The sequence below is a fragment of the Vreelandella halophila genome, from assembly GCF_009856365.1.
GTDB lineage: Bacteria > Pseudomonadota > Gammaproteobacteria > Pseudomonadales > Oleiphilaceae > Halospina > Halospina utahensis_B.
Genome location: NZ_WMEX01000002.1, coordinates 167216 through 224311, shown reverse-complemented (window position 1 = coordinate 224311; position 57096 = coordinate 167216). Strand labels below are relative to the sequence as shown.

Here is a 57096-nt window from a genome sequence, read left to right as displayed (position 1 = left end):
GCGCCTGCAGATCGCTCAGGGGCGTCTCCCGAACGGCCCTCGCCACATCCTCCTCCGAGGGCACGCCCGATGCGATCCGTTGCTGAGCTTTCTGTTCATCCAGGCGCGTCATCTCGGCCGCCTGCTCCAGCTGCCAGGCGGCGATCCACCCGGAGTCCGGATGTGCCAGCACCGGGGCCTCCAGAATCGGCTGTATCAGGGTGCCTTCAGCATCCCCGCCGTTGAGCCCAACCAGCGGTGCCATCCGTGTGGTCATGCCCTCTTCATCGGGCAGGGGGTGCAGCTGATCCCAGTGCTGTTCCAGCATGCGACGGGCGAGATCAAACCCGTGGGCCAGGCCCTCAAAGCCATGCTCCCGGCAAAGGGCCTCAACGTACCAGGCGACCAGCTCCAGGTCCTTGCTGCGCTCAGCCAGGAGCGCCGGAATACGCTCCGCCAGTTCCCGCCACTGGGTGGGGTCGCCCGTCTCGCCATCGATCTGGCGTTGACGTTCAAGAGCGCGGGCCTGACTGCGCAGGTCTTTCAGATGGAAATAGGGGGCGTCCGGGGCATCATCCTCACGGGTGTCATCACCGCAGGGATGGGCCTCGGAAATCGGTTTCAGGAGTGCTTCGAAGTCGAAGAGAGGTGTTGCTGTGTCGTCCATAACCTGCACACACATTATCCCTGTGTCGTCTTTTGCGGCACCCGCACCGGAATTGTTGCATCCGGATCCCGCTCTTCCCTGATTGCGCGTGAATGGTAACCGCTCATTTCGGCTTTGACCAGAAGGCAGGTAATATTATCGCTGCATTTGTTAACCAGTGCCGAATACAGGATGGCATCGCTCGCATCCTGCAGGCTGCTGTTGGCCAGAAAACCATGAAGCTCCTGGTCTTCAAACTCGTCACTGACCCCGTCGCTGCAAAGCATGAACAGATCCCCGGGGCGCGCCTGCCCCTCGGCCCGCTCCAGCTCGACACGCGGTTCAACACCGAGGGCCCGTGTCACCACGTGCGCCATGGGATGACCGCGGGCATTATCGGGGCTGAGCATACCCGCCCGGATCAGGTCATTGACCTGGCTGTGGTCCCTGGAGAGCTGCTCAAGATGCTGTGACCGCAGACGGTAACAGCGGCTGTCCCCAGCCCAGAGCACACGATACCGGCCATCGCGGATCTGCAGAGCGACCAGTGTGGCACCGAGTGTCCCGCCACCGAGCGCCTGGGCACCATAGTCGCGCACCGCCTCATTGGCGGCCTGAAGGGATTGTTCCAGGCGCTCAATGTCATAGGCGGCTGCTCCGTGGTACGCCAGATCGCGGCCGACGGTATCGCAGATGATGCGACTGGCCACATCCCCCGCACTGTGACCGCCCATCCCGTCCACGACCAGCCAGAGTCCGGCTTCGGGCCAGGCCCGCCAGGCGTCTTCGTTGTGTTCCCGGGTTCCTCCCTGGTGGGTGAACCCAACCGAGCTCAGTTCCATCACCTACTCCGCCACCACACCCTGTCGCCAGCCATGGTCACGCCACTGGCCGGCGATCATGGCCGCGAACTGACCCACCTGTGGCAGGCCCTCGGTCAGGAGCATGGCCGGCTCCACGAACGCGGAACCCTGGCTCCACCAGAGCATGGGGTTGCGTCCGGCTTCGAGCATGGCCGCGAGCCAGTCCGCCTCCCCGCATTCCGCCGTCATCATCAGATTGCCCTCGCCTTCCGGCCACCGGAGCCGCCTCACGCTCGGCTCCGGGGCACTGATGCCTGCGAGCACCCGGGCCCATTCCGTCTCAGCCCAGTTATCCTCGAGCACCGCCAGCACCGATTCCTCCATTGCACTGAACCATTCAGGCTGACGCCAGGCGTCGATAAGCGCTCCCTCGTGGACACCAGCCACAAGAAACGGAAAGTGGCGCCCGACCCGGTCCACCGAGGGGATCAGGGTTCCGATCATGCCGGTTTCCGCCACCGCCCCTGGAGCGGCGGCGAAGTGCCATATCGGGCAGGTGAGGTAGGCGTCCAGCCACCGCTCACCCAACTGTTCACGGCTGACCGCGAGTGCCGCCTGACACCATTCGAACCAGCGCTCGCGAAGCTCACCAGGCAAGCCCTGTATGATGAAGTCCCCGCGGCTGGGCACCTTGCCCATGTAACCCCATTCCATGATCGGTCTCCTAGAGCGTGGATGGCAGCCAGAACGGCTTGAACAGGCTTCGACTGAACGGATGGCGGACCGAGTCGGCGGTCAGCTCCAACTGGGCGTGGTAGCCCTCCATCTCGATGGTCACATCACGGCTCCGGCCATTGCCGTTCAGGGCACCGGCAGACTGGAGCAGACGGAACACGGACCAGTCCCCCTGATAACGCCTGCGCAGCGGGTCGACTGTGTCATCAGCGGGTTTCAGGGACAGGCCAGCCACGCTGCCATCCGCCTGCAGCGGCCACCGGAAATCCTGGCTGCGTTCCGGACCGTGCCGATAGACGAGGGACTGCTCTCCCAACCCCACGTCCAGGCGGGTAACCTCCGCATCCAACTGGGTAGGACGCAGACTGAACCCGACCTTGAGGCCGCCGCCATCGGGATCAAAGAAGGCGCTGCGAATGCGTTCGGCGTGCTCCAGAAGTCTGAGGGTGCGCGGCTGGATCTCGAGCTCGCCGGTCACCTCCCAGGGAGAACCCGAGCGATCAATCCGGCCGGCCAGGTGCTCTTCGACAAAGGCGTCCAGAGTCCCGCCGTAATCGAAGAAACGGATGAAGTCCTGAAGCGCGATCGACTCCGAGGCATCCAGATCAATGGGATACTGAGCGGAAATGGCCTCGCGATATTCCTGATAGACCTCCGTCTGCCACAGCTCATTGAGATCCCGGGTCCGGGAGGCCCGATCAAGCCGCCGACCGTCCTGGAGGAACCCGCGGAACAGGGCGGCCAGAACATCCGACTCGGTTCCGTCCACGGTTTCATGGAGCGCGGATACCGCCTTGCGGAAATCAGCCCTGGCTGGTCCCGCATCCCCCTGCCCGAGATAGTCCGCAATAGTATCGGCGCTGTCGCGCAACGACTGGTAGGCATCCGAAGACACCTTGTGCAGGTCGCTGAAAGCATTGTCCACGGGCGTGGAAGGGGCTTCACCGTCATCACCGGCCTCCGGCATCAGACTGCTCAGACGCGGACCCCAGTTGCTGGCCCGGTCCGCCATGCGACCGGCCTGCTCAGAGGCGGCATCTGCCAGTTCACCCCCTTTCCCCTTGAGAACGGGTGCAAGCCGGGTATTGTGGGCCACCGCCTTCATCAGCCGCTCGACGGGCGCCTCCGGTCCCGCGAGGTCCGATGCGATGCGGGCACCCGCCGCTTTGTCCTCAAACGAGCGGATCCTCAGATCCATCAGAAGGTCCCGCCAGCGGTACACGTAGTCCCTGAAATAACGATCCCGAACGCCCTGTTTCAGGGCGGCCTCGTCGAGGTTGCGGAAGGGCGCGCTGTCCTCGCCATAAACCCAGGATTCCGCCAGCAGGCGCTCCGCGACCCGCTCCAGTTCAGGCCGGAAGAGCCCCTCAAACCCATTGCGGGTATAGAGCGCCGGAATGGCTTCATCCAGTGGCTTGCCCGAACGGCGCTCAAATACCCGATCCACGACCGACCCCAGAACCAGCGGTAACCGGAAATCCGGGAAACTTGATGCACGGGCACTCAGCCGTATCCGCTCATAGGCCCGTTCATCCACAGGCAGGCGGGCCAGTTGTTCCCTGGCTTTTTGCACCCGCCCAGCATCCAACGGCAGCCTGTGGCCCAGAGCGAGATAACGTTCCAGGTGTTCCTGAAGACGGGAACGGGTGCCCTCATTGATCCGGCCTGAAAGCTTCCGGTTCAGCCGGGTTTTAAACCATTCACGTATCTGTTCCGGATCGAGATGCTTGTGACGATTCAGCATCAGGTAGGTCTTGAGGGTCTCGTACAGATACTCGGTATTGTTCGAATGGTTCGCAAGCGCCTTTTCCAGAGCGTTCTTGAGATGAGCACTGAAATGATGCTGCAGCAACCGGCCATAGGCCCCCTCCCCCAGCTGACTGAGCCTCTCACCCTGATCAAGCCCGACATACCGGGGACCACCTTCGGGGAAGTCACTGCCGGCCACACCGGGCAGGGAGGCAGCCTGTGAGAGCAGCTGTTCCAGGCGAACCCAGTCCTCCGCCCCCTCTTCGCTGGCTTTGGCCACCTCGTCCAGCCCGTGCTCATAGGTGGCGATCAGCTCCTTGTTCCACTGGTAACTGAACGCCCAGGCCACGCCGGTACCCGACAGCACCAGGGCCAGTCCCGCGATGACACCCCGCTGGAGCCAGCGCAGGCGCCAGCGAAGCTGACCGTCCGGGCGAACCAGGCCATGCTCGGAGAACACGATGCTGTCGAACAGACGACGGAGGAAAAAGCCCTGCTGCGAGGCGGTTACCGGCTCCGGTTCCACGCGGGATGGTGTGAGCCCGAACTCATCATCAACCAGCTGCGACACCCGGTCATACCCCTGCCCAGCCTGTTCCGCGGAGACCAGGTAGACCCCGCGCAGCAGTGCGGTGTCCTCATAGGCGGAAGGGCAGAAAACCTCGTTGATCAACGTCCACACCGGGGCACGCAGAAGCGCGACCTGTTTGGGGAAGTGATAGAGACGACGGGTCGCCTCAGTGGTGCGCTCCTGCTGGACCCGGTGGAGGGCGAAATGGCTCAGGCGCTCTATCAGCCTATCAAATGCCTCTTCGAACCGGGTAGCCAGAGCATCACTGTCGGTAACCGGGTCCAGCTCGAAGGTCATGCCCAGAACCTCTTCGCGCTCGGACTCCGTCAGCATGCCGAAGGTTTCCGTGAAACCCTCGAGCAGGTCCGTCTTGGTCAGGACCATATAGACCGGAAAGACCACACCCAGACGGTTCTTGAGTTCCTGGACCCGCTGCTTAAGCGCGCGGGCGTGGAGCGCCCGCTCGGTGGGCGTCTGTTCCAGAAGGTCGGCCACGCTGACCGAGAGAATGACCCCGTTGATCGGCTGGCGGGGGCGGTAGCGGCGAAGCAGCCCCAGAAACGACTCCCAGCCTCTGGCGTCCCGCCGGTCCGCGCTTTCCTGGGCGGTGTAACGCCCGGCGGTATCAATCACAACGGCGCGGTTCGTGAACCACCAGTCACAGTTTCGCGTGCCTCCGACACCCCGGACTGATTCCACGCCCATACGGTCCCGCAACGGGAAATCCAGCCCGGAATTGAGCAGGGCAGTGGATTTGCCGGAGCCAGGCACACCGATCAGGATGTACCAGGGCAGGTCGTACACTGAACGGAAACGCCCGGGGCGCCACCGCCGCACCAGTGCCAGGGCCTCCCGCAGCCGCTCGCGCTGCTCACCGACTTCTTCCTGCAGCTGGTCGTCGCCTTCATTGTCAGCGATCATCTCGCTGACCACCTTTTCGTTGTCCGCCCGCTGCCGGCGTGCGCGCCAGAGTGCAACCCCGAGCGCAGCAACCACCAGGGCCAACAGAAACACCAGCCGCGCAGCGACTGACGCCAACGGCGTCCAGCCCGCAATGGCCACCAGCGGCCCACCGAACCAGACCAGCAGAACAAGCGCCACCACCGCCAGGCCGATCAGAAAGCCCCGCAACGTGATCCACTTGCCGATAGAACGCATCCATGCCATCAAGCGCATACTTACCTACCTTGGTGTCAGGGTGATCACCACCCGTCGATTCCCTGCCCGGTCCTCGGGCGAATCATTACTGAACCTGGGTTCCGCCGCGCCCCGACCTTCGGGCCATAGCCGCCCCTCCAGCGACGCCCGCTCGCCCATAAAGTCCGAGACAGCCGTGGCGCGGGCCAGCGACAGGTGCCAGTTGGACGGGTACTGATCGCTGTTGATCGGGACATCGTCGGTATGACCCGTGACCTGGATCAGGCTTTCCGTACCCTCCAGGGTGCGGGCAATCTTGCCCAGCAACGGCTTACTGGATTCGCGGATGGCGGCGGAACCGGGCGCAAACAGCCCTTCATTGCCAAGAATCAGGCTGGCACTGTTGCCCTCTGACTCCAGCTGAACAAGGCCCCGTTCCATCTCGGTCCCCAACACCTGCCGCAGATACTCAGTATCCGGCCCCTTTCCCTGGGACTCACCGGGCGCCGGTGCCTCGGGAACGCCGATACCGGCAAGCTGCTCCACAACCGGTTGCGCGTGCTGCCCCAGGACATGGCTCAGCCCCAGATAGGTGATCAGCAGCACACCACCGGCAATGGCTCCCAGTGACCAGAGCGGTACCCGGTGAACCGGATTGGTCCCGGTAAAAACGCGTTTCTCCCATTCGGTGTCAAAGGGCTGACCCTGGGCCTCATTCTCACGGGTGATTTCCCGGTACAGACCATTGCGCAGGACTTCCAGCTGTTCCGAACCACGCTCTTCCACCCGGAACCGACCCCGAAACCCCAGGGCCAGGCACAGGTACTGGAGGCGTAGCAGTGGCGGGTTGCCCTCGCGCCTCGCCCGGTCCACACGCTCGAAGAAATGCGTCCCTGCCCAGGTCTGGGAATGGAACTCCGAGAGCAGCGAACTGGCCGCCCAGTCGCTGGCCTGCCCCCAGTCACTGTGCAGCACCAGCTCATCGATCAGCGCACACAGGCAGTAGGACGCGGTATCCACCGTGTCCGGCGTGACATCATGGCCGGCAAGCGCCTGCTGGTACTCGGCAACCAGCCCCGTGCACTGGCGTTTGAGTGCGGCCACATCCGCCACACCGGAGGCCCGCCCCAGCCGGTCAGCCAGCGACAGAAGGCGGGAAGCTTCATCGCAGACGGGATCCAGCCGGGTTGAAGGCAGGCGCAGGTCGGAGGATTCCGGCGCGGGCCTGGGAGCCGCCACCCGGGTTCCGTCCCCGTCACCGCCCGGCTGGGGTTGGCTCCTTGCCCCGGGGCGGGGTTTTACAACGGTCTGATCCGTCATGACCCTGTTTCCTCAATCCGTGACTAGCGGCGTATGGCCCAGAGTTCCAGTTCCAGGCCCGGATAATTACCGGAGACGTGCACCGCCAGGCCACCACTGTGCTGCAGCTGGCGCCAGCGCTCACCGCCACTCTCCAGCATGAAATAGTGATAGCCCGCGTGGTACGGGATCTGGCGTGGCGCCACCGGCAGAGCACTGACGGGAATACCGGGGAGATGGCTGTTCACCAGTTCGCGGATATGCTCCACGGGCCCGAGCTTGATCTGGGCAGGCAGACGCCGCCGCACTTCCTCCGTGCTGAGGTCCGTGCGAACCGCCAATACCAACTGGGCGCTTTCCAGAAGCGACTTGTCGTTCAGCGGCGCGACCCGGATGCCGTAATCCGCCTCCTCGAGCTTGAGCGCCACCGCGGTCTCTTCCAGCACGGTGCTCAGGGACTGGCTGAGCACCGCCCCCAGATCACCAAAGGTCTCAGTGAGGGATTCATGATGGTAGCGCGGCAGTTCCGGGGGCCGTTTTTCGTTGCGGGTGAAGGTCGAGAGCTCTCCCGCCAGGGTAACCAGCGTGCGGTAGAGTTCCTCCGGATGAACACCGGGGCTTTCGGCACAGTGCTCCAGTGCGGGCTGCCAGCGGTTCAGGGTCTGCAGCATCATGATGTCGAAAAGGGTCTTTGACTGCTGGTTACCCTTCTGCATGCGACCAGCCAGCGCATCGCCTCGCTGGCGGATCATGGCGAGGGTTTCATTGAGCAGCGAAGTGAGCGCTGGTATGCGACCAACGTCCAGACAGGGCGGAATGAAGTGGCGGTCCAGGCGAACCTCTTTCTCGTTGGCCACTTCAATGATCCGGGCCACGGGAATCGCCACATAGCCTGCCATGTCTTCACGCCCCAGCCGCAGGCACGGGTTGAGGCGGGCGAGCCCCACCGTTTCCGGCTCATGCTCGGCAAGCGCCTCATCGGTGAGGGCGGCATCCCTGATTACAAAGCGGGCGACCGCCCCCTCGCCCTCTCCGGCGATGTTGGTGCCACTCTGGCGCTCGCTCGGCAGCGCCAGGTAAACCACCTCATCGCGGGCGTCCGCGGGCACCTCAAGGACCAGCCCGGCGTTGTCATCCAGACTGAAGGGCATCCCGTCCGGGAACACCCCGCTGGCGCTGACCACACCCAGCTGCCCCAGGTTCAGTTGCTGCTCATCCAGGCTCAGTTCGCTCACACCGTACCCATACGGCGCCATGTGAAAGTGGCGGAGCCGGGCCGCGTGGTAGAGAAAGCGATCCTGCTGCTGGAAGTGCTGGGGCCGGAGGAGCATGCCCTCCGACCAGGCCACCCTGGCCATTGCATCCGTCATGGTTACTCCGTTCAGTCGTCCCTGTCCCTGATCTCGACTCCGTCCACCCGTAGATCAATCCCGGGTACGAAGAAGATCCCGTCCGTTGGCCGGGTCACGCGCCAGCGGGCATCGTCAATATTGCGAAAAGCGGCGGTTACGCCCAGATATCGGGTTCCCTCCTGAAGCGCCCTCTCGGTTTGCCAGCTCCCACCCGGGCGCAGCATGGTTTCCTCCATCCCCACCAGGTCCTCGCCAAGAGCAGCCTCCGGATCGTCATGCAGAGCATCAAACCCTGCATCCCGGAAGGCGTCCCGGCTCCTGAGCTCATAGACACGAAGCAGCACTGGGGAGGGCCGCTCTCCGGAATCCGGATTGACCGACTCCCCGGCTGTCACACGCACATCCGCCACTGGATGAAAAAAGGCGCATCCACCCAGCATCAGGACCATCGCCAGAATCAAGCCTGAACGCATTATCGATTCCCTTCCGCTTCCTGTTCCCGAATAGCGGCCTCGTAGGCCTCGGCAAACACCGGGCTACGCATCATGCGCTCGGTGTCACCCCATTCCTCGCGTTGCCAGTCACGCCTGGCCATCAGCTCCCCATAGGCCCGGGCACGGCTTACCAGGTCCCATTTCGGCGGGCGTGTCGCGGCGGGCCCCTCGGTCCCGTCCGCCAGCAGTTCCCCGACCACGGCCTCGACGCCCCTGAGCATGGCCCGGTCATGCCCCCGTATGTCGGAGAACGCATCCTCAACCGCGCGCTGTGACGGCATGAAGGCTGCACTGCGACGCACAAGCAACGCCTCAACAGCATCCTCGGGGCTTGCGGAGAACTTCAGGGGATTGTTTTCGCGGCGCTCGAAGAGGGTCTGCTCGACGCGCAGGGACTGTTTCTCACGGGCACGCTGACGCAGCAGCGTCATCAGTTGATCCAGCAGAAGCCGGGTCAGTCCACCCAGCTCCCGCTGAACTTCGTCGGAAAGCGTCTGTTCCGCCATGGACTCCATTCCCAGCGCCTCGAGGAAAGGGCGGAGGTCACCCTGGGGCTCATCGCTTTCGCGGCCGTCGCTCTGCGGGGCAGTGGCACCGTCCTGCCACTGCCAGTCCGAGGGGATTGAAACATCGGGCAGCGTGACATGACTGTCCATGGGGTCTGAGGCGTCTTCGAGATCCGCCATCGGGTTGGAAATGGAGGCGCTGTCCGGAGCCGGTGTCGGTACCGATTCCGGCACGGGGCTTGCCACCGCTGCTGGTTCCGGGGCTACAGCCGGGCGCTCAACCGCCACGCTGATCTCATAATCCCCGAGGGTCATGCAGTCCCCGTCACTCAGGGCGGTCTCCCCGTCCTGACCCAGCGGACTTTCCGAATGATTGAGGAACAGACCGTTGGTGGAGCAGTCGCGCAGGTGAAAGGCTCCGTCACGGAAGACAATTTCCCCGTGAACGGACGACACGACGCGTTCAGGATCCGGCAGGTGCCAGTCGCAGTCTTCGGAACGCCCGAAGGTGTACCGTCGCTCAGCGCCAAAGCGGCACTGGCTGGTAACGGTCGGCGAGAGTCGCTGGTAGCTCGTTATGGCAAGTGCCAATTCCATTGGCCCCTCCTGTCCCTGGACCCGGTTCCCCGGGGTCATCCTGATGTTCTTCCCTGCGTCCGCCCCTGATCGTCTGCTGCCGTTCAGCATTCAGGCACGATTACGATGCGAACAGCGCGAATGCTATTGAGTCCCCATAAGGCTGTCAATGCCCTGCATCACACCTTAAGACTTCCGCATTGACCGCGTAAGTCGCCCTTGGCTAGACTCCTCCGCGCTACTGCAAGGAAAGGGATTCCGGCATGGACGCAACACGGATTCAGCCCCACACGGACAAGATCGGGGCGAACAACCATACCCTCACAGGCACTCCCGAGCGCCACCCGCGGCTGAACCAGCGCCTCAAGGACCGCTACCGGATCGAGGCACTGATCGCCTCGGGCGGCATGAGTGATGTTTACCGGGCCGTGGACGAAAACCTTGAACGGGCCGGTTCCAATGACTGCCAGGTGGCGGTCAAGATCCTTCGCCAGGCCCTGACACACGACCCCGACGCCGTATCGATGCTGGCCCGGGAAGCCGCCCGCTCCATGCGTCTGGCCCACCCCAACATCATCCGGGTCAAGGACCTCGAGCAGGACGGCGAGACCTGGTTCATCGTGATGGAACTTCTGGAAGGAGAACCACTTTCCCGCCTCATCCAGCGCCACCGGCCGAGAGGGCTGCCCTGGAAAGGCTGTCGCTGGATCATCCGCCAGGTTCAGGATGCGCTCCGCTACTCCCATGACCAGGGCATTGTCCATGCCGACCTCAAACCCTCCAACGTCTTCCTGACGCGGGACGGTCAGGTGAAGCTGCTGGATTTCGGGGTGGCCCGCGCCCTCAAGCCCCAGCGCCAGATGGAGGATTACCTCGCGCCACGCCAGCAGGACGAGACCCGGATGTTCGGCTACACCCCGGCCTACGCCTCGCCCTCCCTGATGGCCGGCAACGAGCCCACGGCCCGGGATGACCTGTACGCGCTGGCCTGCATCACCTACGAACTGGTTAGCACCCGCCACCCGTTTGACCGGCGGGAACTGACCGACGCCGAAAGGGCCGATTACCCCCTTAAGCGCCCCAGACACCTCCCCAGGCGCGTCTGGCGCGTTATCCGGCCCCTGCTGCGCCAGAGCAACCCGGACTCAAGCATGGCCACCTGGGCACGCGCGGTCAGCCCCCCGCGCTGGCGGGTCCCCGTGGCCGCGGCCACCGGCGGACTTCTGGCCAGCCTGACCCTGGCCGGCGCCCAGGCCGGCCTGGGCATGGGCATGGGCACCGACAAGAATCTGTCCTTCGAGGACCGTCTCGAGGACCTGGGATTGCTGTCTGACGAAACCGGGGCCCGCCAGGTCCTGACCACCCTTCCCGCGCTTCCGGAACTGGCACGCCATGCCGTGCTGAGGCAACGCGAACCCATGCTGAGCAACTACTACACCCGGGCCATCGAGCAGGGGACCCAAGCCCTTCAGGAGGGCGAACTTGAACGGATTCCGGAAACGCTCGACACGGTTGCAAAAGCCGAACAGCATTACCCGAATCACGCCACCATCACCGAATACCGCGAGCAGTTCCTGCAGCGTCGCGCCTCACTGGTGAACGCCCTGCAGGACCAGTGGCGCCAGCAACTGGCCCGGGGTGACTTCATGGCAGGGGACACGCTCCAATCCCTGACAGACCTTCATGACCGCCTTGCCCTGCTGGCAGCGGAAATCCCGGAACCGGGTCCGGACATCAGGGGGAACTATCGAGCCGCGCTTGAGCGTGCCATGGCGCAACATGACACGTCCGGGCTCGCGAACCTGGTGGCGATGGGCGACAGGGTATTCCGGAAGGATCAGAATCTTGCGGCCCTCCTGGCCTGGGCCCGTGTGCAGGCTGGTCTATCGCCGGGCAAGACGGCCCCGGAGGCTGCCACGCGGGCGCCGGAACAGCAATTGAAGAGGCTGGAAGAAGCGATTGCTGAGGCCGGGAGCGTCGCGGAACTGGATGCTGTCTTCAAGCAAGTACAGGCCCTGACCGGTGATACAGAGAACACAGCCGGATTGCGTGAATTGCGCCAGAGCCTAGCGAACCGCTACATGCAGCAGGCAGGGGAAAGACTGGATGAGCGGCGGCTGGAATCAGCCGGCCCCCTTCTGGAGCGGGCGACCAACCTGGCGCGGCAGGCCCAGGCATCGCCCTGAATCCCGCGCCTCAGCCGTGTTTCTGCTTCATACTTTCCAGCAGATCCACGTACTGCTGCATGGCATCCTCGGAGCCGGTGCCCTTGAGCTTTTCCCAGGCGCTGTACTTGGCCCGGCCCACCTGATCCAGCATGCCGGGTTTCTTGCCCTTCACATCGCCTTCGGTGGCCTGCTTGTACAGTGCATAGAACTGGAGCTTGAGGTCATTGGAGGGTTTGAAGTCCCCCTCCGCGGTCTGAACGTAGTTGACGGCTTCGTCGAACTGCTGTTTCAGGTCACTCATGCGCTACCTCTTTGTTATCGGTCGTTTTCCCGGAAACTACCAGAAAAACCCATGAATGACACTGGCCGTTACTCCCGCACCTGTGTGCTGGTGGTGGAACCGGGATCGTAGGTACGGTTCTGGAATCCGGGGTACTGGACCTGCGGCGGCGTTGCGGGTCTGTCCATGATGGGCCCGATCAACTGCTCCCACTGGCGTTCCAGCTGGCTCCGCTCCAGATTCAGGGCCCGGCGCAGATCATCACTCAGGTACACAGGCTCCACCAGGACCTCCGTATCCGGGCCTACCAGGCCAGCGGAGGGCGGCCCCAAGGCACCCCGGATGGTGGTGTCCCCCAGCTGTTCCTCGCCCACCGGTGTGAACTGGATGCTTTCAGGAGTCGAGCGCTCACGCGGGGTAGCCAGGGTGCTTTCACCATCCTCGGCAGCCTCCTGTGCCCAAAGCGCACCTGTAAACGCCATCATGAGGCCGCTGAGCCAGTAAACGTGACTGCGGTGTTGGGCCGGCATACCGGATGCTCCCTATCCAGCGGATTCAGAGCCCCATGATACCGCGCCTGCGGTCAGAAAATCGCCAACACGCTCGCATTCCCGGCATTCAGGGATAATCAATCGCCGTGATGATCCACAGCCGTTCGCCGTCGCTGGTGTTCTGCACTACTTCGTCATCCAGGCGTTTCCGCAACATGGCCCTGGCAAAGGGCGCATCCACGCTCAGCAGCCCCTGGCTCACATCGAACTCATCAGGCCCGACCAGACGGTAGCGTACCTCCTCGCCCGTTTCGTCGTCCTCCAGCGTGACCCAGGCACCGAAGAAGACACGGCTGGTGTCATGGGGAGACTCCCGCACCACCGTCAGCTCGTCCAGGCGTTTGCTGAGAAAGCGCACCCGGCTGTCGATTTCGCGCAGCTGCTTTTTGCCGTAGATGTACTCGGCATTCTCGGAACGGTCCCCCTGAGCGGCCGCCTCCTTGACGGCCTGAGTCACCGCCGGGCGTTTCTCTTTCCAGAGATAGCGCAGCTCCTCTCGCAGGGCCCTTTCGCCCTCGGGTGTGATGTAAAGGGAACCGCGTTCGCGCGGTGGCCGGTAACGCCCCATGACTCCTCCCGTGGATTACTGGTCCATAATGGCGGTTGTTAGGTTGTGCACTCTAATCATTCGCAGTAGTCTTCCGCCAGACTGAAGCAGGAACCCAATCAGAGGTGATTCCCATGGATACCAAGAAACTGACAGCAGTGGCGCTGAACGGCCTTGATCGTGTCGGCTATGAACTCGAAAACTTCGGCATCACCAACCGGGTCAACCGTCATACCCTGGCGGCCCTGATGATGGCTGAAAAGAACCGGTTCGAGGGGGAAATGGACAGCCTGAACGCCCGCACGGCACGCTACCGGGCGATCGCCGAGAATGCGGCCGAACTGGCGTTCCGCCCGGCTCGCGCCGCGACCGAAACAGTCCGCGGCCTGATCAGTGGCAAGAGCGCCTGACCCCGTCAAGCCCCTGTTACTGCTCCCGTTCGCCACTGTCCCCGGACGGTGGCTGAGCCGGGAGATAGAGCGTGACCTTGAGCCCCGGCCTTTCGGCACCGGGCTCGGCATCCGACAGGCCAATATGGCCCTCGTGCAGCTCCACCACGGCACTCACCAGACTGAGCCCGAGTCCGTTACCGGGCTGTGACCGGCTCTTGCCCACCCGGTAGAAGCGACCAAAGATGTTCTCCTTTTCGTGGTCCGGCACGCCATCGCCGCTATCCGCCACCTCCAGGACCGCCTGACCGCCTTCACGCCGCACCGCCACCCCGATACGCCCCCCTTCGTCGGTGTACTTGATGGCGTTGTCGATCAGGTTGCTGACCGCCTGGAACAGAAGGTCCCGGTCGCCAAGCAGCGACACCTCCTCCCCGACCTCATAGTCAAGAACCTGGTCTTTCTCCTCGGCCAGTGCCTCGTAGAGTTCAACCGCATCCGTTACCAGTGTGCCCAGCTCCAGCGGCTCGCTCTGCAGCGTCTTGCCACCGGTCTCCAGCCGCGCAATGCGCAGCAGGGCGTTGAAGGTCCCGAGCAGCTGGTCCGCTTCGGCCACGGCCTCGCCCACCTGGTCCTGGACATCGGGGTCCTTGAGATTGATCAGGGTATTCTCGAGCTGACTCCGGAGCCGGGTCAGTGGTGTCCGCAGGTCGTGGGCAATGCTGTCTGATACATGCCGGATGCCTTCCATCAGGTACTCGATGCGGTCGAGCATCTGGTTGAGATTGTCCGCCAGCTGGTCAAAGTCGTCCTGAGTCCCGCGCGTGGGCACACGCTGGGAAAGATCGCCGTGCATGATCCGGTAGGCGGTCTGGTTGATCACCTCGATCCGCCGCGTGGTGCTCCGGCTCATGAGGAAACCGCCGATCAGCGCCAGACCCAGGGAAATCCCCATCCCCCAGTTCATGGCCGTCTCGATCAGGCTTTTAACACGGGTGAGTTCGCTGATGTCCTGCCCCACGAGCAGGCGCAGTCCGCCCTGGACCTCGAACACCCGCGCCCTGGCCCGTCGCTCTTCATCCTCATAGCCCATGGACTCATCCAGGGTGAAGTCGATCCAGCCGTTGTCCGTGCGTGCGCTCTCCGGCCACTTGGGCAGGTTGCCGGCAAGCTTGAGATAGTCCTCGGTGGCAAAAAGGTACAGGGACTGGCCGTCCGGATCGCGTGCCACCCGTTCCCGTACCACGTTCATCAGGCCATTGATGCCCCGTGACCGGTACTGCTCCGCCAGACCGGCGATTTCCGCCTCAATGGTCTGGTCGGTCTGCTCCATCATGAACCCGGCAGTGCGCCAGTAGATGAACGCCAGCAGTATGAACACGGAGGTGGCGAACACCACCATGTAGAGCATCGCGACCTGGAACGTGGAGGTTCGGAGCTGGCTAAGTATCGTCACGAAGCATGTACCCGGCGCCACGGATGGTCTGCAGCAACGGTTTCTCGAACCCTTTGTCGATCTTGGAACGCAGGCGGCTGATGTGCACATCAATGACGTTGGTCTGCGGGTCGAAGTGGTAGTCCCAGACCTTCTCCAGCAGCATGGTGCGGGTCACCACCTGATCGGCATGGCGCATCAGGTATTCCAGCAGCCGGAACTCGCGGGGCTGGACGTCGATGTTCATGCCATTGCGTTTGACGGTCCTGGCCAGCAGGTCCATCTCCAGGTCCGCCACTTTCAGCACCGTTTCGGTCTCGCCACCGCTGCGGGCCCGCCGCGCGAGCACATCCAGCCGAGCCAGCAGCTCAGTGAAGGAGAACGGCTTGGTGAGGTAGTCATCACCGCCTCCGCGCAGTCCTTCCACCCGGGCGTCCACATCACCCAGCGCGCTCAGGATCAGCACCGGGGTCTGGTTGCCGGTGGCACGGATGGTCTTGATGATGTTGAGGCCATCCATTCCCGGCAGCATCCGGTCGATGATCATCACGTCGTAGTCCCCCGACGCTGCCATGGTCATGCCTTCCTTGCCGTCGGTGGCATGGTCGACCACATAGTCGCTCTCACGGAGCCCCTTGTTCAGATAATCCGCCACATCCTGATCGTCTTCAATCACCAGTACACGCACCCCGAAATCCCCCTTTTCAAAAGGCTATGAAAAACATTAACAGATCGCCTGCAGGTTACGGGCGAGGTACCTTACCGGCAAAGTTACCATGTTTTAAGGCTGATAGGCCCCAAACAGAAAGGCCGCTCCCGGAGGAGCGGCCTTTCTCAACAGATGCGCGACTGACGGCGGCGTTCAGGCCACCATGCTGGTGCGGATCTTCTTCATGGCGTTTTTCTCGAGCTGGCGGATCCTTTCGGCGGAAACGCCATACTCATCGGCCAGCTCATGCAGGGTGGCCTTGTTCTCACCAAGCCAGCGCCGGCGCAGGATATCCTGACTGCGTTCGTCCAGCGCCGACAGAGCGTGGCCGAGCCGTTCACTGGAGTCCTGACTCCAGTCGGCCTGCTCCAGCTGAGTGGCAGGGTCCTGGCGCTTGTCGTCCAGATAGTGAACGGGCGCCTGCCAGCCAGTCTCGTCGTCGTCATCCGTCGGCGCATCAAAAGCCATATCGTGGGAGGCCATACGGCCTTCCATCTCACGGACAACCTTCGGTTCAACGCCCAGATCCTTCGCCACAGCCTCGGTCTCATCGTTGTTGAGCCAAGCCAGACGCTTCTTGGAGCTGCGCAGATTGAAGAACAGCTTCCGCTGAGCTTTGGTGGTGGCCACTTTCACGATGCGCCAGTTGCGCAGGATGAACTCGTGGATCTCGGCCTTGATCCAGTGCACGGCAAAGGAAACCAGGCGCACGCCATAGCCCGGATCAAAGCGCTTGACCGCCTTCATCAGGCCAACGTTGCCCTCCTGGATCAGGTCCGCCTGGGCCAGGCCATACCCGGAATAGCTGCGTGCAATGTGAACCACAAACCGCAGATGCGACAGAACCATCTGCCGTGCGGCTTCGATATCCCCGTGCTCCTGAAACCGCTGGGCCAGGTTCTGTTCCTCGTCCACGCTCAGGACCGGAATCTGGCTGACGGTCTGGATGTAGCTCTCCAGGTTGGCACCCGGCACCAGATTGTGACTGAGCTGAAGTTCTGTACCCATGGTGCTCCCCCTCTGTTCATTGTCTCCCGACAAAGAGTCTGAATCCAATATATGATCATTTAATACGTTTTCAAGCCCCGTATGTCTATACGGAGTATCCCGGACAGGGGATCATTCCGGTTCCACGGCCCGGAGATGACGGTGCACCGCCCACCAGGCCCCGAGCCATCCCAGCACAACAGCGCAGCCGAGCAGAAGAACCACTTCATCGATGCCCGGCCTCTGGAGTTCAAACCCACTGTTGTAGAGCTCCGCCAGGCGACCAACCGGACCGCTCAGCCACCAGAATGCCACTTCCACCAGCCACCACGCCAGCAGCCCCCCCAGTGCGCCGTACCAGAGGCCGGTGTAGAGGAAAGGCCGGCGCACGAAACTGTCCGTGCCTCCCACCAGGCGTGCCACGATGATCTCGCGACGACGGCTCTCGATCGCCAGGCGGACGGTATTGGCAATGACCAGAACCACGCCCACCACGAGCAGCAGCGCCAGCGCCTGGGTGGCCCGGCCGAGCACCTCCGCCATGGCGTTGAGACGCTGCAACCAGGCCAGATCCAGCTTTACCTCGTCGACTCCGTCCGCCTGACGCAGGCGTTCCGCCAGGTCTTCCAGAGCAGAGGCTTCCCGGTAGGCACGGTCCGGCGTCAGCACCAGGGTATGCGGCAACGGATTTCCATCCAGAAAGTCCAGCGTGCCGCTGAGTCCTTTGCTGGAGCGCATGGTTTCCATGGCCTCATCCCGCGGGATGACCGTCACATCACCCACCGCGGCGTTCTCAATCCAGCGGTCGGCCAGTGCCTCCGCCCGCTCTATGCCCGCGTCCGGGGTGAGATAGACACTCAGGCGGCCAGCCTGCTCCCAGCCGCCACCAATCTGCTGGATGCTGGCCATAATCAGGAACAGGGCCGTGGGCAGGGCCAGCGCAATCCCCATAACAAGCCCTGTCATCAGGCTGGACAGCGGTGCGTTGCGCAGGCGGGCCGCACTGTCGCGCGCTGAGCGCCGGTGGTGGCTGAACCAGCTGCGGAGCTGGTCCCGCCAGGGCGTGCGGGCTTTGGCGGCACCACGGGAGGTCTGCTGGCGTGTTTCAGCCATGCCGGGTCTCCAGCGCCGTCGGCAGACCATCCTGAACCAGTTCACCACCGGAAAGCTCCAGCGTGCGCTGAGCCATGGTCTCAATCAGTCCGATATCATGGGTCGCCACCATCACGCAGACGCCCACCCGACTGAACTCCCGGAACAGGTCCATGATCTCGGAAGAAAGGGCCGGATCCAGGTTACCCGTCGGCTCGTCAGCCAGCAGCAGTGGCGGCTTGTTCACCACCGCCCGGGCAATGCCCACACGCTGCTGCTCGCCGCCAGAAAGGCTGATGGGATTGAGCTGCTCCTTTTTCAGCAGGCCCACCTTGTCCAGCGCCGCCCGCACACGCCGGCCAATCTCGTTGGGCGGCACGCCCGTCACCTGCAGGGGCATGGCCACGTTATCGAAGACGGTGCGGTCAAAAAGCAGCTGGTGATCCTGGAAGACAACCCCGATATGGCGGCGGATATAGGGAATGCGCCGGCGCGGGGTCTTCTCCAGCGCCTGCCCACCCACCAGGACCTGGCCAGCAGTGGCGCGCTCCATCAACATGATGAGCTTGAGCAGGGTGCTCTTGCCGGCGCCGGAATGGCCGGTGAGAAACGCCATTTCCCCGCGCCCGAGCGCGAAGCTCACACCCCGCAGCGCCGTGAACTGCTGCTCATAGCGCTTGGTTACCTGGCGGAATTCAATCATCGCGCCTCATCTTCCGGGAGCCGGATCATTCCCGACCGTCGAACAGCGCCTGCACAAACTCGTCCGCGGCGAAGGGGCGCAGGTCGTCGGCCGTCTCACCCACGCCGATGTAGCGTATCGGCAGTCCCAACTGACGCGCAATGGCGAAGATGATGCCACCCTTGGCGGTGCCGTCGAGCTTGGTCAGGGTCACACCGCTCACGCCCACAGCCTCCTGGAACGTCTGGGCCTGGCTGAGCGCGTTCTGGCCGGTGCCCGCATCCAGAACCAGCATGATCTCGTGCGGTGCCTCGGGGTCGAGTTTCTTCATGACCCGAACGACCTTGGCCAGCTCGTTCATCAGGTTGTCCTTGTTCTGGAGCCGGCCGGCGGTATCGGCGATCAGCACGTCCGTGCCCTTGGACTGGGCGGACTCCAGCGCGTCATAGATGACGGAGGCGCTGTCGGAGCCGGTGTGCTGGGCCACCACCGGCACGTTATTACGCTCACCCCAGACCTGGAGCTGCTCCACGGCAGCGGCACGGAAGGTGTCACCGGCCGCCAGCATCACACTCTTGCCATCCCTCTGGTAGCGCTGTGCCAGCTTGCCGATGGTGGTGGTCTTGCCCACACCATTCACGCCGACCATCAGGATCACGAAGGGCTTGTTCTCCGTCTCCGGTTCCAGGGGCGTGGTGCAGGGCTCCAGAATGCCGTGCAGCTCCTCGCGCAGGGCCTGGAAGAGCGCGTCCGAATCCCTGAGTTCGCTGCGTTCGAGCTTTTCCGTGAGGCTGTCGATGATCTCGGTGGTCGCCGTCATCCCCACGTCGGCGGTGAGCAGCAGGTTCTCGATCTCCTCGAGCAGGTCCCGGTCGATCTTCTTGTTGCTGGCAAACAGGCCGGCCAGGCCGTCCGCCAGCTGGCCACGGGTACGGCCCAGGCCCTCGCGCATGCGCTGGAAGAAGCTGACCGGCTCCTCGGGTTCCGGTTCGGGAGCCGGGGCCGGTTCAGCCTCAGCAGGCGCCGGCTCTGAAGGTGCTTCCGCCTCGGGAACCTGTGCCGGCGCTTCTGCCGCTGACTCCCGTTGCTGGCGTTCAGGCGGCCTGGGCGGCCTCGGAATCTGCTGCCGGCTTCGCACCAGGTCCACCACAAACCAGGCGACAAGAAGCACGAAGAGGGCGTTGAAAATCAGTTCTGCGTTCATGGCGTTCAATCCTGCCCATGGTTCATCGGTGCCATTGGCCGACCATCGGGGAAACTGGTCGGGCGCGGTCAAGGCGGGTTATTCTACCGGCCCGCAACAGGGCCGTCCAAAAAGCGAACACAGCATGGCATCACGCAACCAGCGCCGGGGCCGGCGTAACGACCAGGGCCAGGTCCGCCTGATCGGCGGTGACTGGCGCCGCCGCACACTCACCTTCCCTGCCGTGGACGGCGTCCGCCCCACGCCGGACCGGGTGCGCGAGACCCTGTTCAACTGGCTCATGCCGGTCATGCCGGGCAGCCACTGCCTGGACCTGTTCGCCGGCAGCGGGGCCCTTGGGCTGGAGGCCCTGTCACGCGGGGCAGAGAGCGTGACCTTTGTGGAGCAGAGCGCCGACCTGAGCCGTGCACTCCATCAGAACCTGACCACCCTCGAGGCAAGCGGAGGGTCCGTGACCAGGCAGGACGTCCTGAACTGGCTCAGGACGCCGGAACAAACCAGGCCCTACCGGATTGTGTTCATGGACCCGCCCTTCCGGGCCGGCCTGATCGAACCGGTCTGTCAGGCCCTGGCAGCCTCCGGCCTGCTCGCGGACAATGCCCGCGTCTATGTGGAACACGAAAGCGATCACGAGCCCTCTGTGCCGCCGGACTGGACTCTGGCCCGGCGCAAACAGGCGGGCCAGGTCGCCTACAGCCTGTTCGAGGTGGCCTGACCCATGCCGGAACTGCCCGAAGTCGAAACCACCCGGCGCGGTGTCGCTCCCTGGCTGGAGGGTGTGACGCCCCCGGAGGTGCGTATCCACAACCCATCCCTGCGCTGGCCTATTCCGGCGGACTTACCGGAGCAGCTGATCGGCACGCCCATCACCGCGGTGGGCCGGCGCGCCAAGTACCTGCTCCTGCGCAATGCACGCGGCGCCGCCCTGGTACACCTGGGCATGTCCGGCAGCCTGCGCCTGAGCCCGCCGGAGGAACCCCGTCGGCTCCACGACCATGTGGAGATACCGCTGGCAGAACGGATTCTGCGGTTCAACGACCCGCGCCGCTTCGGGGCCTGGCTCTGGAGCACGGACCCGGAACAGCACCCATTGCTCGCAAAGCTCGGCCCGGAGCCACTGGAGCCGGACTTTGACGGCGACCACCTGTACCGGCTGAGCCGGGGCCGCCGGGCCTCGGTCAAGGCGTTCATCATGGACGCGGCGATCGTGGTGGGCGTGGGCAACATCTACGCCTCCGAGGCCCTGTTCATGGCCGGCATCCACCCCCAGCGCCCGGCCGGCCGCGTGGGTCGGGCGCGCTACCGCAGGCTGGCGGAGGCCATCCGCGAGGTTCTGGCGAATGCCATTGAGCTGGGTGGCACCACCCTGCGCGACTTTACGGACAGCCAGGGCAACCCCGGTTACTTCCGTCAGTCACTGACTGTCTACGGCCGCGAGGGCGAACCCTGCCACCACTGCGGACAGCCGCTGCGACACCGGGTTATCGGCCAGCGCGGCACGGTCTTCTGCAGCCGCTGTCAGCGCTGAGTCCGCTTCCGATAGCGTCAGGACTTGAAAAAACGCGTATCTGGGCCATAGTGGAGGCAGTATCACACAGTCCCGGAGACACCTGATGAAAAAGCTGAGCACACTGGTTACCGTCGCCCTCCTGAGCGGTTTCATGGCGTTCGCCGGTCCCGCACAGGCCCAGCGCGTTGAGGAGAAACCCTCCGCCCTGGCCATGGTCGGTGACGCCGTCATCGCCCGCCCGCTGCTGCTGGGCGCCACCGTGGTGGGCAGTGTCGTGCATACCGTAACGCTGCCGTTCTCGGCGCTGGGCGGCAATGCCGATGAAGTGGGCGAGACCCTGGTGGTCGGCCCGGCCAAGGCCACCTTCGTGCGCTGCCTGGGCTGCACCCATTCCGGACGCAATGCCGGCGAGGTCGTCAACCCGGGCGATGATTGACTGGGAGCGCATCCAGACCGTCCTGCTCGACATGGACGGCACCCTTCTGGACCTCCACTACGACACGTACTTCTGGCTCACCCATCTCCCGGCCCGCTACGCGGAGACCCGGGGCGTTGAACCGGAGCAGGCCAGCCGGGAAATCCACGAAACCATCCAGAGCCTGAAGGGCTCACTGGAATGGTACTGCCTGGATTTCTGGAGCAACCGCCTGGGCATGAACGTGAGCCAGCTCAAGCACGAGGTGGGGGATCGCATCCGCTTCCGGGCGGACGCGCCGGCCTTCCTGCGCGCGCTGAAAGCGTCCCACTGCCGCACTGTGATCGTTACCAACGCCCACCGTGGCGGACTGGACCTCAAGCGTGAACGCACCGGCCTGGACCAGTGGGTGGATGCCATCCACACCACGCACAGCTTCGGCCGACCCAAGGAAGACCCGGCGTTCTGGCCCGCCCTGCACGCCAGCGAGCCCTTCGACCCGGCGACCACAGTCCTGATCGACGATAACCACACCGCCCTGAGCGCCGCCGAGACCTTCGGCGTCAGGCATCTGTTGAGCATTCACCAGCCTGACAGCCAGCGCGACCCCCTTCCGGAGGGCCGCTGGCCAGCGCTGGAACGCTTCGAGACGCTCCTTCCGATCACACCGCCCCAACCGGTATAATGCTCCCATGAGCAAAAAGGGCGACCAATCCGACTCCGGCTCCGCACGCGTTCGACTCGACAAATGGCTCTGGGCCGCGCGCTTCTTCAAGACCCGCACCCTGGCACGCGAGGCCATTGAGGGCGGCAAGGTCCGCTACGAGGGCCAACGCCCCAAGGCGGGCAAGTTCGTCACCAGGGGCGCCAGAGTGCAGGTGCACAAGGGCTCGACCACGTTCGAAGTCATCATCGATGAACTCAGCGAAAAGCGTGGCAGCGCCCCCCAGGCCGAGATGCTCTACACCGAGACCGAGGCCAGCAAGGAGAAGCGCGAGGACAACGCCTGGCGCCGGCGCATGATGGTCGCCGCCGAGCACCCGCCGGCACGTCGCCCGAACAAGAAGCAGCGCCGCGAACTGCAGCGCGTGAAGAACCAGATGTCCCACTAGCGAGCCAACATGACCGATACCCTGCAGCGTTTTGTCTTCAACGAGGGCGAGGTCCGTGGTGAGCTCGTGCTGATCGAGGACACCCTCAAGACCGCCCTCGAGGGCCGCGACTACCCCGAGCCCGCCCAGCAACTGCTGGCACAGAGCCTCAGCGCCGCCGTGCTGCTCGGGGGCGTGCTCAAGATGAAGGGCCGCATCAGCCTCCAGGCCAAGGGCCAGGGCCCGGTGACCCTGCTGATGGCGGACTGCAGCAATGAACGCGGCGCGCGCGGGCTCATCCACACCGAGGACTGCATCCAGCACGGCTCCATCGGGGAACAGCTCGGCCATGGCCAGCTCGTCATCACCATCGAACCGGAACAGGGCCAGCGCTATCAGGGCATCGTGCCGCTGGAGTCCGAGACCCTCCAGGAGTGCCTGCAGGACTACTTCACCCGCTCGGAACAGCTCGACACCCTGATCCTGCTGTTCGCGGACAATGAGCGCGCCGGCGGCCTGATGCTGCAGAAGATGCCCGGCTACGAGACGACCGAGGACGACGATCTCTGGAACCGTCTGACGCACCTGGCCCAGACCACCAGCCAGCAGGAACTGCTCTCGGTGGCGCCAGAGACGCTGCTGCATCGGCTCTTCCACGAGGAATCCATCAGCCTCTACCCCGAGGAGCCGGTTTTCTTCCACTGCCACTGCAGTCGCGAGCGGACCGCCAACGCACTGGAGACCCTGGGCGCCCAGGAGTGCTACGACCTGCTGGCGGAACAGGGCGAGATCAGCGTCGACTGCCAGTTCTGTAACCAGCAGTACCGCTTCGGCCAGGACGACATTGAGGCCCTCTTCGGCCCCCACCAGCGCCACTGACACTGGCCCGGGCACCGCCCGGCACGCTAGAGTAACGCCCTCACTGAACAGCGGAGGGGACCATGGAATACCTGGAATGCGTGGAAAAGACCACCGGCGAGAACCCGGACGCCAGCGTCATCTGGCTGCACGGGCTGGGCGCCAGCGGGCATGACTTCGAGCCCGTAATCCCGCACCTGGGGCTGCCCCAGGACGCGCACGTGCGCTTCGTCTTCCCACACGCCCCACAGATCCCGGTCACCCTCAACGGCGGCATGGTCATGCCCGCCTGGTACGACATCCGTTCACTGGACCGCCACAACGATACCGACGAACAGGGCATTCTCGCCTCCGCCGGCCGCATCCGGGATCTAATCCATCGCGAGATGGAGCGTGGCGTGCCCAGCAACCGCATTGTCATCGCCGGTTTCTCCCAGGGCGGCGCCGTGGCCTACCACACGGCCCTGACCTTCGAGCAGCCCCTGGCCGGGCTTATGGTCCTTTCCGGCTACTTCGCCAGCATCAACCTGACCACGCCCTCCGGGGCCAACAGACAGCTGCCGATCTTCATGGCCCACGGCACCAACGACCCCATGCTGCCCGAATTCCTCGGCCAGGAGGCCCTGGAGCATCTTCGGAAGCTGGGTTACGAGCCCGAGTACCGTACCTACCCCATGGAACATGAGGTATGCCTGGAAGAAATCCAGGCGATCGGGGCCTGGCTGCGGTCCGTGCTCTGAACCGCACGAATGCCGGCGCTATCACTTCCGACAGATTGCCAGAGCCCACGCAGGCGCTCAGAATAGACTGATTGCCTGATCACCTCCTCTGCAGCAGGGACCTGTTTCATGACTCATTCTTTCTCATCCTTTGGCCGCTACCTCTGGATCCCAGCCATCGCACTGTTGATGAGCGGTTGTGACGGGGATCCCGGCAAGAGCTCCGAAACCGCTGAAGCCCAGCCCTTGCGGCCCGCCCGGATGATGACGCTTGAAACGCCCACCGGCCTGGCCTCGCGCCGGTTCAGCGGGCGTGTGGAACCCGCCGAGACCACCACCCTGAGTTTCCGCGTGCCCGGCAAGATCGAAACACTCAGCGCGGATGTGGGTGATGAGGTCGCCGAGGGCGAGGTGCTGGGGAAACTGGATCAGCGGGATTTCCGCCTCAAGGTGAACGAAACCGAGAGCAAACTGGAATCCATCCAGGCCACCCTGAACGAAGCGCGCAAGAACTGGGAACGGGGCAAAGAACTGGTGGATTCCAACGCCATCAGCGACGCCAGGTTCGATCGCCTCGAAAGTGCCTATGAGCAGGCCCGCGCCAAGCGCAACGCCACGCGTGAAGCCCTGGAAACAGCCCGCTCGGCGCTGGATGACACCGTTCTGGAGGCGCCTTTTGATGGGGTGATCAACCGCCGCATGGCGGAGCCGTTCGAGCAGGTCAGCCCGCAGCGCCCAGTGTTCTCGATCGACAACATTGAAACCGTGGAAGTCGAGGTCAGCATCCCGGAACGGCTGATGCAGTTCCGCGACCATCTTAAAGACGTTCATGTATTCATGCCCGTTATGGACAACAAGCGCTTCGACGCACGGGTGGAGAATGTCCGCCTTGATGTCTCGCCGGCCACCCAGGCGTACCCCGTACGGGTTGCGGTCGAGAACCCGGAGCAAGAGCTGCTCCCGGGAATGACCGCCGAAGTCTCGTTCAAGGCCAGTCTCAGGAATACCCCCTGGGATGACAGCTTCCTGGTGCCGGTGGAAGCCATCTTCGAAAAAGCGGACCAACCCCATGTCTGGGTCTGGAATCCGGACTCCGGTAAGGTCACGTCACGCCCGGTCACCACCGAGTCACTGGAGACGGACAGCGTCCGGATCACCGGCCAGCTCGAATCCGGTGAGCAGATCGTGGTGGCCGGCGCGCAACACCTGCAGGAAGGCCAGAAGGTCAAGCGGCTTGAAGGCGGGGTAATTCAGTGATGCTGGCGCAACTGGTGCGCGGCGCGATCAGCCGCAATCGCTTTGTGGGATTCCTGATTCTCCTGATCACCCTGCTCGGGGTCATCGCCTTCACCCGGCTCGGGCAGCTCGAGGACCCTGAGTTCACCATCCGAACCGCCATCGTGATGACCGGCTACCCCGGTGCGGACGCGGAACGGGTGGAACAGCAAGTGACCGAACCACTTGAGAAGCAGATCCAGCAGCTTGGTGAGCTGGAGAGCATTGAGTCGCTGAGCCGCAATGGCACCTCCATTATCTACGTTGAGGTTAAGGACCAGTACGGCGGCCAGCAACTGCGCCAGATCTGGGACGAGCTCAACAAGAAGGTTATAGCAGCCCGCGCCAGCCTGCCCGATTCCGTGCGTGGCCCGCGTGTTGATGACGACTACGGCGACGTTTACAGCATGCTGCTTTCCGTGGAAGGCGCCGACTACAGCTACGCCGAACTCAACGACATTGCAGACCACCTCCAGCAACGTCTGCTGCGGGTTGATGACGTTGCCAAGGTCGACCTGTTCGGCGACCAGGGCGAACGGGTTTTCATTGAAACCAGCCGTTCCAAGATCGCCGAACTGGGCCTGACCCCAGCGCTGGTCGTGAACGCCCTTAACAAGCAGAACGTGGTCGCTCCCAGTGGTTTCACCGAGATGGGATCACGCCGGTTGCGGATCAATACCACTGGCACCTTTGAGGCCGTGGACGACTTGGCCAGGCTGAACATCCGCAGCCCCGTGACCGGTGAACTCGTCCAGCTGCGTGACTTCGCGGAAGTCAGGCGCGGGTACGCCAACCCGCCCGATGCCAGCCTGCGCCATCAGGGCGAATCCGCCCTGGCTCTGGGCGTCGTGCCGGCCGAGGGGGCCAATGTGGTCGAGCTCACCGAAAGGGTCCAGGCCGAGCTGGACCGTATCGAGGCCAGGATGCCGGTGGGCATTGAGTTCGGTGGCATCGCGCTGCAGTCCGAGGAAGTCGAGCAGGCCGTCGGCGAATTCCTGATCAACCTGGTCACGGCAGTAGCCATTGTGCTGGCAGTCCTGATGGTCTCGCTGGGCCTGCGCACCGGCTTCGTCGTCGGACTGGGGGTGCCCCTGACCATTCTGGGCACCTTTGTGGGCATGTACCTGATGGGCTTTGAACTCCACCGGGTATCACTCGGGGCCCTGGTGATCGTGCTCGGTATGATTGTGGACAATGCCATTGTCATCTCCGAGCTGATGCAGGTAAAAATGCAGCGCGGCACGGAGCGTCTGAAAGCAGCCGCGGACTCCGTGCAGGAAACCGCCTGGCCCCTGCTGGCAGCCACCGCCATAGCGGTCCTCGCATTCGCCCCGATCGCCCTGACCAACACCGCCACGGGCGAGTTCACCCGCTCGCTGTTCTGGGTGGTGGCCATCAGCCTGGCCATTTCCTGGTTGCTCGCGGTTTTTGCCACACCACTGATGAACTACTGGCTACTGGACAGCAAAAGCGGGCTCGGAAACCCCGAGGACCGCGCCTTCTACCAGTGGGTGCACCGTTTGATAACCGCCACACTCCGGCGTCCCTGGATCCTGACAAGCAGTGCCATCATTATCTTTGCCGCCAGTGCTGTGGCGTTCAGCTTCGTGCCACAGACCTTTTTCCCACCGGCCGAACGCTCCCAGTTCATGGTGGATTACTGGCTCCCGGAAGGCAGCCGCATTGAGCAGACCAGCGAGGACATGGCCCGGATTGAGCAACGGCTGATGGAGATGGAACCGGTGACGGACGTCACCGCCTTCATCGGTGAAGGCGCGCCAAGATTCTATCTGCCCATGATCCCGCGAACGCCCAACCCCGCCTTCGGGCAGATCCTGGTTAACGTGGAGACCAAGGAGGACGTTGACCCTGTGATGGCTAAAGTCCGGGAGCATCTGGAAGATGGTTACCCGCAAGCCGAACCCCGGGTGCGAGCGATGCAGCTGGGCGAACCCGTTCGCTTCCCGCTCCAGCTGCGGATCACCGGGCCGGAACGGGAGGAGCTCGTGGATACGGCCGGAAAACTGCAGGCCATCATGGCCGAGCACTCGGGCGTCACGAACCTGCGGCACAACTGGCGCCAGACCCAGCCCCGGGTCACCATCAACGTGGACCAGGACCGGGCCCGTCGCGCCGGGATCACCACCAACAGCATCAACCTGGCCCTGAACACCGCCTTTGCCGGGCAAGGGGTTGGCGTGTTCCGTGAGGGCGATGAGCGTATTCCCATTGTCTGGCGCTTTCCTCTGCCCGAGCGGACCGACCCCTCCGAGCTTGAAACCATGGTTGTCTGGCCGGAAAGCGGCGGCAAGCCTGTCCCGCTCACACAAGTCGCCGATATCGAGCTCGACTGGGAGCGCCCCGTGATCTGGCGGCACAACCGGGAACGGGCGATTACACTGCAAGCAGACCTGGCAAAGGGGTATACCGCGTCCGAGGTGCGCGCCGCCCTGGCACCCGAAATCCAGAAGGTCGCGCTTCCCTCCGGGTATGACACCCAGTGGGACGGCCAGGTTCACCAGTCCGCTGAAGCCCGCGCGGGTGTGCTGAAACCCGTGCCGGTCATCCTTGGGCTGATGGTGCTGGTGCTCATGGCCCAGTTCAACTCGTTCCGGCGCACCCTGCTGGTCATGTTGATGGTGCCGCTGGGGCTGGTGGGCGTCAGTGTCGGGCTTCTGCTGTTCCAGCAGCCCTTTGGTTTCATGGCGCTTCTGGGAACCATGAGCCTGTCCGGCATGATCATCCGCAACGCCGTGGTCATGGTTCAGAAAATGGATATGGCGCTGGCCGAGAGCGGCACGCTGGAAGCCATTGGCGAGGCCGCGACAAGCCGCGTGCGCCCCATCCTTCTGACCGCCGCAACAACCATGCTCGGCATGCTGCCGCTGGCGCTGTCCGGGCCCTTCTGGGCACCCATGGCACTGGCGATCATGTTCGGGCTGGCCTTCGCCGCGGTCCTGACGATCCTGGTGCTGCCGGCGGGCTATGTGCGCCTGCTGGGAATCCGCCCCGGAGAGTAGGGGGCCTTAATGGCCCCTCAACGCACCCGATAGGTGCACATCTTGCAGGTATTGCCTTCCTCGATCTGGTAGGGCGTGTCATAGAAGCTGACCAGCTCCCATTCACCCTTCACCTCGAGATCCAGCATCTTCTTCCGGTAGCCGTATTCCTCGTAGGCGCCTTCGCGCACGGTGAACACGATCGTGCCACCCGGGCGGGTGACGCGGATCAGCTCATCAAAGCCCTCAGCGCTTATGTGGCCATAGGTGAAGGTGCCCGTGCAGACCACCGCGTCATAGGCGTTGTCATCCAGCGGCAGGCGTTCCTTCATGTCCGCCTGGATCAGCTTACGGTAGACGTTCTTGGTTTCCGCCTGGTCCAGCATGTCCTGGGAGTAGTCCAGCGCGTCCATGGTGCGGTAACCCAGCCTGGCCAGCTCCTCCCCTACCAGGCCCGTACCGCTGCCGGCGTCCAGGATCACTGCATCATGATTCCCGCCAAGCGCCTGATCCAGGGCCCTGGCGCTGGTGATGTGAGCCACATAGCCCAGCTCTTCCAGATCGCTGTCGTAATCGGCCGCCCAGTCCTTGTAGGCGTCCATCAGCTTTTCGTGGTCATCCGCCGTGTAGACCTTGTTGAGGATCTCGGTCTTGGTGATGGTTCTGTCCGTCATAGGGTCGGGTTCCTTATTCTCGTTCAAGCACGTCTCTGACCGAGCCACTATAGCAGGGTCGACCTGTACCGGCTTAAACCATGCTTGCGATTAAATCGCGCGCTATATAAGATGCGTGGCATGACTGATCGCAACGACTCACAGGAAAGCCTGCTGGCACTGGACCGACAGGTCTGCTTTGCCCTGTACTCGGCGCAGCTGGCCATGAGTAAGGTGTACCGGAAACTGCTGCGGGAACTGGACCTGACCTACCCGCAGTACCTGGTCATGCTCGTGCTGTGGGAGCAGGACGGCCAGACCGTCTCCGGGATCGGCGAACGGCTCTTCCTGGACTCGGCCACCCTCACCCCCCTGCTCAAGCGGCTGGAAGGGGCGGGCCTGCTGCAACGCCAGCGCAGCCGCCAGGATGAGCGGCAGGTGGCCGTAGTGCTTACGGAACAGGGCCACAAACTGCGCGAGAAAGCCGAAGCGGTGCCGGAGTCCGTCATGTGTGCCACGCAGTGCAGCCCGGATGAGCTGGAGCGGCTGCGCGACGACCTGCACAACCTGCGAGAGCGGCTGGCCAGCTGAGGCATTTTTTTGGATTATTTAAATCGTGCGCGATTTAATAGCGTGCAATCAAAGCGAAAGAGAGAGGAGAAATCATCATGGGTGCAGAAAAAATCCTTTATCAGGCCCAGGCAACCGCCAGCGGTGGCCGTGACGGCAAGGCCACCAGTGACGATGGCCAACTCAACGTCAAGCTCACCACGCCCAAGGAACTTGGCGGTGCCGGTGGTGAAGGTACCAACCCCGAGCAGCTCTTTGCTGCCGGCTACTCCGCCTGCTTTATCGGCGCCCTGAAACTGGTCGCCGGCAAGGCCAAGGTCGAGCTGCCGGAAGAAACCGCCATCACCGGTCAGGTGGGCATCGGCCCGGAGGGCGAAGGCTTCGGCCTGGCGGTTACCCTGAACGTGCACGTACCGGGCTTCGAGCAGCAACAGGCCGAGGAGCTCGTGCACAAGGCGCACCAGGTGTGCCCCTACTCCAACGCCACCCGGAACAACGTGCCGGTGGAGCTGGTGGTAACGGTCTGAAGCACCGATACCCCGGCTCAGGGTCGCCGCAAGGCGGCCCTATGCCCTCGTCGCCACCAGCATCTCGGTTGCCCCCTTCTGGAACCGATAATCAACCGGATCTAGGGACACCAACGGAAAGACCCTGACCTCTTTCGCCACCCGGCCACCACGGGCCGTGAGCGTGGCATGGAAGCTGGCGGGGCCATCGCCACAACCCAGGATACGCTTATCCAGGTCGGCGGGCGCCAGGTTGAACATCCGCTGGTATTCCTCGAAAGAGCGCCCCCAGGGGACGACATGATCCAGTTCCAAAGTGACTCTCCCTGTTCAGTTTCCTGATGAGCCCGCCTGACGCCAACCGTTCATGGCCTCCAGTTGCGCCCACATCCGCCGCACATGGCTGCCCTCCCAGAACAGCTGGCAGCAACTCGAACAGGCCCAGACACTCTGCCCGTCCAACCAGATGGAACCGGGGTAGTAATGCGCCACCTCCCATTCGCTCGCCTCGTGCAATGGCGTGTTGCAGTTCTTGCAGCGGGTGAACGGCGCCCGGCACCAGTCCAGGTCCAGACGCAGGGTCAACTCCCGGAGACGGGCCCCGTCATCCTGACCCTGCAGATAGATGACATAGCGGGCCGCATCGGCGAACGCCAGAAGATCGGAATCAGCGGTAAGCAGCCAGCGCCCTTCGGCACGCGCCTGAGCCATCAGCTGATCGTCCGGAAGCCCCGGCGTGGGCACCGCGGTATCGTACCCCGCAACGCGCAGCCATTGGGCGATGCCATTGAGCATTTCGTCGCAGAGTAGTCGCACAGGCACCCGCCTCGCTCCGCATGCAGCTTGTCCAGGTTGTCCAATCCGGATAGCATTAAAGTACTGCGGTTCATGGAGTCAACATGACAACTGAAGCATTGAGCCACCTCCGCTCCCAGATCTCGAATCTCTCTGAGTCAGAACGTGCCGAATTGGCCCGTGAGCTCATTATGAGCCTGGATGGCCCGCGCGATGACTCGGCTGAACAGGCGTGGAACGAGGAAGTCGTTCAGCGTGCCTCCCGTGTCCGAGAGGGTAATGCCCGGTTGCTGACCCGTGATGAATTCCGGCAAACAATGAGGGGCAGGCTGGGCGAATAACAGTGAGAACAGTAAGGATACTGGAAGAGGCCTCGCAGGAAGCAGAAGAGGCAGCCGCATGGTATGAATCCGAACAGCCAGGCCTTGGCGCCGAGTTTTTCACAGCTATCGACAGGGCTCTGGATATTATTGAAGAAAATTACCTTCCTTTATCACCCCTTCCTGGCGAAGCGGGTAATTCGGGTGCGAAGCGACTCATGCTCGACTGCTTTCCCTATGATCTCGTTGTTATTGAGACGGGAACCGAGGCGGTTGTGATTGCCGTAGCCCACCATTCCAGAAAACCGGGGTATTGGCGCAACAGAGACTAGTTCCACGTCCGCCGCTTCAACAATGTAATTGCCCCTGTGGCATCCAAGCCAGAAATCGCCCATTCATCCTATCAAGTGCCCCCGGAATGCAATGAGACATTCGGCGCTCCCTTCTGAAGCAACGCGGTCGTTTCAGCAACCACACCTTCGACGACTTCCTGAGCCGACTGCACCCGATCAACCAGATCCACCGCTTCACCCACGATCAGCGGCGCGAGTTCGAAATCCGCATTCTCTATCGCGGCCTGGAAGCGTTCGCGTTCCTCGGTAAGGTTGTCTTCCAGGTGGGACAGATCGCCGTGCCATTGGTCGGTCATGCGGTTGCGCAGGCTGCGCAACGTGTAGGGTTCCGGCCAACCGTAGCCCCTTAACCGATCGAATACGGAACCGCGAACCGTGTCGTCACCATGGGCGTCAGCCGCGCCCGCCTTGGCGATGGGATGCGCCAGGGATTCCTCGGTGGCGTAGAAGCGGCTGCCCATCAGGACCCCACTTGCCCCGAGCATCATGGCCGCCGCTGCGCCGCGCCCGTCCGCGATACCACCGGCGGCGACCACGGGGACAGAGCCAACGGCATCGACCACCGCAGGAACCAGGGGCAGCGTGGCCCGGTTCGCGCCGTGCCCACCGGCCTCGGTGCCCTGGGCGATGATGACGTCCGCCCCTTCATCCACGGCCTTCTTTGCCTGCTCCACGGTCTGGACCTGTGCCAGCAGGCAGCAATTGGCTTCCCTGATCCGCTGGGCAAACCCGGCTAGTTCCCCGAACGACAGCATCATGGCCCCGGGCTGATGCGCAAGCACCTGGTCAAGCAGTTCCGGCTTCTGCTTCAGGCTCCAGGTGATGAAGCCAACGCCAACGGGCGTGTCAGCCGCGTTGGCCAGCTCCCGCTCAAGCCACTCCGCATCACCGTAGCCACCCCCGATCAGGCCCAGCCCACCGGCCTCCGAGACCGCCGAGGCCAAGTGCCCACCAGCGACCCACGCCATTGGCGCGGACAGGATGGGGTGGCGGATGCCGAGAAGGCGCGTAAGGGGTGTTTCGAGGCTCTGTTCAGTCATATCCCTACCTGATTTACCACACTGATTCGTCCTCCAAGGTACCGTCCCACCCCAAAGGGAGAAAGTCCTCATCACTACCCGCTGGCCCACTCCAGCCCCCGTGCGATGGTCGTAATTACCGAAAGGTTCTGGCATACTGTCGCGCCTGTAGACGACAGGAATGCTTTCCCGCACCCCGGCACGCCGCGAGCGTGGCGGCGTGCTACCGCTTGGAGGGGTGCGCCCCGAACAACCATCCGCACCCCCGGGCCGCCGCGCTGCCCTTTCATCCCGGCAGCCGCGCGCCGCAACCGATTTGAAACATCTGAAAGTGAGGTCATCGTGAGTAAAACCTACACGGATCTGTGCCCGGCCCGGCTTGTTGAGCTGGCGCTGGAAAGGAATGAGGGCAAACTCGCCTCCAATGGCTCACTGGTGGTGACCACCGGCGAACGCACCGGTCGCTCCCCGGTGGACCGCTTCATTGTTGAAGAGCCCAGCACCGTTAACCAGATCGACTGGGGCAAGATCAATCACCCCTTCGATGCGGACCGATTCGATGCGCTCTGGGAGCGCGTGAAGACATACCTGGGTGAGCATGAGCACTTCACCTCGCACGTGCACGTGGGCTCGGACCCGAACTACTACCTGCCGGTGAAGATGACCACCGAGACGGCCTGGCAGAATCTGTTCGGCCTGAACCTCTTCATCCGCCCTGATCAGTACAACCCCATCGACAACCCGGAATGGGAAATCCTGAACGCGGCGAACTTCGAGTGCGTGCCCGAACGCGACGGCACCAACAGTAACGCCACCGTCATCATCAACTTCGCGCGCAAGCGCGTGCTGATCGCGGGCATGCACTACGCCGGCGAGATGAAGAAGGCCATGTTCTCGGTGCAGAACTTCCTGCTGCCGGACCATGACGTGCTGCCCATGCACTGCTCCGCCAACGTGGGCGATGACGGCGACGTCTGCCTGTTCTTCGGTCTTTCCGGTACCGGTAAGACCACCCTCTCGGCCGACCAGAGCCGCCACCTGATCGGTGACGACGAGCACGGCTGGGGAGAAGGCACCGTCTTCAATCTGGAGGGTGGCTGCTACGCCAAGACCATCGACCTGACGCGCAAGAACGAGCCCATCATCTGGGACGCGATCAAGTTCGGCGCCCTGGTTGAGAACGTGGTGGTGGATGAGGCGACTCGTGAGCCGGACTACACGGACACCTCCCTTACCGAGAACGGCCGCTGCGCCTACCCGCTGGACCATGTTGAAAAGCGGGTGGTGGAGAATCGTGCCGGCGAGCCCAAGCACATCATCTTCCTGACCTGCGACATGACGGGCGTGCTGCCGCCCGTGTCCATCCTCTCGCGCGAATCCGCGGCCTACCACTTCCTCAGTGGCTACACCGCACTGGTGGGCTCCACGGAGATGGGGTCCGGCGAGGGGCTGCAGTCCACCTTTTCCACCTGCTTCGGAGCGCCCTTCTTCCCGCGCCCGGCCGGCGTCTACGCCGAACTGCTGATGAAGCGGATGGACGCGTTCGACAGCAAGGTCTTCCTCGTGAACACCGGCTGGACCGGCGGCCCCTACGGTGTGGGCAAGCGCTTCTCCATTCCCACCACGCGGGCCATCATCAATGGCATCCAGGATGGTGAGCTGGACGACGTCGAGACCGAGCATCTGGAAGACCTGAACCTGGACGTGCCGACGTCGGTACCGGGCGTTGAGACCAAGCTGCTCAACCCACGCAACACCTGGGATGACCCGGCCGAGTACGACAAAAAGGCTCAGGAGCTGATCAGCCAGTTCGTCGAGAACTTCAGCAAGTTCGACGTGCCGGATTCGATCGTCAACGCCGGCCCGAAGCTGCGTCAGTAAGCCCGCCTCCGCGCCCTGTCGGGCGCTCAAGCGGAAAGGCCCCGGCGTGATCACATGACCGGGGCCTTTTTCATTCAGGCGAACCTGTCACAGGGCGTAGAGAAGCAGGGGCACGAACGCCACCAGCACCAGCGCTGTCCCCATCACCACCATGGGCATGACGATGCGTTCATGACGCTGGTAGAAGCTGCCACCACTGGCCTCCGTGCGCGCCAGGCGTACCTCCTCGTCACCCACCACCTGCCGCGTAAGCAGGTGATTGAGGGAAACGGGCGGCGTCAGGTAGCCCAGCTCGAACGCCACCAGCGTCACCATCCAGAAGTGTACAGGGTCGATTCCGCTCTGGTAGGCGAAGCTCGCCACAGTGGCGCTCACCAGGATGACGGCGCCGAAGGCATCCATGATCATGCCCAGACCCACCAGCAGCAGCACCATCAGGCCCATGGCCATCCAGGGGCTCGCCACGCTGTCCGGGAACAGGTCCATGAGTTCGGCGCGTTCAATCACGCCGCCCAGGCTGATGGAGAGCCCGAACAGCAGCAGCAGCGCCCCGATCTCGGCGGTGGTATCACTGGTGGCGTGGCGCAGGCTTGGCTCAAAGCCGCTGTGCGCCTGGCCGCCGGCGGTCTGCGGCAGCTCCCGGCCCCGGAAGCGGATGGCCTCGAACACCAGGATGCTGAGCAGCATGACGGGCAGGATCCGTGGCGCTGAGAATTCGTCCAGGCCCACGCCCAACCCCCAACTGTAAGCCAGAACCACCGCGGCGACCACCAGAGCATAGGGAATCAGCGGCCGCAGGGCCTGGAGCATCTCTGGAATGGCTTCACCCAAAGGCGCCAGCTTCATCTCGCTCTGGCGGTTGAACAGCATGGTCACCAGGAAGAACAGAACCGCCGAGAGCGCGAAGACAATTGCCCCCCAGCTGAAAAGCTCATCCGTTGTGACTTCGCGGTTGAGCATCGCAATGACCACAACCAGCAGGCAGGGCCGCAGCACAACGCCCATGGAGCCGGACATCGCGGTGGCGGCCAGGGCCAGCTGACGGCGGGCACCAGCGGAACGCAGTTCGTGGTAGATCACGGCACCGGCAGCGATCACGAAGATACCGGAGGCACCGGTATAGGCGGTTGGGATGGCGGCAACCACAACGGCCACTGTCGCCAGTAGCTCCGGCGGCATGCGCAGGGGCCGGAAAATGTCGAACACCAGGGTAGCCACCCGTGTCTGCTTGAGCATCATGCCCGCCCAGACGTAGAGCGCTACGTTCACGAAGATTTCCGCGTGCTCCATCAGCGCGCCCAGGTAGACACCGATGCCCTGCATGTACCCGAAACTCAGGAAGTAGGCCCCGGAGATGAAACACATCACCGAATACAGCGGAATGGTGGGCAGCGCCTGCAGGATGCTGCCGCCGGTGCGCAGATCTGTTGGTTCACGCAGCAGCCGGTAGACACTGGCCATACTCAGTACGGCAAAACACAGCACCCAGAGCAGGTTCAGCATGTCTCGCGCCGCCGGCACCACATCCATGGCCTGCTGCACGTGGTTGCGGTAGATCCAGCTGGAGGCCAGCAGCATCATGTTGGCGATGGTCTGGGCGCTGTAGGAGACCCGGTAGTCCGTACGGGTCTCGATGCCCCGGATGGCGATCTGGTGCCGCCCCAGGGTGGCCGTGGCCGCGCAGATGGCGACCAGCAGGATCAGCAACGGCCGCTGCCAGTTGAGCCCGACCGCCGTCAGTTCCGCCAGACCCTGCTCCATGCTGCGGTACAGGCGCACCGGGGTCGTGATCCGTTCCTTCGTTGCCTGGTACTGGAGATGGTCAGCCTCACAGGCCCGCTGGGCCGCGATCACCGAGCGCCGAATGGCCTCGCGATCCACCTCGGACTCGCCGAGCAGGCCCGCGATCTCGTCGTCCATCCTGCGTTCCGCCAGACGATCCACTTCGGACTCGACGTCCACCATGGGGTTGCAGTCCGGGCGCTCCGGGTCCTCCCTCAGCTGGTAGTAGCCGGACCAGAAATACTCCCCAAGCTGGAGCGCCTTGTTGTGGAAGTCCGTGGTCGTGGCGAAGAACACGAACAGCAGCAGAATCAGGCAGGCCGGCAGCGAAGAGAACCATTCGATGCCGGTACGGCGTGGCAGACCCATACAACAACCCTGGTCAGTTGGTGGCTTCAGCCCTCAGAGCGAGCGCATTCCGCACGTGAGGGTTCCACCCGGCAGCGGATGCCGCGCATCAGCTTCAGGGCCGTCTCGTCGAATTCGCCTTCCTCGCGAAGCTGCTGGCGCACCTCGCGCAGCATGGCGTTGTACTCCCGGCGCTCCTGTTCCGTCGGCCGCATCCAGTACTTCTCCTTCACCTTGGACTCGGCATCCTCAATGATCCCGTACGCCTGATCCACCCGGCTGAAGGCGTAGTCGCGCACCTGGTTCACGTACTCATCCGGAAAACGATCGCGCCGCACGATGATCTGGAAGTTCATCTGCGCCAGGGTGTAGTCAAGGATGGCGCCGTCCTCGCCCAGGCCCTTGTAGAGCTCCAGGGGCTCGTAGGCCACGGCGGGAGCGTAGGCGGCGTCCACGCTGCCATTATTGAAGCGCCCGGAAAAGTTGGAGGTGCTGGAGCCCACCACGGAGGCCCCCACGTGCCGGACCATGGTGATGGAGGCCTTGTCGTGGTCCAGGGTGGCGATGCGCTTGCCCTGGAGATCCGACACGGTGTCGATCGAGCGGTCATCCAGGAAGAGGTAGACCGCACCCGCCGGCAGTACCCCCACCACTTCGTACTTCTCGGTCTGGAGGTACTGGCGCGCGTTATCCTGACTGAGCACCTGCATCAGCATGCGCATCTCTTCCTCGCCGGGGATGGCCCCCATGGCCTCCAGCGAGCCGGTGAAGCGGTTGAAGTCGCGGGCCATGGTGCCGGTCAGCAGCACAGAGTCGCACTGACCATTGCGGAATTCCTCGGCGGCGATCTTCTCGCTGGTGTAGGCTCGCATGTCCAGCTCCACACCGCGCTCCAGCGCCATGGGGCGGGCGGACTGCATCAGCTCGAACAGCGGGCCGTTGGCGCCCACCGGGTCGAACACGCAGAAGCTGCGCTTGATCACCTCTTCTTCCTGGGCCGTGGCATTGACCGCGGTTCCAAGGGTCAGGGCGACCAGCGCGCTGATCAGTGTGCGTTTCAGGGTCTTCATGTCCATTCCTCCGGCGCCCGTTACATCAGTTCATTCAGGTCAATGGTTTCGGATTCGGGTTCCGGGTCGTCCCAGAACTCGCCCAGCCGGCCGGTGGGCGTGCGGTGGCCCTCGGCCCGGGTCCAGAGACGGTCAGACAGGGCCTGGATGTGCCGTGTGGCCGTTTCATCGATCATGACCCAGTCATCGGCGGCGGGTTTGGCTTCCCTGGCCTCGGCATGGCGACGGATCACGTCCCGCACCATGGCCTGGTCACCCGCGTTCTCGGCGGCCACGGCATGGAACACATGGGCCAGCCGCACACCAGCTTTCTCACCCTTCCGGCTGGCCTCCCTCAGCTGCTTGAACGGTTCTGCATCTTCCGGTGCGGCAGAGGGCAGCATGGCCCAGACGGCCACCTGCATGGCACCCGGTGCCCCCCACCAGCGGTCGTCGTCCAGGCACTCGGAGGCACGGGCTACCCGCGAGCCAATGTTGTTGGGAATGCCCAGCTGTTCCCCGGCACGCACCTGGGTGTGCATGGCCTGCAGGCCGGAGACCAACCCAGCCAGGAACATGAACTGGTCGGTTTCCGTTTCCAGCCGCTCCGTGGGGCATTCGCCATTGCCCACCCGGCCGTAGTGTTCATTCATGTTCTTCCAGGCCTCGTGAAAACGCATAGCGGCTTCACGATAGTGGCGGCTCGCGGCATAGCGGGCATCCTGTGCGGCATCCGGATCGCGATCGCGCATCAGGCGCTCGTACTCAAGATCCAGTTCGCGCGCCCGGGTCACGGAGCAGCCGGCGGCAGAGAGGTGCATCATGATGCCGAGCTGGTTGGGCTCGTCCGTCACGCGCCCGAAGGACATCATCAGTGGCGTGGTCGCCTCGCTCATGGCGCAGGACATGCCCACATCGGACTGCTGCAGCACGTAGGGGGTGGTGTGCTCCTTCGAGAGCCCCTGCATCACGCTGCCACTGGTGGCGTACATGTGATGGCGGATCATGGAACAGCCGCCGAGCATGGCCACCAGTGCCAGAAGCACAATGGCCCGCCCCCAGAACCGGGGCCGGGCCACGGCAGAGAGGATTACGGTCATGGTTGGTCCTCAACCTTTCTTGTGTTTGTTGTTCCGTTGTGTGCAGCGAATCCTCGCCGCCCCCCGAAAGCGTGTCAAATCCAGGGCGGCATTATGTGCGACCCTTCGGCGAATTTGTGAGATGAGTACCACAAAGCCTGGTATGCGGCTGCACTGGTGTCGGGACCAAATTCATTACGGGGTTTGACAGCGGAGTCTGGTGGGCTATATCTGAACGGTATCGACCGCGACCATCCAAAGGAGAACCAGCTATGCGCAAACCGGAACTGGCAGCAGCCGTTGCCGAGGAAACGGGCCTTTCAAAAAGCAAGGCTCAGGAAGTACTGAATGCCTTCACGGATCAGATCAGTGCGGCTTTGGCGAAGAACGAAGGCGTGACCCTGCCGGGCTTCGGCAGCTTCAACGTGCGTGAGCGCAGTGCGCGCACCGGACGCAATCCGCAGACGGGCGCCTCCATCCAGATTCCGGCAAGCAAGTCGGTGGGCTTCAAGGCGGGCAAGCCTCTGCGCGAGGCCATCAAGTAAAACCCGGACCCCGGGGTTTCACCCGGGGTTCTCATCCTTTACCGCCTCGAGCCGTGCCAGCCGCCGCTCAATGGAAGTCAGCTCCGTCTGCATAGCAGCCTGACGATCCAGGGCATCCCCGGTATTACGGACAATCCGCCACAGCAGCCAGACGATAACGGCAAGCAGCAGTATCGCGAGCCAGTTCATGATCCGTCTCCTTCATGCTCGTGCCGGATGCGGCCATCAACGGCCGTCAACATCACCACTCCGGGCAGTTCCCGTTCCATGACCGGCAGGTGCGGGCCCGCGGAATACAGACTCCCCACGGCCGGCATCCAGTGCTGTTCCGGCGCCACCAGGGTAAGATCCGCGACACTGTCCTCGGCAATGGTCGGCGCGTCCAGACCCAGCACCCGCGCCGGCCCACTGGTCAACGCCCGCAGCAGAGCCCCGCGGGAGAGTTCTCCGGCGGCCACCCGCTCCAGCCCCAGCGAGAGCGTGGATTCCACTGTGGAGAGCCCTGGCTGGGTCTCCGGGAACGGCGCGAGTTTGGCGGCTTTATCCGAAGGCCGGTGCTGGCTGACGATGGCATCAATCACGCCACTTTCCACGCCCTCGAGCAGGGCGCGCCGGTCCGCCTCCGTCCGCAGCGGTGGACGACTGTGGAAGGTACCGTTGTAGCCCTCAATGGCCGCCTCCGTCGCCACCAGATGGGCGATACCCACCTCGGCGGTGACGCTGTGCCCTGCCTCTTTGGCGGCACGGACCAGTGTCACCGAGCGGGCACAGCTGAGCGGCCCGATATGCAGGTTCGCCCCGGTCTCCTCCGCCAGCATCAGCAGTTCGTTCACAGCGGTGGTTTCCGCCACCTCGGGGATGCCGGGCAGCCCCATGCGGGCGGCCACCAGTCCGTCATGGGCGCAGCCATCCGAGGCCAGCGAGGCGTTCTCCGGCTGCAGGAACAGCCGGATGTCAAAGGTATGGGCATAGGCCATGCAGCGGCGCAGCACCCGTGAGCTGGCGGTGGCGTGGCCGCCATTGCCCAGCGCCACGCACCCGGCACGGGTCAGCCCGGCCATGTCGCTCAGCCGCTCGCCTTCCAGGCCCCGAGTAAGCGCCCCCACGGGCAGCACCCGCGTGTGACCGTTGCGTTCGGCCACATCCCGGATCAGATGGGTTACGGCGCTGGAATCGTTGACCGGGCTGGTATCCGGCGTGGTGCAGACGGTGGTGAAGCCGCCACGGGCGGCGGCCCGGGTTTCACTCTCGATGCTGCCACCACGGTCGCTGCCCGGCTCCGGCAGATGGCAGTTGAGGTCGATCAGCCCGGGCAGCAGCCACTGGCCGGCCCCATCCACCTCACGTTCCACCCGTTCGCCCGAAAGACCCGCCCCGAGTGCGGCGATGCGGCCATCGACCACCAGTGCCGAGGTGGCCTCCGCCGCCGGCTCGCCATCAATGACCGGATGAACATTATCGACGCGCCACTTCACGTTGAAGCCACTCCCTCTCCGGTTGCAGACTGGCGTTCATTGAGCTGGCCGCCCATGGACATGGACATCACGGCCATGCGTACGGCGATGCCATTGGTTACCTGCCCCAGAATCACGGACTGGGGACCGTCCGCGACGGCGGATTCAATCTCCACGCCCCGGTTGATCGGCCCCGGGTGCATCACCAGTGCGCCGGGGTTGGCGTAGGCCAGCTTCTCACGGGTCAGACCGTACATGCGGTAGAACTCGCTCTCGCTCGGCAGCAGTGCCCCCTCCATACGCTCGTGCTGGAGCCGCAGCATGATGATTACGTCCACGTTGCGCAGCCCCTCCTCCATGCGGTGGAAAACCCGCGCGCCCAAAGCTTCGGGCTCATGGGGCAGCAGTGTGTCCGGCGCGATCAGCCGGACCTCGTCCACGCCCAGGGTGTTCAGTGCCCGGATCTGGGAGCGCGCCACCCGCGAGTGCTGGACATCGCCGACGATGGCCACCCGCAGACCTCTGAAGGTCTTCATGTGCTGGCGGATGGTCAGCATATCGAGCATGGCCTGGGTGGGGTGTTCATGACGCCCGTCGCCGGCGTTGATGATGGCCACATCCGGCGTGACGGACTGGGCCACGAAATGCGGCGCCCCGCTCTGGGAGTGGCGCATCACGAACATGTCGCTGGCCATGGCGCGCAGGTTGAGCAGGGTGTCCGAGAGGGATTCGCCCTTGGAGGTCGCGGAAGTACCGATGTCGAGGTTCAGCACATCCGCCGAGAGACGCTTGGCGGCCAGTTCGAAGGTGCTGCGGGTGCGGGTGCTGGGCTCGAAAAAGAGATTTACCACGGTGCGACCGCGCAGAAGCGGTACCTTCTTGATGGTGCGCTCACCCACTTCGATAAAGGAATCGGCGGTGTCCAGAATGCGTGTGAGCAGAGCCTGGTCCAGTCCTTCAATCGCGAGAAAGTGGCGCAGCTCGCCATCGGCGGTCAGCTGGAGATCGCGGCTGGTCTCAGGCATCGGGCACCTCCTCCACCGCCAGTTCCAGACTCTCCGGCCCCCGGAGCTTGATGCGCTGGCGCGGGCCCAGGGTCTCATGGGTGCCGGTCACGTCGGGCTGGATCGGCAGCTCACGCCGACCCAGGTCGACCAGCGCGGCCAGGGTAATCGACTCAGGACGCCCGTAGTCGAAGAGTTCATTCATGGCGGCGCGGATCGTACGACCGCTCATGATGACGTCGTCCACCAGCAGCAGGTGCTGGCCCTCGGTCTCGAACGGCAGCCGCGAGGGGCTGACCCGGGGGTGAAGCCCGATGCGGCTGAAGTCGTCCCGGTAGAAGGTAATGTCCAGTTCGCCGCATTCGGCCTGGATGCCAAGGCGTTCGCGCAGCGCCTGCGCGACCCAGACACCGCCGGTGCGGATGCCCACGGGGCACAGGCTGGAAAGACCCCGCGCATTGATGTGCTCGCGCAGGTCGTCGGTCATCCGGTCCAGAAGCTGTTCAATATCCTGCACGGAGGCTCCTGTAGTCAGTCACTGGCCGAGGCGCACCAGGTCTCGAGGATCAGCTCCGCCGCGCGCCGGTCCACGCCCTCATCCGCGTGATCCGGCACCCGGCCCTGTGCCAGCGATTCCTGCTTGGCCTCATGGGTGGTCAGGCGTTCGTCCACCATGGTTGCGGGGCGATGATAGCGCCCTTCGAGCCGTCGTGCGAACTTGCGGGCCAGATGGCACAGCCAGGTCTCGGTGCCGTCCATGTTCAGCGGCAGCCCCACCAGGAACAGATCCGGCTGCCAGTCCTCGACCAGCTCCGCCACCTGGTTCCAGTCCGGGATCCCGTCCCGCGCCTTCAGCCGCGCCTTGCCGGAACCGTACCCGAGCATCTCCTGCCCCACCGCCACACCGATCCACTTCTCACCGAAATCGAAGGCCATCAGGCTCCGGCTCTCAGGCATGCCCCACGCCTCCACTGAGGTGGCCGGGGCTCACGCCCAGTTTCTCCAGGGCGGCGTTGAGACGCTGCCCCGGTTCACGCTCGAACAGGATGGTTTCGTCCGCCGGGCAGGTGAGCCAGGCATCCCCCGCCAGTTCTTCCTCCAGCTGCCCCGGCGACCAGCCGGCATACCCCAGCAGCATCAGGAAGTCCGCCGGCCCTTCGCCCACGGCGATGGCACTGAGAATGTCCCGCGAGGTGGACAGCGCCAGGGTGTCGGTCAGTGCCAGCGAGCTCTGCCAGTGGCCCACCGGCCGGTGCAGGACAAAGCCGCGTTCGGGCTGGACCGGGCCGCCCTGGTAGACGGGCGCATGGGGAGGCTCGCCTTCCATCGACAGCTGCGACAGAAGATCCCCCAGGTCGAGATCCAGCGGGTGGTTGATGGTCAGGCCCATGGCCCCCTCATCACTGTGCTCACAGATATAGGTGAGCGACCCCTCGAAGCGCGGATCCGCCAGGTAAGGGGTGGCGATGAGGAACTGATTCGTCAGGAATTCCGGCTGCGTGCTCATGGCCGCAGTATTCCTTGCCTGCGGCGTGCGTACAAGAGGGGTTATCCCCTATCCGGGGCGCTGCCGCTGAGACCGCGGGGCTGGAACGACCAGGTGCGGATGATCTCGAGCACATCCTGTTCTTCGGCCATGCGTCCGCTGAAGGCCTCGAACGGGCTCGCCTGGCGGACGATGCGCCGGGCCGCGTCATCCAGAACCGCGTGCCCCGAGGACTGCAGGACCTCCAGCTCGCGCAGGCTGCCATCGCGGTTGATGGCGACCAGCATGCGCACCTGGCCGTGCAGCCCCCGCCTGCGCGCCTCCTCTGGGTAGTTGAGGTTGCCCGTGCGCTCAATGGTCTGCTGCCAGTTGCGCACATAGGCGGCGCCGGCATCCTCCATCGTGGAGACGGCGGTGACCCGTGTGATACGGGGGCGTTTGGCGTACTGGTTCTGCTGCTGGCTGAGCCGGGCCTCCAGGCTGGCGATGTCCTGGCTGCGTTCCCGGAGGGTTTCATGGGGATTGTCCCGCTCCGGGGCCTCCCGGTCTTCCTCGCTGTCCTCCGGCACCTCGCGGCGGGATTCGGCCTGCGTGGTGACACGGCTGGTGGTCCCGCCACTCTCGGGGCGGGGTTCGGGCCGCGGCGGCACGGCCTGGCGGGTTTCGGGGGCGGACAGCGGCGCCGGCTCGGTGGCCGTAACCTCCTGGACGAAGTCCGCATCACCACTGCCCTTCTGGGCCGCCTCCGCCAGGAAGTCCGCGTCCTCGGGCGTCTCCGCGCTCGGCTGGGTGGCCAGGGTCACGTCCATGCTGTGATCCGTGGTCGAGGGGTCTTCCGGCGCGAACCCCACCCCCAGGATCAGTACACCGTGAAACACCAGGGCTGCAAAGAGCGTCAGCCCCAGGCGATCCGTATGCGTTACCTCCGCCACAACAGCCCTCAGCCGGCCCGGTTGTCCAGGCGCACTGCAATGGCCTCCATCAGGCGTCCGCCGATGTCGTCGTCAAAGGCCCGGTCAAGCTCGCGCACACAGGTGGGGCTGGTCACATTCACTTCCGTCAGGTAGTCGCCAATCACATCAATGCCCACGAACAGCAGACCCCGCGCCTTCAGGGCCGGGCCCACCTGCTCACAGATCCAGCGGTCCCGGTCGGTGAGTTCGCGGCCTTCGCCACGCCCGCCTGCGGCCAGGTTGCCCCGGCTCTCACCCGCTCCCGGGATGCGCGCCAGGGAGTATGGCAGAGGTTCGCCGTCAATCATCAGGATGCGTTTGTCGCCGTCGCGGATCTCGGGCAGGTAACGCTGGGCCATGGCGGTGCGCGTGCCCTCCTCCGTCAGGGTTTCCAGGATCACACTGAGGTTCTCGTCGTCCGGCCGCACCCGGAAGATGGACTTACCGCCCATGCCGTCCATGGGCTTCATGATGACGTCGCCGTGTTCGCTGTGGAACTCACGCAGTTTCTCCGGATCCCGGCTGACCACCAGCGGCGGAATGCACTGGGGAAAGCGCGTCGCGAACAGCTTCTCGTTGCAATCACGTAATGTATGCGGCGGGTTGAGCACCAACGCGCCCTGGCCCTCCGCCATCTCCAGAATCCAGGTGGCCATGGTGAAGGCGTCGTCCACCGGCGGGTCCTTGCGCATCAGGATGACGTCCAGCTCACCCAGATCCTGATCCCGGGTCTCGCCGAACTCATGCCAGTGCTGCGGATCGTCAAACACCTCCAGTTCGCGCGTCCTGGCCCGGGCCGCACCATCGCGCACGTAGAGGTCGTCGAGCTCCATGTAGCGCAGCGCCCAGCCACGGCGCCTGGCCGCCAGCAGCAATGCCAGCGTGGTGTCCTTCTTGAAACTGATCCGTTCGATCGGATCCATGACCACACCCAGGGTCACACTCATCAGGGGGCCTCCCGGAGACGGATTAACGGACCGGCAATGTGCCGGAAATGCGTGCCAGAGAATACCTGCTATGCTGGAAAAAGGGCAGCGGTTCTGCAAGCTGGCTTTGCAGGCTGTTGCATGGCGCCCATATAGTGAGACAGATCACAATCAGTGACACGGTGCCGCTGGAGGCCCGGGCCATCGTCCGCTATAACAGTGGGGCTATATAGAACATGCACGGGATCTGTGTTAAAACGGCGCCTCTTACTGAGGCCGAAGCACGGGCACTGGACGCCATCCGGGCCGCCGACAACAATAATGATCTCTATCTCTAGCGCAGGGCTGTTGGACAATGGACGATAACTTCGAAAACCTCAAAGTCATGGTGATCGACGACAGCAAAACCATCCGTCGCACCGCTGAAACCCTTCTCAAGAAAGTGGGCTGCGAAGTCATCACCGCCACCGATGGCTTTGACGCACTCGCCAAGATCGCGGACTCCCAGCCGGACATCATCTTCGTGGACATCATGATGCCACGGCTTGATGGCTATCAGACCTGCGCCCTGATCAAGAACAATGATGCCTTCAAGCAGACACCCGTGATCATGCTGTCGAGCAAGGACGGCCTCTTCGACAAGGCCAAGGGCCGCATCGTGGGGTCGGACCAGTATCTGACGAAGCCCTTCAGCAAGGATGAGCTGCTCGGCACCATCCGCGACCACATGCCCGCACGCCAGGAATAACAGCGCCGGCATGCCCATCATTTGACGACCCAGAGTAGAGGAACCCATGGCTCGCATCCTGATCGTTGACGACTCACCCACAGAGGTGAAAAAGATCTCCGGACTGCTGACCAAGAACGGCCACGAAGTGCTCAGTGCCGACAATGGCTCCGACGGCGTGGCCATCGCCCGTTCGGAGCAGCCGGATCTGGTCCTCATGGACGTGGTCATGCCTGGACTGAACGGCTTCCAGGCGACCCGGCAGCTGACCCGCAGTTCGGAAACCCAGCACATCCCGGTGGTCATCGTGACTACCAAGGACCAGGAAACAGACCGTGTCTGGGGCACGCGCCAGGGCGCCCGTGGCTATCTGGTCAAGCCTGTGCCCGAGGACGAGCTGCTCAAGACCATCGACGACCTGCTGAGCTGAACAGGAGCTCCGGATGTCCGCGCAGGCCACTTCCCCCGAAGCCGATCCGTTCAGCGTCCTGACCGACATTGCCCGGCGCAGCCGTGAACAGGCGGCCGGGCTGCCCAAGCAGGAAGAAGCGGTCGAACTGTTCAGCGGTATCGGGTTCACCCTGGCGGGCCAGCGGTATGTGGCCCCCATGGGTGAGGTGGTCGAAATCCTGGACGTCCCCCGGTTCACTCCAGTTCCCGGCGTCCGTGCCTTCATGCTCGGCGTCGCCAACGTCCGTGGCCGTCTGCTTCCGATCACCGATCTGGCCCTCTACTTTGGTCTACCCAGGCCCGCCGGCGCCCTGCGTGAACGCCGCGTGCTGGTCATCGAACAGGGCAACCTGTTCAGCGGGCTGGTGGTGGATGACGTGCTCGGAATGCAGTACTTCAGTGTCGACAGTCATGTACCGGACCCGGAGGATCCTCCCGCCGCGGTGAAACCCTGCCTGCGGGGGGCTTACCAGCGCAGCGACGAGGTGTGGAACGTGTTTTCCACGCTCGCGCTGGCCGAGAATGAACAGTTTCTGGATGTGGCGCACTGGTAGTGCGCGCGTGGTAGCCACCGGATCCATCAATCAAAAACAACATCAGAGTGACAGGCCAGGAGCCGAAAATGCAGAACCGTGCCGGAAAATTCATCTCAGCGCAGAGCGCCAACCGGCCCATTGTGGGTCTGATCGGTCTGCTCGGGGTGCTGACCATTGCGCTGGTGGTGGTGCTGTTCCTGATCAACCGCAACAGCAGCCATGATGCCCAGTACATCGACTACGCGGGTGACCTGCGGGTGCTCTCCCAGGAGATCGCCAAGAACGCCACCGAGGCCGCCGGCGGCACCGAGTCGGCCTTCGACCAGCTCCAGAGCTCCCGCGACCGGTTCGATGAGCTCTGGGGCTATCTGCGCGAAGGCAACCCGGAAACCGGCCTGCCCCCGCTCGAGCTCACCGGGGAAACCGGGGTGCAATCGCTGTGGAACGATGTACGGACCAACGCGGATGAGATCCTCGCCACCCGCGGCGCCGTCCTGGAGCTGCACCAGGTGGCCGGCGAACTCAACAGCATCATTCCGGACCTGCAGGTGGAATACGAGGACGTGGTGGACATCCTCATCAACACCGAAGCAGCCCCCCAGCAGATCTCACTGGCCCAGCGCCAGTCGCTGCTGGCCGAGCGTATCGCCCGGAGCGTGAACAACATCCTCAGTGGTGACGAGGACGCGGTGGTGGCCGCCAACCAGTTTGGCCAGGACGCCCAGCGCTTCGGCCGGGTGCTCAACGCCCAGCTTCGCGGCGACGAGTCCATGGATGTGAGCGCGCTGGAGGATCCGGACGCGCAGTTCATCCTCGAATATGTCGAGAACGAGCTCTTCAGCGTGGTGGACGAAAACGTCGACCGGATCCTCAACTTCTCCCCGGACCTGTTCCAGGCGCGGGACTCCGCCAACACCATTTTCAGCCAGAGCCCTGAACTGCTCAGCGAAACCTCGGAGCTGGTCTCCCTGGTGCAGAACCGCAGCCACATCGTCACGCCGCTGTGGGCCTACGTGATCCTCATCGCCATCCTGGCCAACATCATCGCCATCGGCGTGGCTCTGTATCAGGCCTCGCAACGGCGGCTGCGCGAGACCCAGGAGCAGAACGAACAGAACCAGAACGCCATCCTGCGGCTGCTGGACGAACTGGCCGACCTCGCCGACGGTGACCTGACCACCGAGGCCACGGTCACAGAGGACTTCACCGGTGCCATCGCCGACTCCATCAACTACGCCATCGACCAGATGCGCACCCTGGTGCAGTCGATTCGCGACACGGCCGTGAACGTGGCCTCCTCCGCCGAGCAGACCCAGGCCACGGCGAAACAGCTGGCCGAGGCCTCGGAGCATCAGGCCCAGGAGATTGCCGGTGCCTCGGCAGCCGTGAACGAAATGGCCGTTTCCATCGACCAGGTGTCGTCGAACGCCTCCGAATCCTCCTCAGTGGCGGAACGCTCGGTATCCATCGCCAAGAAGGGCGCCGAAGTGGTGCAGAACACCATCAAGGGCATGGACGACATCCGCGAGCAGATCCAGGAGACCTCCAAGCGGATCAAACGCCTGGGTGAATCCTCCCAGGAGATCGGCGACATCGTATCGCTGATCAACGACATCGCCGACCAGACCAACATCCTGTCGCTGAACGCCGCCATCCAGGCCTCCATGGCCGGTGACGCGGGCCGTGGCTTCGCAGTGGTCGCGGACGAAGTCCAGCGGCTGGCGGAACGCTCCTCCGCAGCGACCAAGCAGATCGAGGCCCTGGTCAAGACGATCCAGTCCGACACCAACGAGGCCGTCATCTCCATGGAGCACACCACCTCCGAGGTGGTGCGTGGCGCCCGACTGGCCCAGGACGCCGGTGTGGCACTGGAAGAGATCGAGAACGTTTCCACCAACCTGGCGGAACTGATCCAGAACATCTCCAATGCCGCGCGCCAGCAGTCGTCTTCAGCGGCGCACATCTCCAACACCATGAACGTGATCCAGGAGATCACCTCCCAGACGTCCTCAGGCACCAACCAGACCGCCGAGTCCATCGGCAATCTGGCGGAGATGGCCGCCGAGCTGCGTGAGTCCGTGGCCGGGTTCAAGCTGCCGGAGACGGCCGGCGAGGGCGAGGAGGCACAACCAGTGCCGGAAGCCCCGCAGATTTCCAACGAGGACGAGCCCATGGATGACGGGGATGACAGCGACCAGGATGTCCCGACAGTCCGTTAATCAGAACCAGCGGTCAGGTGCGGGCGTACCATGGTCAATGCTGAAAACGACAACCCATCCACAATGGCCATGCCCGGCTTCGCGCCGGGAATGGCTATGGATGATGCCCAGTTCGAGCAATGGCGGGACCTGCTTGAATCGCGTACCGGCATGACGCTGACCCCGGAGCGGCGCTCCTTCCTGGAAGCCAATGTGGGCACCCGCCTCCGGGAACTCGGTTTTCCCAGCTATCAGGCCTACTACGAGAAGGTCATGTACGGACCCGGGGCCATCGCCGAATGGGCGACCCTGGTGGACCGGCTGACCGTTCAGGAAACCCGCTTTTTCCGCGACGCGGATGCGTTTGAACTGGTAGCCGATTATGCCCGCGAGCGCTATCGGGAGCCCAACTGCAGAACACTGGAGGCCTGGAGCCTAGGCTGCGCCACCGGCGAGGAAGCCTACACCCTGGCCATGATCCTGCATAAGGCGGCCAGCGAGGCAGCAGGACGCCGCTATTTCGGCGTTACTGGCACCGACATCAGCCTGGTGGCACTGGATAAAGCCCGCCACGGTGTGTACGGACCGCGTCGGCTGGCGGGCACGGCGCCTTACTGGCAGTCACACTATTTCCAGACCCTTACAGACAACAGTGTCTCCGTGATTCCGGAGCTCAGGAAGCGCGTCAGCTTCTCCCAGCTCAATATTCTTGAACTGCGACACGCGCCCATGCACGGCATGGACATCATTTTCTGCCAGAATGTACTGATCTACTTCCGCCGCTGGCGGCGGCGGGACATCGCCAACCGACTGGCCGATCTGCTCGCCCCGGGCGGACTACTGATTCTCGGGCAGGGCGAACTGACAGACTGGCAGCACCCGGAGCTGACCCCTGTGGCAGCACGTAAGGTCCTCGCCTGGCAGCGATCGGACCCCCCAGAATGGCAACCGGAGTGATCATGGCCCAGCACGATGACAGCCTTTCCCTCCATTGGGTGAGGGGCGAAATCCAGGAAACGCTCAGACAGAGCCAGCATGCGCTGGAAGCCTTTGCCGAGAACCGCGAGGATCTGGCCCAGCTCCGGTTCTGCCTGAACCACCTGCATCAGGTTCACGGAACACTCCGGATGGTCCAGCTCGAGGGCGCCAGCCTGGTCGCGGCGGAGATGGAAGCCCTGGCCGAAGCCCTGCTCAACCATGAACCCGGGGACAGCGACACGGCCATCGGCAGCCTGATGCAGAGCATCCTGCAGCTGCCGGATTACCTCAGTACCCTGCACTCCCGCAGCGAGGATGTGCCACTGCGGCTGCTGCCGCTGCTCAATGACCTGCGGGCCGCACGCGGCGAGACCTTCCTCTCCGCCAGCGCCCTGTTCAACCCGGATCTGAGCCCGGCACGTTTTCAGGCACCGGCCCAGGTCAACCAGCGCCTAACCGCCTCCGGTGTGCTCGACAAGGTGCGCAAGCTCCAGCAGATGTTCCAGTTCGCCCGTGCCGGCCTGGAGCGGGGCGAGGATGTGGACACCCACCTGGACTATCTCGACAAGGTCATCACCCGGTTGATCAAACTCTGCCAGAGAACCCCACAGGGTGAGATCTGGCAGGCCGCGGGCGCCCTTGTTGATACCCTGAAATCCGGCCACAACCCCATGGGCGCAGCCACCCTGGCACTGATCAGCGATCTCGATGGCGAGCTGGAGCGGCTGATCAGCGAAAGCGACACCATCCTCAGCCAGTCCGTTCCCGAGGATACCCTCAAGAACCTGCTCTATTACGTTGCCCGTGGCGTGGACTGCGAGAGCGAGCGCGTCAGCACCATGGTGGAACGCTACCGCCTGCGGGAAGCGCTCCCGGACGACACCGGCGACCACGGCCAGAGCCAGGCGCCGGCGCGGGCGGCCATGACCTCGGTGGTGGAAGTGCTTACCGAGGAACTCAACACCATCAAGGATCGGCTTGACCTGTTCGTGCGTGCCCACGAGCGCAGCAACGCCGATCTCGCGGAACTTCTACCCGGGCTGCGCCAGGTGGCCAACACCCTCGCCATGCTGCGACAGGGCACCAGCCAGCGGGTCATCAACGACCAGATCGAACGGATCGAGCAACTGTCAGCCAGTGCGGATGCCGTGGACGACGGCACACTGATGGACATCGCCGGGGCACTGCTCTATGTGGAAGCCGCGATCTCCGGCCTCTCTGAAGGCGAGAGCCAACAACCGTCCGATGCCGGGCACGGTACCGATCACCGCATCACCGGCATCCAGGCCACCGAAGCCGGCGGCGCCGTGCTGCGCGAATCCCGCAACGCGCTGGAGCAGGTGAAGACCGGTGTGGTCAACTTCATCGCATCCCAGTGGAATACCGAAGCCATCAGTGGCGTGCCGGAACTGCTCTACAGCATCCGCGGCAGCCTGCACCTGATTCCGCTGGAACGCACCGCCACCGCCCTGGGGGCCTGCGAGCGTTTCATCCAGGACGTGCTGATTGACGGCGTCTGGACTCCCAACTGGGAACAGCTCGATACCCTCGCGGACGCCATCACCAGCATCGAATATCACCTGGAAAGGCTGATGGACGGCATCGACGACAACGATGCCATCCTGGCCATGGCCGAGGAACGCCTGGAAAGTCTCGGGTTCCCACCCGGACGCGAACCGACCCGCACCGCCCCCGAACCGGAAGCCGATGAAGCCACCGAAGCGGCGCCCGCCGACAGCCCTGCCGCCGCCACCGCGGAGCCGCCCAAGGAGCGCGATTCCGAACTGCTGGATGACGACATCCTTGAGATCTTTGTGGAAGAGGCCGATGAAGTTCTGGAGGCCATCCAGCAGCATTACCCGACCTTCCGGGCTGACTACGAGAACCATCAGGCACTCAGCGAAGTGCGCCGCGCTTTCCATACCCTCAAAGGCAGCGGCCGCCTCGTGGGAGCAACCAGCATCGGCGAGCTTGCCTGGTCGGTCGAGAACCTGCTGAACCGCGTTCTGGACCGCTCCATCCAGCCCGGTGAGCGCATTATGAGCCTGCTCGACCGGGTGATCGAACGACTCCCCGGTCTGATCCAGTCCTTCCGTGACGGTGAGGCCACCGGCGATGTGGACGACCTGATGAACGAGGCACACGGCCTCGCGGATACCCGCAACGCCGAAGAGCCCGAGGACACGGACGCGGAGCACGCCGTTCGCGAGGAGCCAGAGCCAGAGCCAGAGCCAGAAGACAGGGAAACAGACACGGAGCCACAGCCTGAAGCCAGCGCAGCGCCGGCACCGGAAACAGAGGCGGCAACCGCCGACGAGCCGCTGGTGGACCAGGAGATCCTCGATATCTTCATCGAGGAGGCAGAGGAAGTCCTGGAAACCATCCATGAATACCTGCCTCGGCTGCTGGAAAGCTACGAGAACACCAGCGCCCTCACCGAAGTCCGCCGCGCCTTCCATACCCTCAAGGGCAGCGGACGCATGGTCGAGGCGGAACGCATCGGCGAACTGGCCTGGGCGGTGGAGAACGCTCTCAACCGCGTCCTGGACGGCACCCTCTTCATGAGCGATGACATGGCATCGGTGCTGCAGGAGGTGACCGATGCCATCCCCACTCTGGTGGAAGACTTCCGGCAACAGCGCGCACCCTCCATTGACACCACACGGCTTGGGGAGCGCGCCAATGCCCTGGCACGTGGTGAGGTTCTGGACGCCGAACCCATGCCGGAAGCCGAGCCCGAAGCCCCGGCTCCCGAAGCCCCGGCCGAAGAGCCAGCAGACGTCGAAGAGCCCGAGCTCGACCCGATGCTCATGGACATCTTCCGTTCCGAGGCCGACAGCCACCTGGAGGCGCTGGACACCTTCCTGGCGGACGCCGAAGACCAGGAAACAGCCGACTACACCGATAACCTGTCGCGCGCGCTGCACACCCTCAAGGGCAGCGCACACACCGCCGGCATTGAGCCCATCGCCCGGGTCACCGCGCCCATGGAGAAGTTCGTCAAACGGGCCCGGGCCGCGGGCGACCGGGCCGACGCCGATGTGATCAGCCTCATCCGGCGGGTGCGCGACTTTGTGCAGGCGGGGCTCGATCGCCTGACCAGCGATCCCCTGACCCCGCTCGACGGAACGGATGCGTTCCTCACCGACCTGCGGGAGCTGCACCAGGCACGTTACCCCGACGAGGCGCCCCCGGCCGGCACCACCTCGCCCGAGACCGGGGCGGCCGGCGACAACAGCCTGATCAGCATCTTCCTCAATGAAGGCATTGAACAGCTGCTCGACGCCGACCAGACCCTTGAGCAGTGGCTGGAGGGCAATACGGGCGAAGCGCCCCTGCAGGCCCTGATCGACAGCCTGGCCACGCTCAGTGCCAGTGCCGACCGCGCCCAGGTGCAGCACGTCAGTGAACTCGCCGGGGCCCTGCAGCACCTCTACGAGGAAGTCATCGAAACCACGGATCTGCCCGTGGACCAGCTGACACCGCTGCTGCGGGAAGCCCACGAGGCCATGATCAACCTCATGGACCAGCTGGCCGCGGGGCTTGCCACCGAATCCCCGGCCGGGCTCGTGACCCGCCTCAACGAACAGGCGGCAGACCTGCGTCAGGCCCGCACTGACGCCGAACAACAGGTCTTCGAGGAACGCTTTGGCGGGGATCTGGCGTCCATGGACGAAGCCCTGAACGAAGACATCGAAGCGGAACCGGCACCTGAGCCTGAGCCTGAGCCTGAGCCTGAGCCTGAGCCTGAGCCTGAGCCTGAGCCTGAGCCTGAGCCTGTAGAACAGGATGAGACCGCCAGTGGCGGGGAGGCCAGCGCGGACATCGACCCGGAACTGGCGGAAATCTTCCTCGAGGAAGCCCATGAACTGATCGACAGCACCGGGGAGGCGCTGCACCAGTACATTTCCGAACCGGACAACACCGAGCTGGCCAAAACGCTCCAGCGTGAGTTGCATACCCTCAAGGGTGGCGCCCGTATGGCGGAGATCGCGCCCATCGCGGACCTGTCGCACTCGCTGGAGGACCTGTTCGAGCGCGTGGCCGAAGGGCGACTGGCGCTGGGCGAAGCCACTGGCGAAACCCTGCTCGCCTGCCATGACGCACTGGCGCGGATGGTGGATCAGACCAGTGCCTTCCAACCCTGTGAACCGGCGGATGAGCTGACCGAAAGGGTGCACGCCCTGATGCGGGGCGAAACGGCCACCCCGGCAGCAGAGACCGAAGCCAAAGAGCCCGAGCCCGAAACATCGGAGCAGGCATCGGCAGCGGAAACCGCCGCCGAACCCGAAGCAGAGCCCACAAGCGCGCCCGAAAATGAACTCAGTGTTCTCTTCCTGGACGAAGCCCGCGAGATTGAGAATGCCCTGGAGCAGGCCGTCCGGGACTGGGAAGGCGACCCCGAACAGGGTGAGCCCATGGCGCGGATGCGCGAAGAGCTGCACACCCTCAAGGGCGGTGCCCGCCTGTCCGAACTCGAACCCATTGCCGAGCTCGCGGATACCTGGGAAAGCACCCTCGACAGCGTCATCGAAGGCGCCGGCGACAGCCACCAGGCCCTGAGCTTCAGCCAGCAGAGCCTGACCCGGCTGGGCGGAATGCTCGACCGGGTCGAGGCCGGTGAGTCACTCGCGGCCGATGCGACCGGGGCGGAAGCCGGCGAAGCCACAACGGGCGACGAGGCGGAAGACGACCCCAGCAACGTGGATCCGGAAGTCCTCGAGATCTTCCTGGAGGAAGCCGGCGAGCTGGTGGACACCCTGGATCACACCCTGGCCGCCTGGCAGAGAGCCGAGGACGGCGATGAAGCCGCCCACAGCCAGGAAGCGCAGCGCGCCCTTCACACCATCAAGGGCGGCGCCCGGCTGGCCGAGCTGACCACCCTGGGTGAAAAGGCCCACCGGTTCGAGAGCCTGCTCTCGCGCATTGAATCCGAGGGCAATCAGCCCTCGGAAGCCCAGTGGGAGGAAATCCACGGCCTCCACGACGAGATCATCAGCCGCGTGGAACAGGTCCGCCGCACCTGGCAGGGGGATACGGGGGAGGAACCGTCCGGGGCGGCAACCGAGGCCCCGCAGGCACAGGAGCCGGAAGCACCCGCGGAAACCGCTGAGTCACCGCAAGAGCCCGCGCAGCCCGAGGCACAGACCACCCCGGAACCGAGTCCCGCGGGCCAGGAGACCCAGCCCCAGCAGCAGGCCCGGGACCAGCGCCGGGCCGAACTGGCCCGCAGCGCCCAGGAGACCCTGCGGGTCAATGCCCAGCTCATGGACGAGATGGTCAACCTCGCCGGTGAGACCAGTATCACCCGCGGTCGGCTGGAGCAGCAGATCAGCGACTTCAGCCATACCCTGGACGAAATGGCGGCCACCACCGACCGCCTGCGCGAGCAGCTGCGCCGGATGGAGATCGAGACCGAAGCCCAGATCCTGCACCGCGCCGAACAGGAATTCGGTCCAGACTACGACCAGGACTTCGACCCGCTGGAAATGGACCGCTACTCGGCCATCCAGCAGCTGTCACGGGCCCTGTCGGAATCCGCCTCGGACCTTGCCGACCTGCGCGAGACCATGAGCGACAAGGTGCGTGATGCCGAGACGCTGCTGCTGCAGCAGCAACGCACCAACACCGAGCTCCAGGAAGGGCTCATGAAGACGCGCATGGTGCCGTTCTCCTCGATGGTGCCGCGCCTGCGCCGGATCGTGCGCCAGATCTCCGGCGAGACCGGCAAGAAGGCCCACTTCGAAGTGAACAACGCCGAGGGGGAACTGGACCGGACGGTACTGGACCGCATGGTGGCACCACTGGAGCACATGCTGCGCAACGCCATCGACCACGGCATCGAGGATGCCGGCGAACGCGAACAGGCCGGCAAGCCCGCCACCGGCAACGTGCGCCTGGACCTCAGCCGCGAAGGCGGCGAAGTGGTCCTGCGCCTCAGGGACGACGGCGGCGGGATCGACACGGAAAAGGTCCGCCAGAAGGCCATCAAGCAGGGACTGCTGGAAAGCGGCGAGGACCTGACCGATCACGAGATCCTGCAGTTCATCCTGCAGCCGGGCTTCTCCACCGCTGCCTCCGTCACCCAGATCTCCGGGCGTGGCGTGGGCATGGACGTGGTGGCCAGCGAAATCAAGCAGCTCGGCGGCAGCCTGGACATCGACTCCACTCTGGGCGAAGGCACCATCTTCACGGTGCGGCTGCCGTTCACGGTGTCCGTGAACCGGGCGTTGATGGTCACCATCGGAGACGACTACTACGCCATCCCGCTGAACACCATCGAGGGCATTGTGCGGGTCTCCACCTATGAGCTGGAGGAGTATTACCAGCCCAACGCCCCCATGTACGAGTACGCCGGCCAACAGTACCGCCTGCAGTACCTGGGCGCCCTTCTCAATTCCGAGAGCCAGCCGAAGCTCCAGGGTCAGGCCCTGCCGCTGCCCGTGATGCTGGTGCGTGGCGCCGACCAGCCCATGGCCCTGCAGGTGGACAGCCTGATGGGCAGCCGCGAGATCGTGGTCAAATCCCTGGGGCCACAGTTCGGCAGCGTTCGCGGCGTCTCCGGTGCCACTATCCTTGGTGATGGTAACGTTGTGGTGATTCTCGACCTGCCGGCCATGATCCGTGGCGACATCCTGGCCCAGCGCCAGCGCATGCTGGCCCATGTCGAGACCGGCGAGACGCCGCGTGAACAGCGCGCCACCCAGGTCATGGTGGTGGACGACT

55 protein-coding genes (2 of these 55 only partly in view) are annotated in these 57096 nt (G+C 64.0%); 23 read left to right on the top strand and 32 right to left on the bottom strand.

Annotation, left to right across the window (positions count from 1 at the left end; all coding sequences use genetic code 11):
• The 8 genes in view from tssA to tagH are tightly spaced (at most 23 nt apart) and all read right to left on the bottom strand, a layout consistent with a single transcriptional unit that may run on beyond the window.
• Positions 1–646: the 5' portion of a type VI secretion system protein TssA gene (gene tssA, locus GLW01_RS04375; RefSeq protein ID WP_160898247.1), read on the bottom strand. It extends 488 nt beyond the left edge of the window; 646 of the gene's 1134 nt are visible here — the first part of the coding sequence; it begins with the start codon at positions 644–646; its stop codon lies off the left edge, out of view.
• A gap of 14 nt (positions 647–660) precedes the next feature.
• The gene (locus GLW01_RS04370; RefSeq protein ID WP_160898246.1) at positions 661–1467 is read right to left on the bottom strand and encodes a PP2C family protein-serine/threonine phosphatase; all 807 of its coding nucleotides are present in this window, start codon (positions 1465–1467) and stop codon (positions 661–663) included.
• Positions 1468–1470: 3 nt separating this feature from the next.
• Positions 1471–2142 (bottom strand): type VI secretion system-associated protein TagF, encoded by a 672-nt coding sequence (tagF, locus tag GLW01_RS04365; RefSeq protein WP_160898245.1) that lies wholly within the window; start codon positions 2140–2142, stop codon positions 1471–1473.
• A 10-nt stretch (positions 2143–2152) separates the two neighbouring features.
• Positions 2153–5650: a type VI secretion system membrane subunit TssM gene (gene tssM, locus GLW01_RS04360; RefSeq protein WP_160898244.1), complete on the bottom strand. Its 3498-nt coding sequence runs from the start codon at positions 5648–5650 to the stop codon at positions 2153–2155.
• A gap of 15 nt (positions 5651–5665) precedes the next feature.
• Entirely contained in the window at positions 5666–6940 is a 1275-nt protein-coding gene (gene icmH / locus GLW01_RS04355) for a type IVB secretion system protein IcmH/DotU (protein WP_160898243.1), read from the bottom strand.
• A 23-nt stretch (positions 6941–6963) separates the two neighbouring features.
• Positions 6964–8289 carry a type VI secretion system baseplate subunit TssK gene (gene tssK, locus GLW01_RS04350; protein WP_151440069.1) on the bottom strand — a complete coding sequence of 442 codons (1326 nt, stop codon included), beginning with the start codon at positions 8287–8289 and terminating at the stop codon, positions 6964–6966.
• A gap of 11 nt (positions 8290–8300) precedes the next feature.
• Positions 8301–8744, bottom strand: coding sequence for a type VI secretion system lipoprotein TssJ (gene tssJ, locus GLW01_RS04345; protein ID WP_151440070.1), 444 nt, complete (start codon positions 8742–8744; stop codon positions 8301–8303).
• Complete coding sequence (tagH, locus tag GLW01_RS04340; protein ID WP_160898242.1) at positions 8744–9868, bottom strand: type VI secretion system-associated FHA domain protein TagH; 1125 nt, start codon at positions 9866–9868, stop codon at positions 8744–8746. The genes tssJ and tagH overlap by 1 nt, the downstream gene beginning before the upstream one ends.
• Positions 9869–10110: 242 nt before the next feature.
• Between tagH and GLW01_RS04335 the strand changes: the two genes are divergently transcribed.
• Positions 10111–12033: a serine/threonine-protein kinase gene (locus GLW01_RS04335; protein ID WP_160898241.1), complete on the top strand. Its 1923-nt coding sequence runs from the start codon at positions 10111–10113 to the stop codon at positions 12031–12033.
• Between the two features lie 10 nt (positions 12034–12043).
• Here GLW01_RS04335 and GLW01_RS04330 read toward each other — a convergent pair whose 3' ends face one another.
• The 3 genes from GLW01_RS04330 to greB all read right to left on the bottom strand — a co-directional run bounded on the left by GLW01_RS04330 (position 12044) and on the right by greB (position 13414).
• Positions 12044–12316, bottom strand: a complete 273-nt coding sequence (locus GLW01_RS04330) for an acyl-CoA-binding protein (RefSeq protein WP_151440073.1) — start codon at positions 12314–12316, stop codon at positions 12044–12046.
• Between the two features lie 68 nt (positions 12317–12384).
• Positions 12385–12825, bottom strand: coding sequence for a hypothetical protein (locus GLW01_RS04325; protein WP_151440074.1), 441 nt, complete (start codon positions 12823–12825; stop codon positions 12385–12387).
• Positions 12826–12913: 88 nt separating this feature from the next.
• Positions 12914–13414, bottom strand: coding sequence for a transcription elongation factor GreB (gene greB, locus GLW01_RS04320; protein WP_151440075.1), 501 nt, complete (start codon positions 13412–13414; stop codon positions 12914–12916).
• Between the two features lie 113 nt (positions 13415–13527).
• Here greB and GLW01_RS04315 point away from each other — a divergent pair, with 113 nt between their 5' ends.
• Positions 13528–13803 carry a hypothetical protein gene (locus GLW01_RS04315; protein WP_095616226.1) on the top strand — a complete coding sequence of 92 codons (276 nt, stop codon included), beginning with the start codon at positions 13528–13530 and terminating at the stop codon, positions 13801–13803.
• 16 nt (positions 13804–13819) lie between these two features.
• Here GLW01_RS04315 and GLW01_RS04310 read toward each other — a convergent pair whose 3' ends face one another.
• From GLW01_RS04310 to ftsY, 6 genes are all read right to left on the bottom strand, one after another.
• Positions 13820–15238: a HAMP domain-containing sensor histidine kinase gene (locus GLW01_RS04310; RefSeq protein WP_151440076.1), complete on the bottom strand. Its 1419-nt coding sequence runs from the start codon at positions 15236–15238 to the stop codon at positions 13820–13822.
• A complete protein-coding gene (locus tag GLW01_RS04305) occupies positions 15225–15905 on the bottom strand; it encodes a response regulator transcription factor (RefSeq protein ID WP_151440077.1) in 681 nt (226 codons plus the stop codon). The genes GLW01_RS04310 and GLW01_RS04305 overlap by 14 nt, the downstream gene beginning before the upstream one ends.
• Before the next feature lie 174 nt (positions 15906–16079).
• The gene (gene rpoH, locus GLW01_RS04300) at positions 16080–16934 is read right to left on the bottom strand and encodes an RNA polymerase sigma factor RpoH (RefSeq protein ID WP_095616223.1); all 855 of its coding nucleotides are present in this window, start codon (positions 16932–16934) and stop codon (positions 16080–16082) included.
• Between the two features lie 111 nt (positions 16935–17045).
• Positions 17046–18026, bottom strand: a complete 981-nt coding sequence (gene ftsX / locus GLW01_RS04295) for a permease-like cell division protein FtsX (RefSeq protein ID WP_151440078.1) — start codon at positions 18024–18026, stop codon at positions 17046–17048.
• A complete protein-coding gene (gene ftsE, locus GLW01_RS04290) occupies positions 18019–18708 on the bottom strand; it encodes a cell division ATP-binding protein FtsE (protein WP_151440079.1) in 690 nt (229 codons plus the stop codon). The genes ftsX and ftsE overlap by 8 nt, the downstream gene beginning before the upstream one ends.
• 25 nt (positions 18709–18733) lie before the next feature.
• Positions 18734–19891 carry a signal recognition particle-docking protein FtsY gene (gene ftsY, locus GLW01_RS04285; protein ID WP_160898240.1) on the bottom strand — a complete coding sequence of 386 codons (1158 nt, stop codon included), beginning with the start codon at positions 19889–19891 and terminating at the stop codon, positions 18734–18736.
• 124 nt (positions 19892–20015) lie between these two features.
• On the opposite strand from ftsY, the gene rsmD reads away from it, so the two are divergent.
• The 9 genes from rsmD (at position 20016) to GLW01_RS04240 (ending at position 28779) form a co-directional block, all read left to right on the top strand.
• On the top strand, positions 20016–20606 hold the full coding sequence (rsmD, locus tag GLW01_RS04280; protein ID WP_160898239.1) for a 16S rRNA (guanine(966)-N(2))-methyltransferase RsmD: 591 nt from the start codon (positions 20016–20018) through the stop codon (positions 20604–20606).
• Between the two features lie 3 nt (positions 20607–20609).
• A complete protein-coding gene (gene mutM, locus GLW01_RS04275) occupies positions 20610–21419 on the top strand; it encodes a bifunctional DNA-formamidopyrimidine glycosylase/DNA-(apurinic or apyrimidinic site) lyase (protein ID WP_160898238.1) in 810 nt (269 codons plus the stop codon).
• 85 nt (positions 21420–21504) lie between these two features.
• Positions 21505–21837, top strand: a complete 333-nt coding sequence (locus GLW01_RS04270) for a hypothetical protein (protein ID WP_151440083.1) — start codon at positions 21505–21507, stop codon at positions 21835–21837.
• Complete coding sequence (yrfG, locus tag GLW01_RS04265; protein ID WP_160898237.1) at positions 21830–22501, top strand: GMP/IMP nucleotidase; 672 nt, start codon at positions 21830–21832, stop codon at positions 22499–22501. The genes GLW01_RS04270 and yrfG overlap by 8 nt, the downstream gene beginning before the upstream one ends.
• Before the next feature lie 7 nt (positions 22502–22508).
• On the top strand, positions 22509–22928 hold the full coding sequence (locus tag GLW01_RS04260; protein ID WP_160898236.1) for an RNA-binding S4 domain-containing protein: 420 nt from the start codon (positions 22509–22511) through the stop codon (positions 22926–22928).
• Between the two features lie 9 nt (positions 22929–22937).
• Positions 22938–23786, top strand: a complete 849-nt coding sequence (gene hslO, locus GLW01_RS04255; RefSeq protein WP_160898235.1) for an Hsp33 family molecular chaperone HslO — start codon at positions 22938–22940, stop codon at positions 23784–23786.
• Between the two features lie 62 nt (positions 23787–23848).
• Positions 23849–24505 carry an alpha/beta hydrolase gene (locus GLW01_RS04250; RefSeq protein ID WP_151440087.1) on the top strand — a complete coding sequence of 219 codons (657 nt, stop codon included), beginning with the start codon at positions 23849–23851 and terminating at the stop codon, positions 24503–24505.
• Positions 24506–24613: 108 nt separating this feature from the next.
• A complete protein-coding gene (locus GLW01_RS04245; protein ID WP_160898234.1) occupies positions 24614–25741 on the top strand; it encodes an efflux RND transporter periplasmic adaptor subunit in 1128 nt (375 codons plus the stop codon).
• Positions 25741–28779: an efflux RND transporter permease subunit gene (locus tag GLW01_RS04240; protein ID WP_160898233.1), complete on the top strand. Its 3039-nt coding sequence runs from the start codon at positions 25741–25743 to the stop codon at positions 28777–28779. The genes GLW01_RS04245 and GLW01_RS04240 overlap by 1 nt, the downstream gene beginning before the upstream one ends.
• A gap of 17 nt (positions 28780–28796) precedes the next feature.
• Here GLW01_RS04240 and GLW01_RS04235 read toward each other — a convergent pair whose 3' ends face one another.
• Positions 28797–29432: a class I SAM-dependent DNA methyltransferase gene (locus GLW01_RS04235; RefSeq protein WP_160898232.1), complete on the bottom strand. Its 636-nt coding sequence runs from the start codon at positions 29430–29432 to the stop codon at positions 28797–28799.
• Between the two features lie 120 nt (positions 29433–29552).
• Here GLW01_RS04235 and GLW01_RS04230 point away from each other — a divergent pair, with 120 nt between their 5' ends.
• Together GLW01_RS04230 and GLW01_RS04225 are read left to right on the top strand one after the other, a co-directional pair.
• Positions 29553–30002 carry a MarR family winged helix-turn-helix transcriptional regulator gene (locus GLW01_RS04230; RefSeq protein WP_151440092.1) on the top strand — a complete coding sequence of 150 codons (450 nt, stop codon included), beginning with the start codon at positions 29553–29555 and terminating at the stop codon, positions 30000–30002.
• A gap of 77 nt (positions 30003–30079) precedes the next feature.
• Positions 30080–30508: an organic hydroperoxide resistance protein gene (locus GLW01_RS04225; RefSeq protein WP_160898231.1), complete on the top strand. Its 429-nt coding sequence runs from the start codon at positions 30080–30082 to the stop codon at positions 30506–30508.
• 39 nt (positions 30509–30547) lie between these two features.
• Here GLW01_RS04225 and GLW01_RS15480 read toward each other — a convergent pair whose 3' ends face one another.
• Positions 30548–30802: a hypothetical protein gene (locus GLW01_RS15480; protein ID WP_202405558.1), complete on the bottom strand. Its 255-nt coding sequence runs from the start codon at positions 30800–30802 to the stop codon at positions 30548–30550.
• 15 nt (positions 30803–30817) lie between these two features.
• Positions 30818–31309: a Mut7-C RNAse domain-containing protein gene (locus GLW01_RS04215; RefSeq protein WP_160898230.1), complete on the bottom strand. Its 492-nt coding sequence runs from the start codon at positions 31307–31309 to the stop codon at positions 30818–30820.
• A 77-nt stretch (positions 31310–31386) separates the two neighbouring features.
• Between GLW01_RS04215 and GLW01_RS04210 the strand changes: the two genes are divergently transcribed.
• Complete coding sequence (locus tag GLW01_RS04210; protein WP_151440096.1) at positions 31387–31623, top strand: addiction module protein; 237 nt, start codon at positions 31387–31389, stop codon at positions 31621–31623.
• 2 nt (positions 31624–31625) lie between these two features.
• Positions 31626–31934: a type II toxin-antitoxin system RelE/ParE family toxin gene (locus GLW01_RS04205; protein ID WP_160898229.1), complete on the top strand. Its 309-nt coding sequence runs from the start codon at positions 31626–31628 to the stop codon at positions 31932–31934.
• Between the two features lie 71 nt (positions 31935–32005).
• Here GLW01_RS04205 and GLW01_RS04200 read toward each other — a convergent pair whose 3' ends face one another.
• Entirely contained in the window at positions 32006–32995 is a 990-nt protein-coding gene (locus GLW01_RS04200) for an NAD(P)H-dependent flavin oxidoreductase (protein WP_160898228.1), read from the bottom strand.
• Positions 32996–33316: 321 nt separating this feature from the next.
• On the opposite strand from GLW01_RS04200, the gene GLW01_RS04195 reads away from it, so the two are divergent.
• Positions 33317–34855, top strand: a complete 1539-nt coding sequence (locus tag GLW01_RS04195; RefSeq protein ID WP_151440101.1) for a phosphoenolpyruvate carboxykinase — start codon at positions 33317–33319, stop codon at positions 34853–34855.
• 87 nt (positions 34856–34942) lie between these two features.
• On the opposite strand, the gene GLW01_RS04190 is transcribed toward GLW01_RS04195, so the two are convergent.
• Genes GLW01_RS04190 through GLW01_RS04180 form a run of 3 tightly spaced genes read right to left on the bottom strand, consistent with a single transcriptional unit; the run spans position 34943 to position 39134 of the window.
• Complete coding sequence (locus GLW01_RS04190; protein WP_151440102.1) at positions 34943–37006, bottom strand: TRAP transporter large permease subunit; 2064 nt, start codon at positions 37004–37006, stop codon at positions 34943–34945.
• A gap of 26 nt (positions 37007–37032) precedes the next feature.
• Positions 37033–38055: a putative solute-binding protein gene (locus GLW01_RS04185; protein WP_160898227.1), complete on the bottom strand. Its 1023-nt coding sequence runs from the start codon at positions 38053–38055 to the stop codon at positions 37033–37035.
• A gap of 20 nt (positions 38056–38075) precedes the next feature.
• Positions 38076–39134: a hypothetical protein gene (locus GLW01_RS04180; protein WP_202405557.1), complete on the bottom strand. Its 1059-nt coding sequence runs from the start codon at positions 39132–39134 to the stop codon at positions 38076–38078.
• 251 nt (positions 39135–39385) lie between these two features.
• On the opposite strand from GLW01_RS04180, the gene GLW01_RS04175 reads away from it, so the two are divergent.
• Entirely contained in the window at positions 39386–39658 is a 273-nt protein-coding gene (locus GLW01_RS04175; RefSeq protein WP_077529998.1) for an HU family DNA-binding protein, read from the top strand.
• Between the two features lie 18 nt (positions 39659–39676).
• Here GLW01_RS04175 and GLW01_RS04170 read toward each other — a convergent pair whose 3' ends face one another.
• Genes GLW01_RS04170 through gshB form a run of 8 tightly spaced genes read right to left on the bottom strand, consistent with a single transcriptional unit; the run spans position 39677 to position 45502 of the window.
• On the bottom strand, positions 39677–39847 hold the full coding sequence (locus GLW01_RS04170) for a hypothetical protein (RefSeq protein WP_160898226.1): 171 nt from the start codon (positions 39845–39847) through the stop codon (positions 39677–39679).
• The gene (locus GLW01_RS04165; RefSeq protein ID WP_160898225.1) at positions 39844–41133 is read right to left on the bottom strand and encodes a dihydroorotase; all 1290 of its coding nucleotides are present in this window, start codon (positions 41131–41133) and stop codon (positions 39844–39846) included. Before GLW01_RS04165 ends, GLW01_RS04170 begins: the two co-directional genes overlap by 4 nt.
• On the bottom strand, positions 41130–42137 hold the full coding sequence (locus GLW01_RS04160) for an aspartate carbamoyltransferase catalytic subunit (protein WP_160898224.1): 1008 nt from the start codon (positions 42135–42137) through the stop codon (positions 41130–41132). The genes GLW01_RS04165 and GLW01_RS04160 overlap by 4 nt, the downstream gene beginning before the upstream one ends.
• Entirely contained in the window at positions 42130–42633 is a 504-nt protein-coding gene (gene pyrR, locus GLW01_RS04155) for a bifunctional pyr operon transcriptional regulator/uracil phosphoribosyltransferase PyrR (protein ID WP_225741703.1), read from the bottom strand. Before pyrR ends, GLW01_RS04160 begins: the two co-directional genes overlap by 8 nt.
• Positions 42634–42647: 14 nt before the next feature.
• Positions 42648–43073 (bottom strand): Holliday junction resolvase RuvX, encoded by a 426-nt coding sequence (ruvX, locus tag GLW01_RS04150; RefSeq protein ID WP_160898223.1) that lies wholly within the window; start codon positions 43071–43073, stop codon positions 42648–42650.
• Positions 43066–43623 (bottom strand): YqgE/AlgH family protein, encoded by a 558-nt coding sequence (locus tag GLW01_RS04145; protein ID WP_192497295.1) that lies wholly within the window; start codon positions 43621–43623, stop codon positions 43066–43068. The genes ruvX and GLW01_RS04145 overlap by 8 nt, the downstream gene beginning before the upstream one ends.
• A 41-nt stretch (positions 43624–43664) precedes the next feature.
• Positions 43665–44534 (bottom strand): energy transducer TonB, encoded by an 870-nt coding sequence (locus tag GLW01_RS15780; RefSeq protein WP_160898222.1) that lies wholly within the window; start codon positions 44532–44534, stop codon positions 43665–43667.
• An 8-nt stretch (positions 44535–44542) separates the two neighbouring features.
• Positions 44543–45502: a glutathione synthase gene (gshB, locus tag GLW01_RS04135; protein ID WP_151440107.1), complete on the bottom strand. Its 960-nt coding sequence runs from the start codon at positions 45500–45502 to the stop codon at positions 44543–44545.
• A 334-nt stretch (positions 45503–45836) separates the two neighbouring features.
• Between gshB and pilG the strand changes: the two genes are divergently transcribed.
• The 6 genes from pilG to GLW01_RS04105 all read left to right on the top strand — a co-directional run.
• The gene (gene pilG, locus GLW01_RS04130) at positions 45837–46229 is read left to right on the top strand and encodes a twitching motility response regulator PilG (RefSeq protein WP_095616184.1); all 393 of its coding nucleotides are present in this window, start codon (positions 45837–45839) and stop codon (positions 46227–46229) included.
• A gap of 46 nt (positions 46230–46275) precedes the next feature.
• On the top strand, positions 46276–46638 hold the full coding sequence (pilH, locus tag GLW01_RS04125) for a twitching motility response regulator PilH (protein ID WP_095616183.1): 363 nt from the start codon (positions 46276–46278) through the stop codon (positions 46636–46638).
• 13 nt (positions 46639–46651) lie between these two features.
• A complete protein-coding gene (locus GLW01_RS04120; protein WP_151440108.1) occupies positions 46652–47212 on the top strand; it encodes a chemotaxis protein CheW in 561 nt (186 codons plus the stop codon).
• Positions 47213–47280: 68 nt separating this feature from the next.
• Positions 47281–49413 (top strand): methyl-accepting chemotaxis protein, encoded by a 2133-nt coding sequence (locus GLW01_RS04115; protein ID WP_160898221.1) that lies wholly within the window; start codon positions 47281–47283, stop codon positions 49411–49413.
• A gap of 30 nt (positions 49414–49443) precedes the next feature.
• Positions 49444–50349, top strand: coding sequence for a CheR family methyltransferase (locus tag GLW01_RS04110; RefSeq protein ID WP_286173214.1), 906 nt, complete (start codon positions 49444–49446; stop codon positions 50347–50349).
• Positions 50350–50351: 2 nt separating this feature from the next.
• On the top strand, positions 50352–57096 hold the 5' portion of the coding sequence (locus tag GLW01_RS04105; protein ID WP_160898220.1) for an Hpt domain-containing protein. Its footprint extends 350 nt past the window's final position; 6745 of the gene's 7095 nt are visible here — the first part of the coding sequence; the start codon lies at positions 50352–50354; its stop codon lies beyond the right edge, outside the window.

Bases quoted from the DNA above. Each gene is read 5' to 3' on its own strand.
- gshB (WP_151440107.1), bottom strand. From the start codon at position 45,502: ATGAGTGTGACCCTGGGTGTGGTCATGGATCCGATCGAACGGATCAGT.
- tagF (WP_160898245.1), bottom strand. From the start codon at position 2,142: ATGGAATGGGGTTACATGGGCAAGGTGCCCAGCCGCGGGGACTTCATC.
- pilH (WP_095616183.1), top strand. From the start codon at position 46,276: ATGGCTCGCATCCTGATCGTTGACGACTCACCCACAGAGGTGAAAAAG.
- mutM (WP_160898238.1), top strand. From the start codon at position 20,610: ATGCCGGAACTGCCCGAAGTCGAAACCACCCGGCGCGGTGTCGCTCCC.
- ftsY (WP_160898240.1), bottom strand. From the start codon at position 19,891: ATGAACGCAGAACTGATTTTCAACGCCCTCTTCGTGCTTCTTGTCGCC.
- GLW01_RS04230 (WP_151440092.1), top strand. From the start codon at position 29,553: ATGACTGATCGCAACGACTCACAGGAAAGCCTGCTGGCACTGGACCGA.
- tagH (WP_160898242.1), bottom strand. From the start codon at position 9,868: ATGGAATTGGCACTTGCCATAACGAGCTACCAGCGACTCTCGCCGACC.
- GLW01_RS04145 (WP_192497295.1), bottom strand. From the start codon at position 43,623: ATGAGCACGCAGCCGGAATTCCTGACGAATCAGTTCCTCATCGCCACC.
- GLW01_RS04200 (WP_160898228.1), bottom strand. From the start codon at position 32,995: ATGACTGAACAGAGCCTCGAAACACCCCTTACGCGCCTTCTCGGCATC.
- GLW01_RS04180 (WP_202405557.1), bottom strand. From the start codon at position 39,134: ATGACCGTAATCCTCTCTGCCGTGGCCCGGCCCCGGTTCTGGGGGCGG.
- GLW01_RS04210 (WP_151440096.1), top strand. From the start codon at position 31,387: ATGACAACTGAAGCATTGAGCCACCTCCGCTCCCAGATCTCGAATCTC.
- tssM (WP_160898244.1), bottom strand. From the start codon at position 5,650: ATGGCATGGATGCGTTCTATCGGCAAGTGGATCACGTTGCGGGGCTTT.
- GLW01_RS04315 (WP_095616226.1), top strand. From the start codon at position 13,528: ATGGATACCAAGAAACTGACAGCAGTGGCGCTGAACGGCCTTGATCGT.
- tssK (WP_151440069.1), bottom strand. From the start codon at position 8,289: ATGACGGATGCAATGGCCAGGGTGGCCTGGTCGGAGGGCATGCTCCTC.
- tssJ (WP_151440070.1), bottom strand. From the start codon at position 8,744: ATGCGTTCAGGCTTGATTCTGGCGATGGTCCTGATGCTGGGTGGATGC.
- GLW01_RS04115 (WP_160898221.1), top strand. From the start codon at position 47,281: ATGCAGAACCGTGCCGGAAAATTCATCTCAGCGCAGAGCGCCAACCGG.
- GLW01_RS04325 (WP_151440074.1), bottom strand. From the start codon at position 12,825: ATGCCGGCCCAACACCGCAGTCACGTTTACTGGCTCAGCGGCCTCATG.
- GLW01_RS04240 (WP_160898233.1), top strand. From the start codon at position 25,741: ATGCTGGCGCAACTGGTGCGCGGCGCGATCAGCCGCAATCGCTTTGTG.
- GLW01_RS04270 (WP_151440083.1), top strand. From the start codon at position 21,505: ATGAAAAAGCTGAGCACACTGGTTACCGTCGCCCTCCTGAGCGGTTTC.
- icmH (WP_160898243.1), bottom strand. From the start codon at position 6,940: ATGACGGATCAGACCGTTGTAAAACCCCGCCCCGGGGCAAGGAGCCAA.
- rsmD (WP_160898239.1), top strand. From the start codon at position 20,016: ATGGCATCACGCAACCAGCGCCGGGGCCGGCGTAACGACCAGGGCCAG.
- GLW01_RS04235 (WP_160898232.1), bottom strand. From the start codon at position 29,432: ATGACGGACAGAACCATCACCAAGACCGAGATCCTCAACAAGGTCTAC.
- ruvX (WP_160898223.1), bottom strand. From the start codon at position 43,073: ATGCCTGAGAGCCGGAGCCTGATGGCCTTCGATTTCGGTGAGAAGTGG.
- ftsE (WP_151440079.1), bottom strand. From the start codon at position 18,708: ATGATTGAATTCCGCCAGGTAACCAAGCGCTATGAGCAGCAGTTCACG.
- GLW01_RS04160 (WP_160898224.1), bottom strand. From the start codon at position 42,137: ATGCCTGAGACCAGCCGCGATCTCCAGCTGACCGCCGATGGCGAGCTG.
- yrfG (WP_160898237.1), top strand. From the start codon at position 21,830: ATGATTGACTGGGAGCGCATCCAGACCGTCCTGCTCGACATGGACGGC.
- GLW01_RS04110 (WP_286173214.1), top strand. From the start codon at position 49,444: ATGGTCAATGCTGAAAACGACAACCCATCCACAATGGCCATGCCCGGC.
- GLW01_RS04225 (WP_160898231.1), top strand. From the start codon at position 30,080: ATGGGTGCAGAAAAAATCCTTTATCAGGCCCAGGCAACCGCCAGCGGT.
- GLW01_RS04120 (WP_151440108.1), top strand. From the start codon at position 46,652: ATGTCCGCGCAGGCCACTTCCCCCGAAGCCGATCCGTTCAGCGTCCTG.
- hslO (WP_160898235.1), top strand. From the start codon at position 22,938: ATGACCGATACCCTGCAGCGTTTTGTCTTCAACGAGGGCGAGGTCCGT.
- ftsX (WP_151440078.1), bottom strand. From the start codon at position 18,026: ATGGCTGAAACACGCCAGCAGACCTCCCGTGGTGCCGCCAAAGCCCGC.
- GLW01_RS04245 (WP_160898234.1), top strand. From the start codon at position 24,614: ATGACTCATTCTTTCTCATCCTTTGGCCGCTACCTCTGGATCCCAGCC.
- GLW01_RS04250 (WP_151440087.1), top strand. From the start codon at position 23,849: ATGGAATACCTGGAATGCGTGGAAAAGACCACCGGCGAGAACCCGGAC.
- GLW01_RS04185 (WP_160898227.1), bottom strand. From the start codon at position 38,055: ATGAAGACCCTGAAACGCACACTGATCAGCGCGCTGGTCGCCCTGACC.
- rpoH (WP_095616223.1), bottom strand. From the start codon at position 16,934: ATGGGTACAGAACTTCAGCTCAGTCACAATCTGGTGCCGGGTGCCAAC.
- GLW01_RS04175 (WP_077529998.1), top strand. From the start codon at position 39,386: ATGCGCAAACCGGAACTGGCAGCAGCCGTTGCCGAGGAAACGGGCCTT.
- greB (WP_151440075.1), bottom strand. From the start codon at position 13,414: ATGGGGCGTTACCGGCCACCGCGCGAACGCGGTTCCCTTTACATCACA.
- pilG (WP_095616184.1), top strand. From the start codon at position 45,837: ATGGACGATAACTTCGAAAACCTCAAAGTCATGGTGATCGACGACAGC.
- GLW01_RS04370 (WP_160898246.1), bottom strand. From the start codon at position 1,467: ATGGAACTGAGCTCGGTTGGGTTCACCCACCAGGGAGGAACCCGGGAA.
- GLW01_RS04190 (WP_151440102.1), bottom strand. From the start codon at position 37,006: ATGGGTCTGCCACGCCGTACCGGCATCGAATGGTTCTCTTCGCTGCCG.
- GLW01_RS04335 (WP_160898241.1), top strand. From the start codon at position 10,111: ATGGACGCAACACGGATTCAGCCCCACACGGACAAGATCGGGGCGAAC.
- GLW01_RS04260 (WP_160898236.1), top strand. From the start codon at position 22,509: ATGAGCAAAAAGGGCGACCAATCCGACTCCGGCTCCGCACGCGTTCGA.
- GLW01_RS04170 (WP_160898226.1), bottom strand. From the start codon at position 39,847: ATGAACTGGCTCGCGATACTGCTGCTTGCCGTTATCGTCTGGCTGCTG.
- GLW01_RS04330 (WP_151440073.1), bottom strand. From the start codon at position 12,316: ATGAGTGACCTGAAACAGCAGTTCGACGAAGCCGTCAACTACGTTCAG.